Here is a 56,373-nt window from a genome sequence, read left to right on the forward strand (position 1 = left end):
ACGGCGGGAGGAAGGGGCGCCCGCGCACCGCCACGTGCGCGTGGAGATCGCCGTGCGCACGGACCGCCGGGCGCTGGAGGTGGCCCTGGAGGTCCGTGCGGCGGTGGCGGGGGCGCTGCCCGGTCACCCGACGGTGGCGGTCCTGGTGACGGCGGCCTGAGCCTCGTCCGCGGTTACTCGCCGAGGCCGGCGAGGTCCCGCAGTCGGCGTGCCTGCGCGGCCCGTTCGGCGGCGCGCTGGTCGTCGTAGGACCGGCCGTGCGCTCCGCGCAGCAGCGCCTTGGTCTCGATGACGGCGTCGCGGGGTGCGGCCAGGAGAGCGGACGCCAGGTCCTTGACGGTGGCGTCGAGCTGGTCGCCGGGCACGGCGACGTTGGCGAGCCCGATGCTGACGGACTCCTCGGCCAGTACGGCCCGTCCGGTCACGCAGATCTCCAGCGCGCGGGCGTAGCCGACGAGGCTGAGCAGGGGGTGTGTGCCGGTCAGGTCCGGCACCAGGCCGAGGCCGGTCTCGCGCATGGCGAACTGCACGTCGTCCGCGACGACGCGCAGGTCACAGGCGAGGGCGAGCTGGAAGCCCGCGCCGATGGCATGTCCCTGCACGGCGGCGATGGAGATGATGTCGCTCCGCCGCCACCAGGTGAAGCCCTCCTGGAACTCGGCGATGCTCGCGTCGAGTTCGCTGTCGGCGCTGCGCGCGAGGTCGACGAACGTCGGTTCGCCCTCGATGCCTTCGGGCGTGAACATCTGCCGGTCGAGGCCGGCGGAGAAGGAGCGGCCCTCGGCGCGCAGCACGACGACCCGGACGGACCCCGGCAGTTGCCGCCCGGCCTCGGCGAGCGTCCGCCACAGGGCGGGGCTCTGCGCGTTGCGCTTGGCCGGGTTGGTCAGCGTCACCGTGGCGATCGCGTCGTCGACGGTGAGCCGTACGCCGTCCTTGTCGAGTACCGGACCGAGGTCCTGGGCGGGCGAAGCCATGGGTGCCTCCGATGAGTGCGGTCAGCAGAGCAAACTACTAGCTAAGTGACTGCACAGTAACCACCCGGTCGGTCGGCTGACCGACCGGGTGGCCACCATCGAAGCGATGAACCGCCGGGAGTCAGGACGCGGCGGCTTTTTTGCCTCGTGTCGCTCCGCCACGCCCACGAAGCGTGACTCCCGACTCACTGAGCATCCGGTGCACGAAGCCATACGAGCGGCCGGTCTCTTCGGCCAGCGCCCGAATGCTCGCACCGGAGTCGTACTTCTTCTTCAGGTCTGCCGCGAGCTTGTCGCGCGCGGCGCCGGTTACCCGGCTGCCCTTCTTCAGAGTCTCGGCCACCCGTGCCTCCTCATGGGAAGTGCGCTCTGGTCTCCTCATGATCACCCCTCCCGGGCTTCATGGCCACCCATTCGGCAAGGTCCGTGAGACAGGGTTTTGACGACAGGAGTACGTCCACACAAGGGGAATCTGTGATTCCACACAGAGCCGTTCGTTCCGCCGAACGGGTTATTTCGCGAAGTGCCAGGTCAGGGACGTGCGACGGCCGAGCCCTTGTCGATAAAGGACTCGGCCGGAAAATCGATGTAGGACACACTTCGGTACGAGGAGATCTCACACAGATGGTGGATCACCGATCGGCCGAATGATCCATACGCAGTGGATCACGCCTCCGGGAAGCCGGTTCGATCACGCCGCTTCGATCAGGCCAGGGCGACCAGGTCCGCGTAATCGGCACCCCACAGGTCCTCGACACCGTCCGGCAGCAGGATGATCCGCTCCGGCTGCAGCGCCTCGACCGCGCCCTCGTCGTGGGTGACGAGGACGACGGCGCCCTTGTAAGTGCGCAGCGCGCCGAGGATCTCCTCGCGGGAGGCGGGGTCGAGGTTGTTCGTCGGCTCGTCCAGGAGCAGGACGTTCGCGGACGACACCACCAGGGTGGCGAGCGCGAGCCGGGTCTTCTCACCGCCGGACAGGACACCGGCGGGCTTGTCGACGTCGTCGCCGGAGAACAGGAACGAGCCGAGGGTCTTGCGGACCTCGACCAGGTCCAGGTCGGGGGCGGCGGAGCGCATGTTCTCCAGGACCGTGCGCTCGGGGTCGAGGGTCTCGTGCTCCTGCGCGTAGTAGCCGAGCTTGAGGCCGTGGCCCTCGATGACCTCGCCGGTGTCGGGCTTCTCGGCGCCGCCGAGGAGGCGCAGGAGGGTCGTCTTGCCGGCGCCGTTCAGCCCCAGGATGACGACGCGGGAGCCCTTGTCGATGGCCAGGTCGACGTCGGTGAAGATCTCCAGCGAGCCGTACGACTTCGACAGGCCCTCGGCCATGAGCGGCGTCTTGCCGCAGGGCGCGGGCTCCGGGAAGCGCAGCTTGGCGACCTTGTCGGAGACGCGGACCGCCTCCAGGCCGGACAGCAGCCGGTCGGCGCGCTTGGCCATGTTCTGCGCGGCGACCGTCTTGGTGGCCTTGGCGCGCATCTTGTCGGCCTGCGAATGCAGTGCGGCGGCCTTCTTCTCGGCGTTCTGCCGCTCGCGCTTGCGGCGCTTCTCGTCGGCCTCGCGCTGCTGCTGGTAGAGCCGCCAGCCCATGTTGTAGACGTCGATCTGGGCGCGGTTGGCGTCCAGGTAGAACACCTTGTTGACGACCGTCTCGACCAGGTCGACGTCGTGGGAGATCACGATGAAGCCGCCGCGGTACGTCTTCAGGTAGTCGCGCAGCCAGACGATGGAGTCGGCGTCGAGGTGGTTCGTGGGCTCGTCGAGCAGCAGGGTGTCCGCGTCGGAGAACAGGATGCGGGCCAGTTCGATACGACGGCGCTGACCACCGGAGAGCGTATGGAGCGGCTGGCCGAGCACGCGGTCCGGGAGGTTCAGCGCGGCGGCGATGGTGGCGGCCTCGGCCTCGGCGGAGTAGCCGCCCTTGGTGAGGAACTCCGTCTCCTGGCGCTCGTACTGGCGCAGGGCCTTCTCGCGGGTGGCGCCGCTGCCGTTGGCGATGCGCTGTTCGTTCTCCCGCATCTTGCGGATCAGGGTGTCCAGGCCACGGGCGGAGAGGATGCGGTCGCGGGCGAGCACGTCGAGGTCGCCCGTGCGGGGGTCCTGGGGGAGGTAGCCGACCTCGCCGGAGCGGGTGACGGTGCCTCCGGCGGGGGTGCCCTCGCCGGCCAGGACCTTGGTCAGCGTGGTCTTGCCGGCGCCGTTGCGCCCGACCAGACCGATGCGGTCGCCCTTGGCGATACGGAAGGTGGCGGACTCGATGAGGACGCGGGCACCGGCTCGCAGCTCGATACCGGAGGCGGAGATCACGGACAGACTCCAGGGCGGGAAGAGGATGACGGTGGACGGCTGAGGACGTTCCCGCCGTCTAATGCGCGAGGAGAATGGCCATGAGACAAGTCTAACGGGGCCGTGCAAGCGCTTTTTCTGCGTGCGGGTGTTCGGGCCGCTTCCCCGGCGACCCGTCGGCATCCGCCCAGGGTGTCGGCGCCGAGCGGTACGCGCGCGTGACGTACGGCACGCATCAGGCGTGCCGACCGGACACCTCCCGGCCCGCCGGACGCGTCCCCCGTTCGGCCGCCGGTCCGGCGCCGGTGCCGAGGGGGCGGGCGAGGATGGCGGCAGGGGGACGACGTAGGCAGAGGGTGATGCCCCGTGCAGTTCGACGACGACGCCCGGCTGGACACCTCCGAGGTGCAGGACGTGCGTGGCAGCCGGATCCCGGGCGGCCGGGCGACCGTGGGCGGCGGGCTCGCCGGGCTGATCGCGCTGCTCCTCGGGCTCTTCTTCGGGGTCGGTCCCGACAACCTCGGGCTCTCCTCCGGTTCCGACCAGCCCGCGGCGACGGCCTCCTCGCTCGCGCAGGTCCAGCAGACCTGCCGCACCGGGCAGGACGCCAACACCAAGGACGACTGCCGGATGGTGGCGGTCGTCAACAGCGTCCAGGACTTCTGGGACCAGGAGTTCGCGCGGCGCAGCGCGAGGTACACGCGGTCACCCACCGTCTTCTTCAGTCAGCGGGTCGGGACCGCGTGCGGAACGGCGACCAGCGCGGTCGGGCCGTTCTACTGCCCCGGCGACCGCAAGGTCTATCTGGACCTGGGGTTCTTCGACGAGCTGCGGTCGAAGTTCGGCGCGAGCGGCGGAGCCTTCGCGCAGGCCTACGTGGTCGCGCACGAGTACGGGCACCACGTCCAGGACCTGATGAGCACGCTGAGCCGGTCGCAGGACGGGCGGACGGGCGCGGACAGCAACGCGGTGAAGGTGGAGCTGCAGGCCGACTGCTACGCCGGGGTGTGGGCGCACCACGCGACCACGACCAAGGACGAGTCGACCGGCCGTCCGCTGATCACCAGCCTCACCGACGCCGACATCCGGGACGGGCTGGACGCGGCGGCGGCCGTGGGCGACGACCGGATCCAGGAGCGGTTCCAGGGGCGGGTGACGCCGGAGACGTGGACGCACGGGTCGGCGCGGCAGCGGCAGCAGTGGTTCGACCAGGGGTACCGGAGCGGGGACATGGCTCAGTGCAACACGTTCCGCTGAGCCGGAGTGCTCCCACGATCCACCGCGTGAACGGTCTCCCTTTTGCCGGTTTTCTCCTTCTCGAGGTCGTTGTCAGTGCTCACTGCAAGACTTGGTCGTGGCGGGTGCTTCCGGCGCCGGCCACGAAGGGGTGATCGGCATGGCAGGCACGAGCGGCGGACGTCCGAGCATGTACCCGACGCTGTTGTACGCCGACGCGAAGGCGGCGATCAGGCAGCTCACGCAGGCCCTCGGCTTCACCGAGCTGTCGGTGTACGAGGGTGAGGACGGCATGGTGCTGCACGGCGAGTTGGTGCAGGGCAACGGCGTGGTGATGGTCAGCTCCAAGGGCCGCGGAGGTGTCTTCGACGCGGCGATGAAGGACGCGGGCCCGTGCGGGGTGTACATCGTCGTGGACGACGTCGACGCACACCACCAGCGGGCCGCGGACCACGGGGTGGAGATCCTGATGCCCCCGACGGACCAGGACTACGGCTCCCGGGACTACATGGCGCGGGACGCCGAGGGCAACATCTGGAGCTTCGGCACGTACGCCCCGGAGATACCGGCCTGAGCGCTCCCGCTCCGCTCTAATTGCCGCCGGTGTGGACCTGGAAGGCGGCCCGGCGCACCGCCTTGGCCAGTGCCGGGTCGGGGTGGGCGGCGGCGAGCGCGACCAGGACCTGCACGGTGCGGGGGTGGCCGACGGCGCGTACCTCGTCGAGGAGCATGGGGACGGTCGGCTGTACGGCGGACTCCAGATGGCGCACCAGCATCGGTGCCTCGCCGTGGTCGGCGACGGCGGCCGCGGTGTCGACCCACAGCCAGGTGGCCTCTTCGCGGGTGAGCACCTCGTGGGCGTCCTCGGGGTCGATGCCGTCGTGCTCGGCGAGCCACAGCAGGGCGTAGGGGCGCAGGGTCGGCTCGTCGGCCACGGAGCGGACGTCGGGCTCGGCGGGGGCGCCGACCACCCGGATCGCCTCGAAGGCGAGGCCGCGCAGCAGGGCGTCGTCACCGCGGGCGGCGCCGAGCAGCTCGGTGACGGCGCTGCCGACGGGGCGGGCGGCGAGCCAGGCGCGGTACTCGGCGCGGGCCGCGTTGGGGCGCAGCTGGGCACAGCCGCGGAGCATCTCTTCGGCGGCGACCTCGATGTTGCCGGCGGGGCTCTGCGCGGCGACGCAGATCTGCTCCAGCTTGACCCAGACCGCCCAGCTGCCGAGCGGCGTGAGCGTGGCCTGCCCGGTCCCGTAGGTGAGCGCCCCGACGGAAGCGAGCGCGTGCAGGGCCCAGTCGAGGAGGGGGGCGAGGGGGGTGTCGGTCGGGCTCTCGGTGGAGGCGCCGGCCGGTCTGTCGGCGAGCGCGGAGGGATCGGCCAGGGACGCGGAATCCGCAGGATCCTCAAGGCCGGTCGACGTCGGCTGCTCGACCGGCTCCCGCTGCGGTCCGTACGGGACCTCGCAGCGTTCCGTACGCAGTTCGATGACCCGCTGCTCCAGGAGGTCGAGGAGCTGCTCCATGGGGACGGGGCCGGCGGAGAGCTGGAGGAAGGAGAGCACCTGGGGCATCGCCGAGACGACCTCGGCGACGGCGGCGGGCTCGTGTTCCGGGGGCTCCGGGTGGGCGAGCGACCAGGCGTCGAAGAGGGCGACCCAGCCGCGCAGTACGGCGCTGTCGTCGCGGTCCCAGGCGCGTAGCCGCCAGCCGGGGCGCGCGCTGTCGCCGTGCACCTCGACGAGGCCGGCGAGACGGGCGGTGTCCCAGTCGGCGCGGACCTGTTGCACGGTCAGACCCAGTTCCTCGGCCGCGCGTTCGGCGGTGGACTCGGAGAGCGTGGCCTTGCCGTCGGCTGTGGCGCTGTCGCTGCCCGGCCCGAGGGCGGTGTCGGCCCAGCGGGCCAGGCGGGCCGCGGCGGCCAGGCCTGAGCGAGCCATTCTGGCCAGCTCGGCGGGGGCCGGTGTGCCCTCCGGGGGGCGGGGCGCGGGGCGGCGCGTGGGCCGCTGGTTCACAGCTCGGGGGGCGGCGGCCAGGGGTCGGGGGCGGACGAGTCGAAGCCTGGAGTCGCGCGGGATACGGGACGTCACGGGTGCAGTCTTCCGGTTGACGGTCGGAAAACCCAAACGGAATGTCACCGCGGGCGACGGGGATGGCCAAGGCGCGGGGTCCGGCGAGCCGCTCAGCACCGAGAACCGGCCAGTGGTACGGCCTTAAACGGAATGAGTGGGACCAGGGTGAGGTCGGCGCTGTGACGGGGGTGAGGCCGCCGCCGTGGCCGGGGTGACACAGCCGAGGTGAGCGGGCGCCGGGTGGGCGGGGCGGCTTGCGGCGGTGGGGGTGGGAGGCAGTGCGGCGGCGCATCGGTGGGGGCGGGTGGTGAGGCAGCGTGGTCGGGATCGGCGGGGCGTGGCGGCGTGGCGCGGTACGTCGGGGTCGTGCAGCGGCGCGTCGGCACACCGGCAGGTTGGGCAGCAACGCGGGCGTCGCGCACCGGCGCGGAGAGGCGGCGACGCGAGCGTCACGCCGGCAACGTCTGGAGCCGGCGCCGACGTCAGGGCGGCACCGCCGGAAAACGGCGAAGCGGCGCAGCAGCGAGGGCAGACACCGGCGCCAGCCACCCTCACATCAACAGCGCCTGGAGCCGGCGCCCGCATCAGGGCCACGGCACCGGAAAACGGCCTGGCGGCGCAGCAGAAAGGGCACGCGCCGGCGTGACCGTCACATCAGCGGTGTGAGAAACCGGCGCAGTGTTTCCTCGTAGGTCGCCGGGTCGGCGTTCCACATGGCGGCGTGTGGGGCGCGGTGGACCGGGTGGAGTGTCACCAGGTCGGGGCGGGCGGCGGCGAGGTGGCGGGAGGGTGCCCAGGGGGAGAGGGTGTCGTCCGGGCCGTGCAGGATCAGGGTCGGGACGGTGAGTTGCGCGGCGGCGTCCGCGGTCCCGGCGGTGGGGTCGCCCCGCAGGCCGGTGCGGCCCTGGGCGGCGCGTACCGCGAGCGGCAGCAGGGCGCCCGGCGTGTGCCGGGCCGAGGCGAGGGCGCGCAGCGTCGTCGGCCAGCTGAGCACCGGGGAGTCCAGGACGAGCCCGGAGACCCGGTCGCGCAGTCCGGAGTGCGCGGCGGCCCGCAGGGCCATGGTGGCGCCGGTGGACCAGCCGTACAGGATGACCTTGCCCGCGCCCTGGCGTACGGCGTACCGGATCGCCGCGTCCAGCTCGCGCCACTCGGTCTCGCCGAGGTGGTGGAGGCCGTCAGGAGAGCGGGGTGCGCCGGGGTCGCCGCGGTAGGCGAGGTCGAGGACCGGGAACTGCTGCCGGTGCAGGAACTCCATGACGTTCATGGGGTGTTCGCGGGTGGCCCCGAGGCCGTGCACCGTGATCACCCACGTGCCCCGCACACCGGGCACGAACCACGCGGGCAGGGCGCCGAGTTCGCCGGTGACCTCGACGTCCGCGTGGTCGAGGCCGAGGGCGGTGCCGGGGTCGCCGACGTGCACGTTCGGGGTGAGCCAGACCTTGTCGCCGGGTTCCAGGGTGCCGTGCGTGACGCGTTCGAGGCGGCGTACGACGGTGTCGGCGGAGTGGGTGGCGCTGTCGAGGACGGGTCCGACGACCGCGTGGCTATCGTCGCCCGCCAGGCCGTAGGTGCCGGGACGCAGGGAGGCCAGCGCGCGGGTGAGGGCGACTTGGCCGGCCGCAGTGGCATGCACCGTGAGCCGGGGCTCGGTCGGCAGCGGTCTGCCCGGCGGCGCCTTGAGCGCGGCGTCGCTCGCGAACCGGCCGGCCGCGACGGAGGCTGCGCCGGCGGCCAGGGCTACGGTGACGGCAGCGGCCGTTGCTTTGACTGTGCGCACCCGTCCAGTGTCCTGGCGGAGCCGGTCACCGGCCAGCCGGAGGCAGGGACGGGTGACATCTCTTGCGAACCGGCCTCTCCTGCGAGTCGGCCTCCCCTGCGAGCCGCCCTTTCCTGCAAGCCGGCCTCCCCTGCGAGCCAGTCACCCCTGCGAGCCGGCCTCCCCTGCAAGCCAGTCACCCCTGCGAGCCGGCCTCCCCTGCGAGCCGGCCTTACCTGCAAGCCGGCCTCCCCTCCGAGCCAGCCACCCCCGCGAGCCGCCCCCTCCTGCGAGGCGACCCCCCGCGCCACGCGGCCCCCCTCGCCACGCAGCCCTCCCGCGCCACGCAGCCCCCCGCCCGAGGCGCCTCCCCCGGTCTCAGCCCCACCCCCGCCGGCCGCCTCACCCCCGCTGCCCGTACCCCCGCAGCTTCTCCCCCACCTCCGCCAGTTGCTCTCCCGTGAGGAGTGTCGGTGTCAGGCCCGGTACCGAGGACGCCGTCAGCCACAGGCGGCACATCCACTCCAGTTGGGCCGTGCGGTCGTAGGCCTGGTCGAGGGTCGTGCCGTGGGTGACCGTGCCGTGGTTCTGGAGAAGGCAGCCGGAGCGGTCGGCGAGGGCGCGGAGCATGTTCTCGGCCAACTCGTCGGTGCCGTATGCCGCATAGGGGGCGACTCGGACCGGGCCGCCCAGAGCCGCGGCCATGTAGTGGATCACCGGGAGTTCGGGCACGAGCGTCGAGACGGCCGTCGCGTGCACGGCGTGCGTGTGGACGACGGCGTGCGCGTCGGTCGTGTGGTACACGGCGAGGTGCATCGGCAGTTCGCTGGTCGGGATCAGGGTGCCGAGGACCTGCCGGCCGTCGAGGTCGACGCCGGTCACGTCGTCCGGCGTCAGCCGGTCGTAGGGCACGCCCGACGGTGTGACCAGCACGGTGTCGCCGACGCGCACCGAGACGTTGCCGGAGGTGCCCACGACCAGGCCGTCGGACACCGTGCGGCGGGCCGTCGCGACGAGGGTCTCCCAGGCCTGGGCCTCGTCCGCGTGCACGGCTCTCCCCCACGCCTCCGGCACGCCCTGCGCACCGCCCCGTTCGCCTCGCCCGTCCCGACCGTCCCGCCTCTGCTCAGCCATGGCGCGATCCTGCCAGCCGCACCCCTCGACCGCCGCCGGGTCGGGGCACTTTAGGGCGGAACTCGCACCTCCGGAAGATCGCCAGTGCGGACATACCTCTTCCGTGTCGCGCTTGGCCGGTGAGCGCCGAGAGGTGGGGGATCTTCCAGTAATCTCCGGGTGTTTTGTCCACACGTCGCCATTCCGGGGGGAAATATGGCCCGTGCCCGTACACCGTTCCGCGCGCCCTTCCACACACGCCACCACGCGCCCCAACGCACACCGTTCCGCCGCAGCCGCCCCATCGCGGCCTGCGTCGCTGCGCTGGCCCTCGGGGGCACCCTGCTCGCCGAGCTTCCCGCCTCCGCCGCGAGCCCGCCGAAGGGGCACGACGTCTCCTCGCACCAGAAGGACGTCGACTGGTCGAGCGCGAAGGCCAAGGGCGCCGAGTTCGTCTACATCAAGGCGACCGAGTCGACGACCTATCAGAACCCCTACTTCGGCCGGCAGTACGACGGCGCCCGCGCCGCCGCCATCATCCGCGGCGCCTACCACTTCGCCCTGCCGAACAAGTCGTCGGGCAAGACGCAGGCGGCGTACTTCGTGCGGCACGGCGGCGCCTGGACGGCGGACGGCCGGACGCTGCCGCCCGCGCTCGACATCGAGTACAACCCGTACGACTCCAAGAAGAAGTGCTACGGGCTGAGCAAGGCGGGCATGGTCGGCTGGATCAAGTCGTTCAGCAGTGAGGTGAAGCGGCTGACCGGGCGCCGGCCGGTGATCTACACGACCGCGCACTGGTGGAACCTGTGCACCGGCGGCAGCGACGCGCTCGCCGCGAACCCGCTGTGGATCGCCCGCCACGACTCGCCGGACACGGGAGCGCTGCCTGCGGGATGGTCGTACTGGACCTTCTGGCAGTACGACAACAGGGGCAGCCTGCCGGGTGATCAGAATCTCTTCAACGGGACCCGGGCCCAGCTGAAGCGGTTCGCGCGGGGCTACTGAGCCAAGGGGCGCCGGGGTCGTCGTGCCGACCGGGACGGATCGGCGCGGCGACCTCGCGTTCCATACACCACCAAGCCCCCCTCAGTTCACTTTCCGTTCATTCAGGTTGCCTACGTTCAAAGGACCGATGACCTCGAACGATTGTCTGGGTAAATGGAAAACTTCTCGCTGATCCTCGCGATTGTGGTCGTAACCGCTCTCGCGTTCGATTTTACGAACGGTTTTCACGACACCGCCAACGCGATGGCCACCACCATCTCGACCGGTGCGCTCAAGCCCAAGGTGGCGGTGGCGATGTCCGCCGCGCTCAACCTGGTGGGCGCCTTCCTCTCCGTCGAGGTCGCCAACACGATCTCCAAGGGTCTCGTCGATGAGACCGGTATCCGTCCCGAGGTCATCTTCGCCGCGCTGGTCGGCGCGATCCTGTGGAACCTGGTGACCTGGCTCGTAGGGCTGCCGTCCAGTTCCTCGCACGCCCTCATGGGCGGGCTGATCGGCGCGACCGTCGCCTCGGCCGGCACCGGTGCGGTGCACGGTGACGCGCTCGTCACCAAGGTGCTGCTCCCGGCGGTCGCCGCCCCGATCGTGGCCGGTGTCGCCGCGCTGCTCGCGACCCGCCTGTCCTACCGGCTCGGCAGGAAGGCCGACGGCAAGGCCGCCGCGAAGGGCTACCGCGCCGGCCAGATCGCCTCCGCCGGACTGGTCTCGCTGGCCCACGGCACCAACGACGCGCAGAAGACGATGGGCATCATCACCCTCGCCCTGGTCGCCGGCGGCGCCGTCGCCCCCGACTCCGACCCGCCCACCTGGGTCATCCTCTCCGCCGGTCTCGCCATCGCGCTCGGCACCTACCTCGGCGGCTGGCGGATCATCCGCACCATGGGCAAGGGCCTGACCGAGCTTCAGCCGCAGCAGGGCTTCGCCGCCCAGACCAGCGCGGCGACCGCCATCCTGGCCTCCTCCCACCTCGGCTTCTCCCTCTCCACCACGCATGTCGTCTCCGGCTCGGTGATGGGCGCGGGCCTGGGCCGCAAGGGCGGCGTGGTCCGCTGGTCGACGGCGACCCGCATGTTCGCCGCCTGGGGCCTGACCCTGCCGGCCGCCGCCCTGGTGGGCGCGCTCGCCGAGTCCGTCACCGACCTCGGCGACTGGGGCACGGCCGTCGTCGCCGTCTTCCTGATCGCCTCCAGCGCCGCCATCTGGAAGCTGTCCCGCCGCGAGGTCGTCGACCACAGCAACGTCAACGAGACCGAGGAGCCGGCCGGCGTGGTGACCACCGCGATCGCCGCCGTGACCCCGCCCCCCGCGGGCCCGGTCACCGACGGCCTGACGGCCACGATCCCGGCGCCCACGACCTCCGCGGCCGACCCGGCCGCCCCGTCGGCCGCCGCCCCCGCCCTCTGAGCCCCGCCCACCCGGTAACGAAGGAATCACCAGCATGCACATCGACTGGGCGACTCTCGGCTCCGTCTTCGGCGTCAGCCTCGTGGTCACCGTGGGCCTCGTGGCCCTGTTCACCCTCGGCGTCGCGGGCCTGTCCCGCCAGGAGAAGGCCACGGCCCAGGGCGGCTCGGCCACCCTCGCGGTGACCGGCGCCTACGTCTGCTTCGCGGCGTGCGCGGCGGCTGTGGCGTACGGGATCTCCCTGATCGTCGCCTGATCGCCGCCCGTCCGTCCGCTGACCTCCGACGGGGCTCGTGTGGGCCTCAGCACACTCTCCCGTCGCAGGTCAGCGGCAAGTTGACGGTTCTTCCAGGCCCGTGGTGGACTGCCGGGGCCAAGTACGGCGGCAAGAGAGGAAGCCGGTGTGATTCCGGCGCGGTCCCGCCACTGTCACCGGGGTAGGTAGTCCCGGGAGCCAGGAACTCTCGCCGTCGCTCTCTTCGAACCAGGGCGCGGACACCCTGAGTGAGGACAATTCGCCATGCGCGGCCGCCTGTTGAGGTCCATCACCCGAGCTCTGCCCGATCCGACGGCCGGCTGAGCCGATGCGTGCCGATCGCGTCTTCGCGTACGGCGCCGCCGCCGGCCTCCTCGGTGACCATCTGCTCGGCGATCCGCGCCGCGGCCATCCGGTCGCCGCGTTCGGCCGGGCCGCCGGTGCCGTGGAGCGGGTGCTGTGGCGCGACCACCGCGGGTGGGGTGCCCTGCACACCGCCGTGTGCGCGGGCGGTGCCATCGCCCTGGCCGCCGTGGCCACTTCGGCCGTACGGCCCTCCCGTACCGCCTCCGTCGCGCTGACCGCCGCCGCCACCTGGGCCGTCGTCGGCGGGACCTCCCTCGCCCGCGAGGCCGGGGTCATCGGTCGTGCGCTGGAGGCCGGGGACATCGAGGGCGCGCGGGCCCGGCTGCCCCATCTCTGCGGGCGCGACCCCCAGGCCCTCGACGCCGACGGGATCGCCCGGGCCGTCGTCGAGTCCGTCGCCGAGAACACCTCCGACGCGGTGGTGGGCGCCCTGGTGTGGGGTGCGGTGGCGGGCGTGCCGGGCCTTGTCGGCTTCCGGGCCGTGAACACCCTCGACGCCATGGTCGGGCACAGGTCGGCCAAGTACCGCCGCTACGGCTGGGCTTCGGCCCGCCTCGACGACGTGGCCGGCTGGCCGGGGGCACGGCTCACCGCCGTACTCGCGACCGTGGCGGGCGACGATCCGCGAGGGGCGGTACGCGCCTGGCGCACTGATGCCGGCAAGCACCCGAGCCCCAACGCCGGGCCCGTGGAGGCCTCGTTCGCGGGGGCGCTCGGGGTGCGGCTGGGCGGGACGCTGTCGTACGGGGGACGGGTCGAGCACCGGCCCGTGCTCAACGGAGCCGGGCGCGCGGTGGCCGTGGACGACATCGACCGGGCCGTACGGCTCTCCCGGCGCGTCGGTCTGCTCGCGCTCGGCGTGAGCGTCGCCGGGCGGCTGCTCACGAAGGGACGCAACTCATGAGCGGCGGCGGGCTGTTGGTCGCCGGGACCACCTCCGACGCCGGCAAGAGTGTCGTGACGGCCGGGATCTGCCGGTGGCTGGTGCGGCAGGGCGTGAAGGTCGCGCCGTTCAAGGCGCAGAACATGTCCCTCAATTCGTTCGTGACGCGCGAGGGCGCCGAGATCGGGCGGGCGCAGGCCATGCAGGCGCAGGCCTGCCGGATCGAGCCGACCGCGCTGATGAATCCCGTGCTGCTCAAGCCCGGTGGCGAGCGGAGCAGCCAGGTCGTCCTCATGGGCAGGCCGGTCGGCGAGATGAGTGCGCGGGGCTATCACGGCGGGCGGCAGGAACGGTTGCTCGGGACCGTGCTCGACTGTCTCGCCGAGTTGCGGGGCACGTATGACGCGGTGATCTGCGAGGGGGCCGGCAGTCCTGCCGAGATCAATCTGCGGCGGACCGACATCGTGAACATGGGGATCGCGCGCAACGCGCGGCTGCCCGTGCTCGTGGTGGGCGACATCGACCGCGGGGGTGTCTTCGCCTCCTTCTTCGGGACCGTCGCGCTGCTCTCGCCCGAGGACCAGGCCCTCGTCGCCGGGTTCCTCGTCAACAAGTTCCGCGGCGATGTGACGCTGCTGGAACCGGGGTTGGAGATGCTCCTCGGCCTCACCGGGCGGCGGACGTACGGCGTGCTGCCCTTCCGGCACGGACTCGGGATCGACGAGGAGGACGGGCTGCGGATCTCGCTGCGCGGGACCGTCCGCGAGTCCAGCACCGCGCCGCCCGTCGGTGAGGACGTGCTGCGCGTCGCCGTCTGCGCGATCCCGCTCATGTCCAACTTCACGGACGTGGACGCGCTGGCCGCCGAACCGGGCGTCGTGGTGCGGTTCGTGGACCGGCCGGAGGAACTGGCCGACGCCGATCTCGTCGTGATCCCCGGAACGCGGGGCACGGTGAAGGCGCTGGAATGGCTGCGGGAGCGGGGACTTGCCGACGCCCTGGTCCGCAGGGCCGCCGAGCAGCGGCCGATCCTCGGTATCTGTGGTGGTTTCCAGGTCCTCGGCGAGCACATCGAGGACGAGGTCGAGAGCCGGCGCGGACATGTGGACGGGCTCGGGGTGCTGCCCCTGCGGGTGCGGTTCGCGCGCGAGAAGACGCTCACCAGGCCGGTGGGGGAAGCCATCGGCGAGACGGTCGAGGGGTACGAGATCCACCACGGTGTCGCCCAACTGAACGGCGGCGAACCCTTCTTGGACGGCTGCCGGGTCGGTCAGACCTGGGGCACGCACTGGCACGGCTCGCTGGAGTCGGACGGATTCCGGCGGGCGTTCCTGCGCGAAGTGGCGGCCGCCGCGGGGCGCCGGTTCGTGCCCGCCGCCGACACCTCGTTCGCCGCGCTGCGCGAGGAGCAGCTCGACCGGCTCGGCGACCTGATCGAACAGCACGCGGACACGGACGCGCTGTGGCGGCTCATCGAGTCCGGCGCGCCGCAAGGACTGCCTTTCATTCCACCGGGAGCGCCCGCATGAGCACAGTGTTGTTGTTGTCGACCGCCGACACGGATCTGCTGGCGGCCCGGGCCGCCGGCGCCGGGTACCGGATCGGCAACCCGAACCGGGTGGATGTCGAGGGCGAGTTGCCCGCACTCCTCGACGGCGCGGACCTCGCCGTCGTACGGCTGCTCGGCGGCAAGCGGGCCTGGGAGGACGGGCTCGCCGCGCTGAAGGCGTCCGGGATTCCGACCGTGCTGCTGGGCGGGGAGACCGTCCCCGACGCCGAGTTGATGGCGGAGTCGTCGGTGCCGGCCGGTGTGGTGGCCGAGGCGTTGCGGTATCTCGTCGAGGGCGGCCCGGAGAACCTGGCGGAACTCGCCCGGTTCCTCTCCGACACCGTGCTGCTCACCGGCGAGGGCTTCGAGGAGCCGCGCAAGATGGCCGAGTTCGGTGTCCACGGCGAGCGGGCCTTCGTCGAGGGCCGTCCGACGGTCGGCGTGCTCTTCTACCGGGCGCATCACCTCTCCGGCAACACCGCCTTCGTGGACACCCTCTGCGACGCGATCGAGGCGAAGGGCGCCAACGCCCTTGCCGTGTACTGCGGTTCGCTGCGCGGTGCCGATGCCGGGCTGTACGAGATCCTCGGCAGGGCCGACGCGCTCGTCGCCACCGTCCTCGCAGCCGGCGGCACCCACGCCTCCCAGGCCTCGGCGGGCGGTGACGAGGAGGCGTGGGACATCGGCGCGCTGGCCGACCTCAACGTGCCGGTGCTGCAAGGGCTCTGCCTCACGTCGTCCAGGGCCGCGTGGGACGAGTCCGACGCCGCCCTCTCCCCCATGGACGCGGCGATGCAGGTCGCGATCCCGGAGTTCGACGGGCGGCTGATCACGGTCCCCTTCTCCTTCAAGGAGCAGGGTCCGGACGATGTCCCGGTGTACGTGGCCGACCCCGAGCGATCCGCGCGGGTCGCCGGAATCGCCGTACGGCACGCGAAGTTGAAGCACAAGCCGAACGCCGAGAAGAAGCTCGCGCTCGTCTTCACCGCGTATCCGACCAAGCACTCGCGCGTGGGTAACGCCGTGGGACTGGACACGCCCGCCTCGGCCATCCAGGTGCTGGACGCGCTCCGGGACGCCGGGTACGTCGTCGAAGGTCACCCGGACAACGGTGACGAGCTGATCCACACGCTCATCAACGCCGGTGGCCACGACGTCGAATGGCTCACCGAGGAGCAGCTGGCCGCCGCGCCGGCGCGGGTGCCGCTCGCCGACTACCGGGCGTGGTTCGACACGCTCGAACCGGAGCTCAGGCAGGGCATGTTGGACGCGTGGGGCGAGCCGCCGGGCAGCCTCTACGTCGACGGCGACGACATCGTGCTCGCGTCTCTGCAGTTCGGGAACGTCGTCGTGATGATCCAGCCGCCGCGCGGCTTCGGCGAGAACCCGATCGCGATCTACCACGACCCCGACATGCCGCCGTCGCACCACTACATGGCCGCGTACCGGTGGCTGGACAACAGCTTCGGCGCGGACGCGATCGTCCACATGGGCAAGCACGGCACGATGGAATGGCTGCCCGGCAAGGGACTCGGGCTCAGCGGCGGCTGTGCGCCGGACGCGGTGCTCGGCGAACTCCCGCTCATCTACCCGTTCATCGTCAACGACCCCGGCGAGGGCACCCAGGCCAAGCGGCGCGGGCACGCCACGGTCGTCGACCACCTGGTGCCGCCGATGGCGCGGGCCGACACGTACGGCGATCTGGCGAAGCTGGAGCAACTCCTCGACGAGTACGCGATGGTGTCCGACCTGGACCCGACGAAGGCACCGGCCGTGCGCGCGCAGATCTGGACGCTGGTGAAGGCGGCCGAGCTGCACCACGACCTGCATGTGGACGACCAGCCGGACGACGCCGCGTTCGACGAGTTCGTGATGCACATCGACGGCTATCTGTGCGAGATCAAGGACGTGCAGATCCGCGACGGACTGCACATCCTCGGCGGCGGCCCGGTCGGCGAAGCGCGCGTGAACCTCGTGCTCGCCGTGCTGCGCGCCTCGCAGGTATGGGGCGGCCAGGCCAACGCGCTGCCGGGGCTGCGGGCCTCGCTGGCCGAGCATTTCGGGCTCGGCGAGAAGGAGTTGCTGGCCGAGCCGGGCGCACCCGTGAAGGTGCCGGTGGAGCTGACGGAGCTGGTCGAGGGACCGGCCCGGTCAGCCGCCGACGCGATCGATCTGCTGGAGCAGTTGTGCCGCCGGTTCGCGGAGGGCATGGAGGCCCAGGAGTGGGACGTCACCGCCGTCCCGGCGCTCGTCCATGCCGTTATCGGCGCCGAACTCCCGGATGCCGTCGCGGTGTTGGAGTTCGCCTGCGAAGAGGTGGTCCCCCGGCTCGCCCGCACCACCGACGAGATCGACCACATTCTGCTCGCGCTCGACGGGGGTTACGTTCCGGCGGGCCCGTCGGGCTCGCCGACCCGTGGCCTGGTCAACGTCCTGCCGACCGGCCGCAACTTCTACTCGGTCGACCCCAAGGCCATTCCGTCCAGGCTGAGTTGGGAGGTCGGCCAGTCCCTCGCCGACTCGCTCGTGCAGCGCTACCTCCAGGACAACGGCGAGTTCCCCAAGTCCGTCGGCCTCACGGTCTGGGGTACGTCGGCGATGCGGACCCAGGGTGACGACATCGCCGAGATCCTCGCGCTGCTGGGCTGCCGTCCGGTCTGGGACGACGCCTCGCGCCGGGTGACGGGCTTCGAGATCGTGCCCGTCACGGAGTTGGGCCGGCCGCGCATCGACGTCACGGTGCGCATCTCCGGCTTCTTCCGGGACGCATTCCCGCACGTCGTCGGGCTGATCGACGACGCGGTACGGGCGGTGGCCGATCTGAACGAGCCCCCCGAGTCCAACTACGTCCGCAAGCACGCCGACGAGGACACCGCCGAGCACGGCGACCGGCGCCGGGCCACGGCCCGTATCTTCGGATCCAAGCCGGGGGCGTACGGCGCCGGTCTGCTGCCGCTGATCGACGCGCGCAACTGGCGCAGCGACGCGGACCTCGCCGAGGTGTACGCGGTGTGGGGCGGGTACGCCTACGGGCGCGGCCTGGACGGGCGACAGGCGCGCGGGGACATGGAGACCGCGTTCAAGCGAATCGCCGTGGCGGCGAAGAACGTCGACACCCGCGAGCACGATCTCGTCGACGCCGACGACTACTTCCAGTACCACGGCGGCATGGTCGCCATGGTCCGGCATCTGACCGGCGCCTCCCCCGAGGCGTACGTCGGCGACTCCGCCACCCCGGACCAGGTGAAGACCCGCACGCTGGGCGAGGAGACGCACCGCGTCTTCCGCGCCCGCGTCGTCAACCCCCGCTGGATGGCGGCGATGCGGCGGCACGGCTACAAGGGCGCCTTCGAGATGGCGGCGACCGTCGACTACCTCTTCGGGTACGACGCCACGGCCGGGGTCGTGGACGACTGGATGTACGAGAAGCTCAGCGCCGAGTACGTCTTCGCCCCGGAGAACCAGGACTTCATGAAGAAATCCAACCCGTGGGCACTGCGCGGCATCACCGAACGGCTCCTCGAAGCGGCCGAGCGCGGGCTGTGGGCCGAGCCGGACGCCGACACGCTGGAGCGGCTGCGGGCGATCTACCTGGAGCTTGAGGGCGACCTGGAGGGCGACGAGAAGTGAGTACCCCCTTTCCGTTCACGGCCGTTGTCGGCCAGGACGACCTGCGGCTCGCGCTGCTGCTGAACGCCGTCTCGCCGGCGGTCGGCGGTGTGCTGGTGCGCGGCGAGAAGGGCACCGCCAAGTCGACGGCGGTACGCGCCCTTTCGGCGCTCATGCCGGCGCTGAACGTCGTCGCCGGGTGCCGTTTCTCCTGCGACCCCGACTCCCCCGACCCCGCCTGTCCGGACGGACCGCACGAGCCGGGGGCGTTCGAGACGCGTCCGGCGCGGATGGTCGAACTGCCGGTCGGCGCCTCGGAGGACCGGCTCGTGGGCGCCCTCGACATCGAACGGGCGCTGTCCGAGGGCGTGAAGGCCTTCGAGCCCGGCCTGCTCGCCGACGCGCACCGCGGGATCCTCTACGTCGACGAGGTCAACCTTCTCCACGACCACCTGGTCGACCTGCTGCTGGACGCGGCGGCGATGGGCGCCTCGTACGTCGAGCGCGAGGGTGTCTCGGTCCGGCATGCGGCGCGCTTCCTGCTCGTCGGCACCATGAACCCCGAAGAGGGCGAGCTGCGGCCGCAGTTGCTCGACCGGTTCGGCCTGACCGTCGAGGTGGCCGCCTCGCGCGAGCCCGACCAGCGGGTCGAGGTGGTCCGCCGCAGGCTCGCCTACGACGACGATCCGGCCGGTTTCTCGGCGCGTTGGGCGGACGAGGAGTCGTCGGTACGCAGGCGGATCGTCGCGGCGCGGGAGTTGTTGCCGTCGGTGCGGCTGGGCGACGGGGCGCTGCGGCAGATCGCGGCGACCTGTGCCGCCTTCGAGGTGGACGGCATGCGGGCCGACATCGTGATGGCACGCACGGCGACCGCGCTGGCCGCGTGGGCGAGGCGGACCGACGTGCTCGCCGAGGACGTACGGCAGGCGGCACTGCTCGCGCTGCCGCACCGCAGGCGTCGTAATCCCTTTGATGCTCCGGGACTTGACGAGAACAAGCTCGACGAGACGCTGGAGGAGTTCGCGGAGCAGGAGCAGGCGCCCGAAGATGACGATCCGGGGCCCGATGGTCCGGATGACTCCGGTGGCGGTGGCGGGCAGCCGCCGGCCTCGGACTCCGACGGGCCCGAGGGTGGCGACACCGGTGCGCGGCCCGAGGCCGGCGAGGACGGTCCGCCGCAGGGTGCCGGGGAGCAGCAGCCCGTACGGGCCTCCGAACCCTTCCGCACCAAGGCGCTGAGTGTGCCGGGGATCGGCGAGGGTGCCGCCGGGCGGCGTTCGCGGGCGCGGACCGAGCACGGGCGGACCACCGGGGCCCGGCGGCCCCAAGGGGCGCTCACCAAGCTGCACTTGGCGGCGACCGTGCAGGCCGCCGCGCCGCATCAGCTGGCGCGCGGTCGGGCCGGGCGTGGGCTGGTCGTACGCCGGGACGATCTGCGGCAGGCGACGCGGGAGGGGCGCGAGGGGAACCTCGTGCTGTTCGTGGTAGATGCCTCGGGGTCGATGGCGGCTCGGCAGCGGATGAGTGCGGTCAAGGGGGCTGTGCTGTCGCTGCTGTTGGATGCCTATCAGCGGCGGGACAAGGTGGGGCTCGTGACTTTCCGGGGGGCGAGTGCTGATGTCGCGTTGCCCCCCACCTCGTCCGTGGACGCCGCCGCCGTACGGCTGGAGTCGTTGCCGACCGGGGGGCGTACGCCGCTCGCGGCCGGGTTGCTCAAGGCGCGTGACGTGTTGCGGGTGGAGCGGTTGCGGGATCCCGCGCGGCGGGCGCTGGTGGTCGTGGTGACCGACGGGCGGGCGACGGGAGGGCCCGAGCCGGTCGCGCTCGCCGGGCGGGCCGCGCGGTTGTTCGCGGCCGACGGGGTCGCCTCCGTGGTCGTGGACTGCGAGTCGGGGCCCGTACGGCTGGGGCTGGCCGGGCAGTTGGCCCGTGAGCTGGAAGGTACGGCGGTGACGCTGGACGAGTTGCGGGCCGACTCGATCGCCGGGCTGGTCAAGGACGTACAGAGGAGGGCCGCGTAATGCCGCAAGGGCAGCCGAGTGTGGTGCCGGACGATGGGCTGACGACTCGTCAACGGCGTAATCGGCCTCTGGTCGTCGTGCACACGGGAGTTGGCAAGGGCAAGTCCACCGCCGCTTTCGGGCTTGCGCTGCGGGCCTGGAATCAGGGGTGGCCGATCGGGGTGTTCCAGTTCGTCAAGTCGGCGAAGTGGAAGGTCGGCGAGGAGAACGCGCTTCGGGTGCTGGGGGCTTCCGGGGAGGGCGGGACCGTCGACTGGCACAAGATGGGCGAGGGGTGGTCCTGGGTGCAGCGGGATGCCCAGATGGACAACGAGGAGAAGGCCCGCGAGGGCTGGGAGCAGGTCAAGCGGGATCTCGCCGCGGAGACGTACCGGCTCTATGTGCTTGACGAGTTCGCCTATCCGATGCACTGGGGGTGGGTGGACACGGACGAGGTGATCGAGGTGTTGCGGGGGCGGCCCGGGAATCAACATGTGGTCATCACGGGGCGAAACGCGCCTGAGAAACTGGTCGAGTTCGCCGATCTTGTGACTGACATGTCCAAGGTCAAGCACCCCATGGACGTGGGCCAGAAGGGCCAGAGGGGTATCGAGTGGTGACCCCGTGACGTTCTCCTCGTCGTCCGTCTCCGTGACTTCCTCCTCGTCCGCCGTGCCTCGGCTGGTCATCGCCGCGCCCTCCTCCGGCAGCGGCAAGACCACCGTTGCCACGGGGTTGATGGCCGCGCTGACCGCGCGGGGGCTCACCGTGTCTCCACACAAGGTCGGGCCCGACTACATCGATCCCGGGTATCACGCGCTCGCCACCGGGCGGGTGGGGCGGAATCTCGACGCGTACCTGTGTGGGCCGGAGTTGGTCGGTCCGCTGTTCGCGCATGGGGCGCGCGGGTGTGATGTCGCCGTCGTCGAGGGTGTGATGGGGATGTTCGACGGGGCCGCCGGGGAGGGTGAACTGGCGTCCACCGCGCATGTGGCGAAGTTGCTGCGGGCGCCTGTGGTGCTTGTCGTCGACGCGTCTTCGCAGTCCCGGTCGGTGGCGGCGCTGGTGCATGGGTTTGCCTCCTGGGATCCGGAGGTTCGGGTCGGGGGCGTGATTTTGAACAAGGTCGCCTCCGATCGGCACGAGGAGTTGCTGCGAGAGGCGTTGGAGTCGGCCGGGGTGCCCGTGCTCGGGGTGTTGCGGCGGGTGGCTCAGGTGGATACGCCGGGCAGGCATCTGGGGTTGGTGCCGGTCGCCGAGCGGCGGGCGGAGGCGGTGGAGGCGGTTGCGGCGATGGCCGCGCAGGTTGAGCGGGGGTGTGATCTGGAGGGGTTGCTTGCGCTGGCGCGCGGTGCCGGGGCGTTGTCCTGTGCGGCTTGGGATGCGGCTGCGGCTCTGGCTTCTTCGCCCCCGCCGCCCCTGCCCGTCCCGTCCTGGGGCTCCGCCCCAGACCCCGCCCCTCAAACGCCGGAGGGGCTGAAGGACGAGGGCGTGCATGCGGGCCGGCGCCAGCAAGTGAAGGTTGCCGTTGCCGGTGGGTCCGCCTTCACCTTTTCCTACGCCGAGCACACCGAGTTGCTCCGTGCCGCCGGTGCCGAAGTCGTCACCTTTGATCCGCTCCATGACGAGCAACTCCCCGAGGGGACGAACGGGTTGGTCATCGGGGGTGGGTTCCCCGAGGTGTATGCCTCCGAGTTGTCCGCCAACGAACCCCTCCGTAAGTCCGTCGCCGCCCTCGCGGAGACCGGCGCTCCCATTGCCGCCGAGTGTGCCGGGTTGCTCTATCTGTGCCGGGAGTTGGACGGGCTGCCGATGTGCGGGGTGCTCGACGCGAGCGCGCGGATGACCGAGCGGCTGACGCTCGGGTATCGGGATGCCGTGGCCGTGAGTGACAGCGTGCTCGCCGTCGCCGGGACGCGGATGCGCGGGCACGAGTTCCACCGGACGGTCGTCGAGCCGGGGGCCGGGGCGGTTGCCGCTTGGGGCATGCGTGCTCCGACGCGGCGTCTCGAAGGTTTTGTGCAAGACGGCGTGCACGCGAGTTATCTGCATACGCACTGGGCTTCCGAGCCCGGTGTCGCCCTTAGGTTCTTGGAGAGGTGCCGGACGTCATGAGCAGCAAGTTGATCGGAGTCGGGGTGGGTCCCGGCGATCCCGAGCTGGTGACCGTCAAGGGCGTCAACGCGCTGCGGGCCGCCGATGTGGTCGTCGTACCCGTGATGGCTGCGTCTGATGGAACAGACGGCGGCGAGCGGGGGCGCGCCGAGGCGACCGTGTTGCACTACGTGCCCCAGGAGAAGGTCCTGCGGGTCGTGTTCGCGCTCAACGAGCGCAGCGATCACGCGCGGCGGGAGGCTGCCTGGGATGCCGCCGGGGAACGGGTGGCGCAGCTGTTGCGCGAGAGCGGGAACGTCGCCTTCGCCACCATCGGTGACCCCAACGTGTACTCGACCTTCACCTATCTCGCGCAGACCATCGGGGAGTTGGTGCCGGGCGTCCTCATCGAGACCGTGCCCGGGATCACCGCCATGCAGGACCTCGCCGCGCGTTCCGGGGCCGTGCTGACCGAGGGCACCGAGCCGCTCACCCTCGTGCCCGTCACCGCCGGGGCGGCCGTGCTCAAGGACGCGCTCGCCGGGCCCGGCACGGTCGTCGCGTACAAGTTCGGGCGGCAGGCCGGTGAGGTCGCCGAGGCCCTGCGGGAGACCGGACGGATCGAGGACGCGGTGTGGGGGTCGGCCCTGGGTCTTGAGTCCGAGTCCATCCGGCCCGCCGCCGAGCTCGACGGGACTGCGTTGCCGTATCTCTCCACGCTCATCGCGCCCGCTCGGCGCGACGGCGGGCGGGGCGGGAAATTGTGAGAACCGAGACAACCGACAGGACTCGTGGACCCCGGACCGCACCGCTCCATGAGCTCGCCGCCCGCTCAGCCCGCCAGGCCCACCACCAGCCAGATGAAGCCCACGCCCGCGACCGTGCACAGCAGGGTCGAGCGGGCGGGGTGTTCGTGGTGGGCCTCGGGGAGGATCTCGGCGGCGGCCAGATAGAGGAGCACGCCGGCGAAGAGGCCGAGATAGCCGCCGAGCAGGCCCTCGGGGATGGTCACGAAAGCGGTCGAGGCCGCGCCGACAACCGGGGCGAGCGCGTCCGCGAACAGCATGGTCAGCGCCTTGCGGCGGGCGTTTCCGTACAGGCTCGTGATCGTGTACGTGTTGAAGCCGTCCGCGAAGTCGTGGGCGACGACGGCCAGCGCGACCGCCGTGCCCATGCCGCCGCCGACCTGGAAGGCCGCGCCGATCGCCACGCCGTCCATCGCGCTGTGGCCGACCATCGCCGAGGCCGCCGTGAGGCCCACCTCGGGCGCGCGGCCGTTGTGCTCCTCCCCGCCGTGGGAGGCCTGGCGGGCGGCGAGCAGGCGTTCGACCAGATGGGCCAGCAGGAAGCCGGCCACGAACAGCAGCAGGGCCGCCGGTACGCCGAAGATGTCGTCCCCCGCGGCCTGCAACGCCTCCGGCAGGAGGTCCAGGCCGACCACGCCCAGCATCAGGCCACCCGCCAGGCCGAGGACCAGATGGCGGCGGTCGGTGACCCGCTGTGCCGTCCAGCCGCCGGCCAGCGTCATCAGGAACGCGCCGAGCGCGACGAAGACCGCCATGTGCCCTTGCTATCCGATCAACCCCCGTTCGCGCACATCCAGCGGGCGCGGCGGCACCACCCGTAAGACCTTTTGTCCAGAGAGGACCGTTTTCTGATGGCCGATGCCCCCACCGGCAAGGTGACCTTCGTCGGTGCCGGCCCCGGCGCCGCCGACCTGCTGACGTTCCGTGCCGCGCGCGCCATCGCCGAGGCCGACGTCGTGATCTGGGCCGCGAGCCTGGTTCAGGCGGAGGTTCTCGAACATGCGCGCGAGGGTGCCGAGATCCTCGACTCGGCGACCATGTCGCTGGAGGACGTCGTCGGCGTGTACGAGCGGGCGTACGCGGAGGGGCTGCGGGTGGCTCGCATCCACTCCGGCGATCCCGCCCTGTGGGGCGGTACGCAGGAGCAGCTCGACCGGTGTGCCCGGATCGGGATCGCGACCGAGATCGTGCCCGGCGTCTCCGCCTTCTCGGCCGTCGCGGCCCTCGCGCAGCGCGAGCTGACCATCCCCGAGGTCGCGCAGTCCGTCGTCCTCACCCGGCTCGGGGGCGGCAAGACGCCGATGCCGCCCGGCGAGGAGGTGCGCGAGTTCGCACGGCACGGTACGACCATGGCGATCTTCCTGTCGGCGGCCCGCAGCGGACAGCTGGTGCGGGAGCTGCTGGAGGGCGGCTATCCGACGTCGACCCCGGTCGTGGTCGCCTACCAGGCGACCTGGCCCGAGGAACTGCTCGTGCGGTGCACGATCGGCACGCTGGAGGAGACGGTCAAGGAGCACAAGCTGTGGAAGCACACGCTGTTCCTGGTCGGCCCGGCGCTGGCCGCCGAGGGCACGCGCTCGCACCTGTACCACCCCGGTCACTTCCACGGCTATCGCAAGGCGGATCCTGAGGCCCGTCGGGCGTTGCGCGAGCGAGGGGCGAGCACGTGATCACCGTCATCGGTACGGGGACGGGGGCGGGATCGGGGGTCACCCTCGCCCCGGAGGCGCTGGCCGGCGCCGAGCTGGTCGTCGGCGGGCGACGCCATCTGGACGCCGTACGGCTGCCGGAGACGGCCGAGCGGATCGTCCTAGGGCCGCTGGCGCCCGCGCTCGACGCGATCGGGGAGTACGTCGCCAAGGACCGCCCTGTCGTCGTGCTCGCCTCGGGCGACCCCGGGTTCTTCGGGATCGTGCGGGCGCTCGCCGAACGGTTCGGGTCAGGACTGCTGGAGGTGCGGCCCGGTGTCTCGTCCGTCGCGACCGCCTTCGCGCGGCTCGGGCTGACGTGGGACGACGCGGTGGTGGTCAGCGCGCACGGGCGGGAGCTGCGGACCGCTGTGAACGTGTGCCGGGCGCATCCCAAGGTGGCCGTGCTGACCGGACCGGGCGCCGGACCCGCCGAACTGGGTGCCGCGCTGCCCGGCGGGCGGGTGCTGGTCGTGGCCAGCGCGCTGGGTGATCCGGAGCAGGAGCGGGTGGAGCGGGTGACGGCCGCCGAGGCCGCGGTCCGGGACTGGGGTACGGCGGTGAGTGTCGTCCTGTGCCTGGACGAGGCCCGGGCGGCGGGCGCCGTACGGACGGTGGCGGGGGCGGCCGTCGGGCCCGGTCAATGGGCTTTGGACGAGCGGGAGTTCACGCACCGCGACTCGATGATCACCAAGTTCGAGGTACGGGCGCTGGCGCTGGCCCGGCTCGGGCCCCGGCTGGGGGATCTGGTCTGGGACGTCGGCGCGGGGTCCGGGTCCGTGGCCGTCGAGTGCGCGCGGCTCGGGGCCGCCGTGATCGCCGTCGAGAAGACCGCGGACGGTGTCGAACGGATCCGTGCCAACGCCGACGCGCACGGTGTCGAGGTGCGGGTGGTGCACGGCGAGGCGCCGGTCGCGCTGTCCAAGCTCGACGATCCCGACGCCGTGTTCATCGGCGGCGGGGGGCGCGACCTGCCCGCCGTCGTCACCGCGTGTGCCCGTCGGGCCCGGCGGTCGGTCGTCGTCGCGATGGCCGCGCTCGACCGGGTACCGGCCACGCGGCAGGCGCTCGCCGGCGCCGGGTTCGACTGCGACGGGGTGCTGCTGCAGTCCTCGCGGCTCGCGCCGCTGCCGGGTGATGTGACCCGGCTGGCGGCGACCAACCCTGTCTTTCTGCTCTGGGGGACTCGAAACCCCGCCTCTCATGAAGGAGTTGCTCAGTGATCGGCCTCATTTCCGCCACCGCGGCGGGGGCGGCGGCGCGCGACCGGCTGGCCGCGGCATGGCCGGAGCGGACGCGCGTGTACGAGGGTCCCGTCGGGGACGCCGTACGGACCGCGTTCGCGCAGTGCGAGCAGCTCGTGTGTTTCCTGGCCACGGGGGCGGTGGTGCGGTTGCTGGCCCCGCTGTTGGCCGACAAGCGGACCGACCCTGGGGTCGTGTGCGTCGACGAGGGCGGACGGTTCGCCGTGTCGCTGGTGGGCGGGCACGGCGGCGGAGCCAACGAACTCGCCCGCGAGGTCGGGGAGTTGCTCGACGCCGAGCCCGTGGTGACGACGGCGACGGACGCGGTGGGCGTACCGGGGCTCGACACGCTCGGGTTTCCCGTGGAGGGCGATGTCGCCGGCGTCTCGCGCGCCCTTCTGGACGGCGAACCGGTAACCCTGGACACCGAGTTGGCGTGGCCGTTGCCGCCACTCCCGGTGTCGGACCGGGGTGGTGCCTACATCATCCGCGTCACCGACCGGGTCGTCGAACCCGTCGAGCGGGAGGTCGTTCTGCGGCCGCCGTCCCTCGTCGTCGGCGTCGGCGCGTCGAAGGGCGCGCCCGTGACCGAAGTGCTCGCGCTGATCTCGGATGCCTTGCGCGAGGCGGGGCTGTCCCGTGCCAACATCGCCGAACTCGCCACCGTCGACGCCAAGTCGGACGAGCCCGGCATCGTCGAGGCGGCCCGCCGCCTGGGTGTGCCCCTGGTGACCTGCTCCGCCGAGGAACTGGCCGCTGTGGAGGTGCCCAATCCCTCGGACGCGCCGCTCGCAGCGGTCGGCACCCCGTCGGTCGCCGAGGCCGCCGCGCTGCTGCGGGGCGGTGAACTCCTCGTGCCCAAGCGGAAGTCGGCGGCCAGTCCCGCGATGGCGACCTGTGCCGTCGTGCGGCGGGCCGCGCGCGGGCGGCTCGCGGTGGTCGGGCTCGGGCCCGGCGCCCGGGACCTGCTCACCCCGCGCGCCAGGGCCGAACTGCGGCGCGCTTCCGTGCTCGTGGGGCTCGATCAGTACGTGGACCAGATCCGCGATCTGCTGCGGCCCGGTACCCGGGTCCTGGAGTCGGGGCTCGGCGCCGAGGAGGAGCGGGCCCGCACGGCCGTGGCCGAGGCGTGCAAGGGGCAGGCGGTCGCATTGATCGGCAGCGGTGACGCCGGGGTGTACGCGATGGCCTCGCCCGCGCTCGCGGAGGCGTCCGACGACATCGACGTGATCGGAGTCCCGGGTGTGACCGCCGCGCTGGCCGCCTCGGCGATCCTCGGGGCGCCGCTCGGCCACGACCACGTCTCCATCAGCCTCTCCGATCTGCACACGCCGTGGGAGATCATCGAGCGGCGGGTGCGGGCGGCCGCCGAGGCGGACATCGTCGTGACGTTCTACAATCCGCGCAGCCGCGGCCGGGACTGGCAGCTGCCCAAGGCGCTGGCGATCCTCGCCGAGCACCGGGAGCCGACGACGCCGGTCGGGGTCGTACGCAACGCGTCCCGGCCGGACGAATCCAGCCGGGTCACGACCCTGCTCTCGCTGGATCCGGCGACGGTCGACATGATGACGGTCGTGACCGTGGGCAACACGGCGACCCGTGAGATCGCCGGGCGCATGGTGACGCCGCGCGGCTACCGCTGGCAGGAGGGCGCCCAGTGAACCGTATGGACCATGCGAACCGTATGGACCATGTGAGCAGCGTGGACCGGGTGGTTCATCCGATCGAGGTGGAGTCCTACCGGCGGCTGCGCGCCCGCCTGGACACCTCGCACTTCCCGCCGCTGAGCCGCGCGGTCGTGGAGCGGGTCATCCACTCCGCAGCCGATCTGGACTACGCGACCGATCTCGTCCTGGACGAGCGCGAGTTGGCGGCGGCGCATGCCGCGCTGCATGCCGGGGCGCCCGTGGTCGTGGACGTGGAGATGGTCGCGGCCGGCATCACCCGGCGGGAGACCGTCTGCCGGCTGAGGGACGCCGAGTCCGGGCCGGGGCTCACGCGTTCGGCCCACGCGATCCGGCTCGCGTACGAGCAGGTCGGACCCGGCGCGCTGTGGGTGATCGGCAACGCGCCCACGGCCCTGGAGGAGTTGCTGACCCTGGACGTCTCCCCCGCGCTCGTCATCGGCCTGCCCGTCGGCTTCGTCGGCGCGGCCGAGTCCAAGGCCGCGTTGCGGGCGAGCGGGCTGCCCGCCGTGAGCAACGTGTCCGAGAAGGGCGGTTCGGCGGTGGCCGCCGCCGCGCTCAACGCCCTGCTGTATCACCCCACTTCGCAACCCGCTTCGCCATCCGCTTCCCCTTCTGTTCCGTCTTCCGTTCCGTCCTCCGAGGAGAAATCGTGACCACCCCGCCCGCCCTGCTCATCGCCGGCCACGGCACCCGGGACCAGGCCGGAGCCGAGGCGTTCCGCGACTTCGTCCGGGAGCTGGGTCTCCGCCATCCCGAACTGCCCGTCGCGGGCGGCTTCATCGAACTGTCCGCGCCGCCGCTGGGCGAGGCGGTCACCGACCTGGTGGAGCGGGGCGTACGTCGGTTCGCGGCCGTTCCGCTGATGCTGGTGTCCGCCGGACATGCCAAGGGGGACATCCCGGCGGCGCTGGCCCGCGAGAAGGAACGGCACCCGGGGATCTCGTACACCTACGGGCGTCCGCTGGGCCCGCATCCCTCGCTGCTGGCGGTGCTGGAGCGGCGCCTCGACGAGGTGCTCGGCGAGTCCGCCCGTACGCCGCGCGACCGGGCCGACGTGACCGTGCTGCTGGTCGGCCGCGGCTCCACCGACCCGGACGCCAACGCCGAGGTGCACAAGGCGGCGCGGCTGCTGTGGGAGGGGCGCGGGTACGCGGGCGTGGAGACGGCGTTCGTGTCGCTGGCGGCGCCGGATGTGCCCAGCGGCCTGGACCGGTGTGTCCGGCTGGGGGCGCGACGGATCGTCGTACTGCCGTACTTCCTGTTCACCGGGATCCTGCCGGAGCGGGTGAAGCAGCAGACCGAGGGCTGGGCCGCCGCGCACCCCGAGGTCGAGGTGCGGTCCGCGGAGGTCATCGGGCCGGAGCCGGAACTGCTCGACCTGGTGATGGAGCGGTACCGGGAGGCCGTCGAGGGAGATCTGCGGATGAACTGCGACTCGTGTGTGTACCGGATCGCGCTGCCGGGCTTCGAGGACAAGGTGGGGCTGCCGCAGCAGCCGCACTTCCATCCGGACGACGACGGCCATCACCACCACGGGCACCACCACGACGGACACGCTCATGCGCATTGACGGTGCCCACGATCTGCGCCACCACGGCGACGCCGAGGTCCGCGACGGCGGTGCCGCGCTCGTCGACCTGGCGGTGAACGTCCGCGCCGACACGCCCCCGGCGTGGCTGCGGGAGCGGATCGCCGGGTCGCTGGGCTCGCTCGCCGCGTATCCGGACGGGCGGGCCGCGCGGGCCGCGGTGGCCGCGCGGCACGGGCTGCCGGTGGAGCGGGTGCTGCTGACGGCGGGTGCGGCCGAGGCCTTCGTGCTGCTGGCGCGCGCCCTGAAGGTCCGTCAGCCGGTGGTTGTGCACCCGCAGTTCACGGAGCCGGAGGCGGCGCTGCGGGACGCGGGGCACACCGTCGACCGGGTGCTGCTGCGCGCCGAGGACGACTTCCGGCTGGATCCGGCGATGGTCCCCGAGGACGCGGACCTGGTCCTGGTCGGCAACCCGACGAACCCGACGTCGGTCCTGCACCCGGCCGACGCCCTGGCACAACTGGCCCGCCCCGGGCGGACGTTGGTCGTCGACGAGGCGTTCATGGACGCGGTGCCGGGTGAGCGGGAGGCGCTGGCCGGGCGCACGGACGTGCCCGGCCTGGTCGTCCTGCGCAGCCTGACCAAGACCTGGGGTCTGGCCGGACTGCGCATCGGCTACGTCCTCGCCGCCCCGGAGACGATCGCGGAACTGGAGCGCGCCCAGCCGCTGTGGCCGGTGTCCACACCGGCGCTGGCCGCCGCCGAGGCCTGCGTCGGCCCGCGGGCCCTGGCGGAGGCGGCCCACGCGGCCCACCGCATCGCGGCGGACCGGGCCCATCTCGTCGCCGGGCTCAGCGAGTTCGACTCCGACGGCCTTCGGGTCGCCGAGCCCGCCGAGGGCCCCTTCGTCCTGGTCCGGCTGCCCCGCGCCGACGTGGTCCGCCGCCATCTGCGCAACCTCGGCTTCGCGGTCCGGCGCGGCGACACGTTCCCGGGCCTCGGCGAGGAGTGGTTGCGGATCGCGGTACGGGACCGGGCGACGGTGAACCGGTTTCTGCAGGCCCTCGACCAGGCGGTGACCCTGGCGAAGGACTGACGGCCGGTCCCGGCGGTCGCGACACTGCCGAAGACCGGCGACTCGACGACCGCCGTCGCCCCGGCCTCACGCCGGGGCGGCCGTGCCCCGGTGACCACGAGCGTCCTGCCCTGCCCGCGCGAAGGGCTGACGCCCGGTCTCGGCGGTCACGACACGGGCGGTCGACCGGCCACGGAGGCGGCGAGTCCCGGCGCGGGACCCCCTCCGTCGACCGGCCCCCGTCGACCGACCGCGAGGACCGGCCCCGTCAGCCCCGGCGCCGTGCCAGCACCACCGCTCCGCCGCCCGCCACGAGCAGCACGATCGCCCCGCCCGCGATGTACGGCGTCATCGAGCTGCCGCCGGTCTCGGCGAGTCCTGCCTGCTCGACGGGGGCGCCCTGCGGTTCGACGTCGGCCGGCTTCGTGGGGGCGGCCGGGGCCTCGCAGGTGGACTCGGCGAGGGTCAGGGTGCCCTCGACCTCGGCGACGTTGAGCTTCAACGGGTTGATGGAGACCTTGAGTTGGAGCGCGGTGGCCGCCGCCGTGCGCGAGGTGGTCTCCGTCTTGGACAGGTCGAGACGGACCTCGCCGATGCCGGGCACCTTGACGTCGGTCGGACCGCCGGCGGTCACGGTGATCTTCTTGCCCAGGACCGTGACCGAGCCGAGCAGGTTCGCCTCGGCGGTCGGTGTCTTACCGGCCTCGCAGGTCGCCCGGGAGCTGACCTGTCCGATCTCGATCAGGGACAGCAGGGGCAGGCCGGGGACGTGCAGTCTGGCGTGGGCGAGTTCGGTGCGGCCCTCGGCCTTGGTGGCGGTGACGGTGGACTTCGCCGACGCCACGTCCGCGGCCAGGACGCTGAAGGGTTTTCCGCCGTCGACGCCGTCCAACCGGGCGCTCAGGGCGGTCTTCTCGGCGCTCGCGGGCGCCTCGACCTGGTTCAGGGAGACCGCGAGCGGGACGTTCACGGTCTTGTTGAGCAGGGCCACGTCGAGCCCGGTGCGCAGGACGACTGCGCTCGCGCGACCCTGGTCGGAGGTCGCGTGCGCGGAGCCCGCCGCGCCCAGGACCGCTGGACCCGCGGCCAGGGCCGTGACCGTCGCGACGGTGGCGAGGCGGCGTGCGGGCAGGCGGAAGCTGTTGCCGTTCAAGGTGGGGACCCCCAGAGGAGACGTGCTTGGGACCCGGAAAGAATTACGCACGACGAGTGAACTTGGGTCAATCCGGCGCCAGTTCACCCCAACGTGGGTTCGCCGTGAAGGTTTTCGAATCCCACGGCACAGGCGTTCCACTCCTCCCCCGCCGCACCGCCTTCTGTCCGAATACGGGGTTGACGTACCGGCGCGCGGAAGGGCGCGTATCTCGTCAACCCACGGCCGCCGTCAAGCGACGACCCGCCCGTTCACCACCACCCGGCGCGGCGCCGCCAACACCCGTACGTCGGCCCGCGGATCGGTCTCGTACACCACGAGGTCGGCCGGTGCCCCTTCGTCCAGGCCCGGTCGGCCGAGCCACTCCCGGGCGGCCCAGGCCGTCGCCGAGAGGGCCTGAAGGGGCGGGATGCCGGCGGTGACCAGTTCGGCCACCTCGGCCGCCGCGAGGCCGTGCGGGAGCGTGCCGCCCGCGTCCGTGCCGACGTACACGGGGATGCCGGCGTCGTAGGCGTTGCGGACGGTGTCGTAGCGGCGTTCGTGGAGCCGGCGCATATGGGCGGACCAGCGGGGGAACTTGTCCTCGCCGCCGTCCGCGAGCCGCGGGAAGGTGGCGATGTTGACCAGGGTCGGGACGATCGCGACGCCCCGCGCGGCGAAGAGCGGGATCAGGTCGTCGGTGAGGCCGGTCGCGTGCTCGACGCAGTCGATGCCCGCCTCGACCAGGTCCTGGAGGGAGTTCTCGGCGAAGCAGTGCGCGGTGACGCGGGCGCCGAGCCGGTGCGCCTCGGCGATGGCGGCCTCGACGGCGTCCCGTGGCCAACTGGGCGCCAGATCACCGAGATCGCGGTCGATCCAGTCCCCGACCAGCTTCACCCAGCCATCCCCCCGGACGGCTTCCCTGCCGACGTACTCGACCAGGTCCGCCGGCTCGATCTCGTGCGCGTAACCGCGGATGTAGCGGCGGGTGCGGGCGATGTGCCGGCCGGCCCGGATGATCTTCGGCAGGTCCTCACGGTCGTCGATCCACCGGGTGTCGGAGGGCGACCCCGCGTCCCGGAGCAGCAGCGTGCCCGCGTCGCGATCGGTCAGCGCCTGCTTCTCGGCCTCGTCCTGGTCGACCGGCCCGTGCGCGCCGAGACCGACATGACAGTGGGCGTCGACGAGCCCGGGCAGGGTCCAGCCCTCGACCGTACGGACGTCGTCGGAGCCGGCGCCGACGGGGCGGTCGTAGGAGATCCGGCCGTCGACGACCCAGAGTTCGTCCCGGACCTCGTCCGGCCCGACGAGAATCCGGCCCTTCACGTGCAGCATCGCGCGTTCGCTCATGACTGCACGATAGGACGACGCCGCTTCCGGAACACGCGCCGGACCCCGATCGACTCGGCCGGGAAGCACCGCACCTCACAGTCGGCCTGATCCGCCGTACAGGCGCTAGTCCGAGTCCTCCTCGACCTCCGCCATCGCGGGGTTCAGGAGCCGGGACAGGAAATGGCGGGTCCGCTCGTGGCTGGGGTTGCCGATCACCTGGGCGGGTGGGCCGTCCTCGACGATGATGCCGGCGTCCATGAAGACCGCCCGGTCGGCGACCTCCCGCGCGAAGGTCATCTCATGGGTGACGACCATCATGGTCATGCCCTCGCGCGCGAGCATGCGCATGACGGCGAGGACGTCTCCGACGAGTTCCGGGTCGAGCGCGGACGTCGGCTCGTCGAAGAGCATCACCTCGGGGCCCATCGACAGTGCGCGGGCGATCGCGACGCGCTGCTGCTGGCCGCCGGAGAGGGAGGCGGGGTAGGCGTCCGCCTTCTCGGTGAGGCCCACTCGCTCCAGGTTCTCGGCGGCCACCTTCGCCGCCTCGGCCTTGCTCCGCCCGAGCACCCGCCGCTGCGGCAGGGTGAGGTTCTCGGTGACGGTGAGGTGCGGGAAGAGGTTGAACTGCTGGAAGACCATGCCGATACGACGACGGACGGCGTCGATGTCCACGTCCGGGTCGGTGAGTTCCGTACCGCCGACGAACACCTGGCCCTGGGTGGGCTCTTCGAGCAGGTTCACGCAGCGCAGGAGCGTGGACTTGCCGGAGCCGGACGGGCCGATGACACAGACGACCTCGCCGCGCCGGATCTCCAGGTCGATGCCCTTGAGGACCTCGTTGTCGCCGAACGACTTGTGCAAGCCGCGGACTTCGATCTCCGGGCCCGCCGTCCCCGGACCGGTCCCATGAGCTGTGGTCTCGGTCATTTCACGGCCTCCTGGGCCTTCGCCTCCATGCGGCGCACGACGAAGCCGAGCGGGATGGTGACCAGCAGGTAGCACAGGCCGGCGACCAGGATCGGCGTGGAGTTGGCGGTCTGGCTGGCCAGGTCCCGGCCGTACTTGGACAGTTCGCGCTCCTCCAGGGTGACGCCGAGGAACAGGACGAGGGAGGAGTCCTTGAAGAGGAGCACCAACTCGTTGGTCAGCGGCGGCAGGATGATGCGGAAGGCCTGCGGGATGACGATCGAGATCATCGCGCGCGCCGGGGAGAAACCGAGTGAACGGGCCGCCTCCAGCTGCCCCTTGGGCACCGCCTGGATGCCCGCCCGGATGGTCTCGGCCATATAGGCCGCGGCGACCAGACCGAGTGCGAGGGCGACCTTGCCGTAGGTGCCGCCGACGATCTCCGTGCCGGGGAAGGCCAGCGGGACGGCGACCCCGATGAAGATGAAGATCAGCAGGGCGGGCAGGCCTCGGAAGATCTCGATGTAGATGCCGGCGACCCAGCGGTAGGGGCCCACGGACGACAACCGCATCAGCGCGATCAGCATGCCGAGCGCCAGTCCGACGGCGAAGCCCGACAGCGTGTAGAGGACGGTGTTCTTCAGCGCCATCGTGATGACGTCCGGGAACATCTGCTTGGCGATGTCCCACTGCGCGAACTGGTTCTTCAGCCGCCCCCAGTCCGCCGTGAGCGCGAAGGCGACCACGGCGGCGACGAACAGGACGTACTGCGCGCCGCGCGACAGGCCACGCTTCTGAGTCCGCGTCAGACCCTTCCTGCGGGGCTGGAGTCGTACGTCGGTGCCGGTCATGAAGCGGAGGCGGACGCGGCGGGCGAGGCGGCGGACTCGTCGTAGGGGCCGATCCACTTCTCGTACAGCTTCTTGTACGTGCCGTCCGACTTGGCCTGACTCAGCGCCTTGTTGATCGCGGCGAGCAGCTTGGTGTTGCCCTTCTTCACCGTGAAGCCGTACTCCTCACCGGTGTTGATGTTGTCGGCGACCTTGAACGCGGCGGCGTTGGCCTTGTCCTTCAACCAGCCCTGGACGACCGGGTAGTCGATGACGACGGCCTTGACCTGGCCGGTGCGCAGACCATTGAGGACGGCGTCGGAGGACTCGAAGGAGACCGGGTCCAGTCCCTTGCCCTTGACGTAGTCCTCGCCCGTGGTCTGCGCCTGGGCGCCGACCTTCTGGCCCTTGAGGTCGGCGAAGGACGCGATGCCGCTGTTCTTGTCGACGAGGACGGCCTGGGTTGCGTCAAAATACGGGTCCGAGAAGTCCACGTTCTTCTTGCGCTCGGCCGTGATGGTCATGCCGGCCGCCGCCAGGTCGCACTCGCCGGAGTTGAGGAAGGCGCCGGTCTTGAAGTTCTCGAAGGGCGTGTCGAGGATCTCCTGCTTCACCCCGAGATCCTTGGCCACCAGGTCGATCAGCGAGACGTCGAAGCCCTGCACCTTGCCGTCGATCTCCGACTGGAAGGGCGGGTAGGGCAGATGCGTGCAGGTGGTGAGCTGCCCGGACTTGACGAGCGCGACCCCACCGGACGTCTTCGAACTGCTGCCGCTGTCGGTGGAGGTACAGCCGGCCACGAGGACCAGCCCGGCCGTCGCGGTGGTGGCGGCCAGGACGCGGGCCCGGCGACCGAGGACGGTGTTCACGGAGACCTCCAGTGGGGGAAGTGGGGGTTCTGATTATAAGGAGATGCTTGGGTCTCTCAAACTATTCCGATGGCTTGAGAGCCGTCTGGCCTAGGAAGTCGCAAGTGACGGGAGTGACACGCGTGGAGGCTACCCTCGATCGAGCCGACGACCCGTGAGTACCGCCCTCGAGTACCGCCCGTGAGTACCGCCCGTGAGTGAAGAGAGCACCGCCGTGAGCCACCCCCTCCTCGACCTCCCCCCGCTGACCGCCGCACGCTTCGCCGCGATCGAGGACCGGGTGGCCCGGCTGCTCGACACCCGGCAGGACGTCGTGATCACCCAGGGCGAGGCGCTGCTGCCCCTGGAGGGCGCGATCCGCTCCACCACCGGACCGGGGACGACCGCGCTGAACGTCATCACCGGCCCCTACGGGCAGACCTTCGGGGACTGGCTGCGGGACTGCGGGGCGACGGTGATCGATCTGGCGGTGCCCTTCCACACCGCCGTCACGGCCGCGCAGATCCGGGAGGCCTTCGCCGCGCACCCCTCGATCGACTTCGTCTCCCTGGTCCACGCGGAGGCCGCGACCGGCAACACCAACCCGGTCGCGGAGATCGGCGAGGTCGTACGGGAGCGGGGCGCGCTGTTCTACCTGGACGCCGTCGCCTCCGTCGGCGCCGAACCGGTACTGCCGGACGCGTGGGGTGTGGACCTGTGCGTGATCGGGGCGCAGAAGGCGATGGGCGGCCCGGCGGGTGTGTCGGCGGTGTCGGTGAGCGCGCGGGCGTGGGCGCGGATGGCGGCCAACCCGGGGGCGCCGCGCCGCTCCTACCTCTCTCTCCTGGACTGGAAGGAGCGCTGGATCGACGGCGGCCGCAAGGCCCTGCCGCACGCTCCGGCGCAGTTGGAGATGCTCGCTCTTGAGGCGTGCGTCGAGCGGATCGAGGCGGTGGGGCTCCCGACGGTCATGGCCCGCCACGCGTCCGCCGCGGCGGCGACCCGGGCGGGAGCGCTCGCGCTGGGCGGGGGTCTTGAGCCTTACGTCCACCAGGCGCGGGACGCGGCCCCGGTCGCCACGACGCTGCGGACGCCGGCCGGCGTGATCGCGTCGGAGGTGGTCGCGTCGGCGTTGGCGAAGGACCCGTCGGTGCCGTTGGCCGCGGGCGGCGGCGCGCTGGCCGAGGAGATGATCCGGGTCAACCACTACGGGGCGGACGCGACGCCGGAGGCCGTGCGGGCGAGTCTTGCGGCGCTCGGGGCGGCGCTGCGGGAACGGGGACTCGACGTGAACCTCGACGGGGTTACCGGAGTCTAATTCCAGGGGAATTCTCGAATTCACTTCCCGAATTCCCCGGCACAGCTTCCCATTTTCTCCTGCCCGCTTTCTTTCGAGCTAAACGCAAAGATTTCACGGGGATTACGCGGGGGTTGTACGGTTGTGACGCGTTACACATGGCGTTCACTTTGGGGCTTTTGTGGCGGGCAAATCGGCATCTTTCGACCATGTTCCGCAGGGCCGTTCACGCTCGCGCGGTAACACACGAGCCGGCCGTCCGTAACCCCGTACGGCGATGCAATTTCAAATTTCCCTCGGTAAATTCCATTCCCATGACTGCGGGACAAGCGGAACTGCAAGCCGAACTGCGAATAGACCGTCCGTCGGTGACGGACGGCGCCGCGCTGTGGCGGATCGCGAAGGACTCGAAGGCGCTCGACCTGAACTCGTCGTACAGCTATCTGCTGTGGTGCCGGGACTTCGCCGCGACCTCCGCCGTGGCGCGCGACGGCCGGGGCGAGCCGGTCGGCTTCGTCACCGGATACCTGCGGCCGGACCGCCCCGGCACCCTGCTGGTCTGGCAGGTGGCGGTGGACGGGGCCCACCGCGGGCGCGGTCTGGCCGGCGCGCTGCTCGACGGGCTGGTCGCACGGATCGGCGCCGAGCGGCGGATCACCACCGTGGAGACCACCATCACGCCCGGCAACACCGCCTCCGAGCGCCTGTTCGCCTCCTTCGCCGAGCGGCACGGCGCCCAGGTGGAGCACGAGGTGCTGTTCGAGACGGGGCTCTTCCCCGACGGACCGCACGACTCCGAGGTGCTCCACCGCATCGGACCGCTGTCCTTCTGACGAACTCCCGAGCCCCGAAGCCTCTGCCGACCCCCCACTCCCCACGCACTTCTCCCCCACGCACTCTCCCCCACGCACCGAGGAGCGATCCGTCGTGACCATCACCCAGCCCGACCTCAGCGTCTTCGAGACCCTCGAGTCCGAGGTGCGCAGCTACTGCCGCGGCTGGCCCACCGTCTTCGACCGCGCGCAGGGCAGCCGTATGTACGACGAGGACGGCCACGAGTACCTGGACTTCTTCGCCGGCGCCGGCTCACTCAACTACGGACACAACAACCCCGTCCTGAAACGGGCGTTGATCGACTATCTGGAGCGCGACGGCGTCACGCACGGGCTCGACATGTCGACCACCGCCAAACGCGCCTTCCTCCAGACCTTCCAGGATCTGGTGCTCCGCCCGCGCGATCTGCCGTACAAGGTGATGTTCCCGGGCCCGACCGGCACCAACGCCGTCGAGTCCGCGCTGAAGCTGGCGCGGAAGGTGAAGGGCCGCGAGGCCATCGTGTCGTTCACCAACGCCTTCCACGGGATGTCGCTGGGCTCGCTCGCCGTGACCGGCAACGCCTTCAAGCGGGCCGGTGCCGGGATACCGCTGGTGCACGGCACGCCGATGCCCTTCGACAACTACTTCGAGGGCACGGTCCCGGACTTCCTGTGGTTCGAGCGGCTCCTGGAGGACCACGGCTCCGGCCTCAACAAGCCCGCGGCCGTGATCGTCGAGACCGTGCAGGGCGAGGGCGGCATCAACGTGGCGCGGCCCGAATGGCTGCGCGCGCTCGCCGAGTTGTGCGAGCGGCAGGACATGCTGCTGATCGTCGACGACATCCAGATGGGCTGCGGACGTACCGGCGCGTTCTTCTCGTTCGAGGAAGCCGGCATCACGCCCGACATCGTCACCGTGTCCAAGTCGATCAGCGGCTACGGACTGCCCATGTCGCTGTGCCTGTTCAAGCCCGAGCTGGACATCTGGGAGCCGGGCGAGCACAACGGCACCTTCCGCGGCAACAACCCGGCGTTCGTCACGGCCACCGCCACTCTGGAGGCGTACTGGGCGGACGGGTCCGCGATGGAGAAGCAGACCCGGGCGCGGGGCGAGCAGGTCGAGCAGGCCTTCGCCGCCATCGCCGAGGAGAACCGCGCGGCCGTCAAGGAGTACCGCGGCCGTGGGCTCGTGTGGGGGATGGAGTTCGCGGAGCCGGCGCGGGCCGAGCGGATCGCGCGGCGCGCCTTCGAACTCAGGCTGCTCATCGAGACGTCGGGCCCGCAGAGCGAGGTCGTGAAACTGCTCCCGGCGCTGACCATCACGCCCGAGGAGATGGACGAGGGCCTCACGGTCCTGGCGCGGGCCGTCCGCGAGACCGCCTGACGGCACCTGTTCCGGATCAGCTTTCCGCAGCACCTTTCCGTACCAGCTTTCCGCCAGCACCTTTCCGCAGCACCTTTCCGTACGACCTAGGAGGGATCGCACCACCGTGATCGTCCGTTCGTTCAAGGACATCGAAGGCACCGACCGCCATGTACGGGCCGCGTCCGGCACCTGGGAGAGCAAACGCATCGTCCTCGCCAAGGAGCGGGTCGGCTTCTCCGTGCACGAGACGATCCTGTACGCGGGTACGCAGACGGACATGTGGTACGCGAACCACATCGAGGCCGTCGTCTGTGTGCAGGGCGACGCCGAACTGACCGACCGCGAGACCGGGACGACGTACCACATCACGCCCGGCACGATGTATCTCCTGAACGGGCACGAGCGGCACACGCTGCGGGTCAAGGAGGACTTCCGCTGCATCTGCGTGTTCAACCCGCCCGTGACCGGCCGGGAGGACCACGACGAGAACGGCGTCTACCCGCTGCTCACCGAACCCGAGCCGGAGTCCGAACACGAGGAGGTGTGACATCACCATGACCACCGTCACCGATCTCTACCCCAGCCGCGGCACCACCGAGGTGTCGATCCCGCGCCGGGACCCCGTCGTGTGGGGCCCCCTCGACACGCCGGGACCGATAGCGCCGGACGGGCTGCGCTCGTTCGAGAACGACGGCTTCCTCGCCGTCGACCAGCTCATCGACGAGGACGAAGTGGCCGTATACCACAAGGAGTTGGAGCGGCTGCTGGCCGATCCGGCGATCCGGGCCGACGAACGCTCCATCATCGAGCCGAAGTCCAAGGAGATCCGCTCCGTCTTCGAGGTGCACCGGATCAGCGAGGTGTTCGCGAACCTGGTGCGCGACGAGCGGGTCGTCGGCCGGGCCCGGCAGATCCTCGGCTCGGACGTGTACGTGCACCAGTCGCGGATCAACGTCAAGCCGGGCTTCGGGGCCGGCGGCTTCTACTGGCACTCGGACTTCGAGACCTGGCACGCCGAGGACGGCCTGCCCAACATGCGGACGGTGTCCGTCTCGATCGCGCTGACCGAGAACCACGACACCAACGGCGGGCTCATGATCATGCCGGGCTCGCACCGCACGTACCTCGGGTGCGCGGGCGCCACGCCCTCGGACAACTACAAGAAGTCGCTGCAGATGCAGGACGCGGGCACGCCGTCGGACGAGGCGCTGACCGAGCTGGCCGGCGAGTACGGCATCAAGTTGTTCACGGGCAAGGCCGGTTCGGCGACCTGGTTCGACTGCAACTGCATGCACGGCTCCGGCGACAACATCACGCCGTTCCCGCGCAGCAACGTGTTCATCGTGTTCAACAGTGTGGAGAACGAGGCCGTGGAGCCGTTCGCCGCGCCGGTCCGGCGCCCGGAGTTCATCGGGGCACGGGACTTCACGCCGGTGAAGTAGCCGGTTGGCGCAGCCGATGAAGTAGCAGGTGAAGCAGCCGACCGGAGAGCAACGGGCGGGGTCACGGTCAGGCGTCACAGCCAGGCCAGTGACGCCGCCCGCTCCAGTACGTCGCCGACCGCGCGCGGGTCGCCCGAGGTGGTGTGCGGCACCTCGTCGGGGGCGTACCGACCGCCGACCAGGAGGCAGAAGTGGACCGGTTCCAGGGTGAGTTCGGCCCGTACCGGTTCGTCCTCGGAGCCCAGCACCCACCGCTCGCCGCCGGCGATCGCGAACAGCACCGGCGGTGCCGTGGGTCCGAGCGCGAGGCCCAGGACGCGGACCGCGAGCCGGACCAGCCGGTCCAGGTGGACGGCGGGGGGCGGCGGTACGGACAGGCCGAGGGCGCGGCCGATGTCGTCGGTGTGGATCCACGTCTCGAAGGCGCGCACCACGAAGTGGTCGGCGACGGGCAGTCGTACACCCATCAACACCGTTGCCCGGCCTGCCGGTTCGGGGTCGCGGGCCTCGGGAGCGGCGAGCAGCGCGGCGGCCTGCGCGGCCCAGTCGGCGACCGTCTCCTCGGGCGTACGGCCGTGTTCGCGCACGATGACGTCGGCGCTGCGCCGGTTCCAGGCGTCCTCCCAGGCCACGCCTTCCTCGTCCGCCTCGGCCCGCGAGGACGGCACCCGGGCCGCGATGCCCAGCCGCCCGGCCAGCGGCTCGTCGGCGGCCAGCAGATGCGCGACGGTCGCGTGCACGTCCCAGTCGTGCACGACCGGCGTCCCCCACCGTCCGTCCGCCTCCACCAGCAGCGCCTTGAGCCCGGCGACGGCGGCCGCGTAGGGCGCCGCGTGGGCGGCGACCGGGGGTGCGGCCGGGCGCAGGCGGCGGGCGAAGGCGAGGATGTCGGAGGCGCCGGTGGCCGAGCCGGGCGCGGCCGGCGCGCTCGGCAGCCCGCTCGCCGCCGGTCCGTTCTCCGCAGGTCCGTTCTCCGCAGGTCCGTTCTCCGCCGGTCCGTTCGACGGCGGCCCGTCCAGCAGCCGTACGGTCTCCCGCAGCCGCCGTGCCTGGGCCGCGCAGCTCGCGCACTCGGCGAGATGGGGCGCAACCAGGCGTTTCTCGGCCGGTGACAGGGCGTCGAAGGCCCAGGCGGCCAGCAGCTCGCGCACGCCGTCGTGGTCGTCGGTCACCGTGCCCCGCCCTTCCCTGTCGAACGCGATGTCCTGCGCTCTTCGCTCCCGCGCGCTTCGGTCCCGCACTCTTCCGCCATCATGCGCCCCTTTCGAGCGCGGGGTCCGGTGGGTCGGCCAAAGACTCGGCCAAGGTGCGTAAAGCCGTGCGCAGCCGGGTCTTGGCGGTGCCCTCGGGGATGCCGAGTTCGACGGCGGCCTGCCGGTAGGTGCGGCCCGCGAAATAGGCGAGGTGCACCACCTCCCGTTGGGACCGCGGGAGTTCGGCGAGGGCGCAGTGCAACAGGAGAGAGCGCTCGCGGTCGACGACCGCCTCGTCGGGGCCGGGTGCCGCGTCCGGGATGGCGTGCAGGGCCGAGTCGTCGGCGCGGGCGTCCTTGCGGTGCCGTGCCTCGCTGCGCACCCAGTCCACGGCCCGGCGGTGGGCCAGCATGGACAGCCAGGAGCGCAGACTGCCACGGCGCGCGTCGAAGGCGTACGGCCTGCTCCACAGCTGGGCGAAGACCTCCTGCGCCACGTCCTCCGCGGCGGCCGGGCTGCGGGTGACCCGCGCCGCGACGCGCCGCACCAGCGAGCCGTACGCCGTGTACGCCTCGGTCAGCGCGGACTCGTCCCCGTAGACCAGGCGCCTGTGCAGCTCCGCGTCGACGGCGGGTTGCCTGGACGTATCGCCCGTGGACTCCACCGGCACCACCACCCCTGGTGCCCTTCCTAGCGTCCGCGCGGGCGGCGCGCCAGTGGTTCAGGAGGACAGGACGTCCAGCAGCCGGTCGACGTCGGTGGAGGTGTTGTACAGGTGGAAGGCGGCACGCAGGTTGCCCGCGCGGTTGGAGACCTCGATCCCGGCGGCACTCAACTCGCCCTGGCGGACGCCGAGTCCGGGTACGGAGACGATGGGGGAGCCGGGTGCGGGGACGGGCTCGTGGCCGAGCGTGGCCAGGCCCGCGCGGAAGCGGTCGGCAAGCGCGAGGTCGTGGGCGCGTACGGCGTCCACCCCTATGTCCTCCAGGAGCCCGAGGGAGTGGCGGGCGCCGGCGTAGGAGAAGAGGGCGGGGCTCTCGTCGAACCGCCGTGCGGAATGGGCGAGTTCCTCGACGGGGCCGTAGCAGGAGTCCCAGGGGTGCTCGCCCGCCACCCAGCCGGCGAACAGCGGCGGCAGTGCGCCGAGGTCCTCCGGGACGACCAGGAAGGCCACGCCCCGCGGGCAGAGAAGCCACTTGAAGGCGACGCAGGCGCTGTAGTCGTAGGCGTTCGCGTCGAAGTCCAGCCAACCGGCCGCCTGGGACGCGTCGATGTACGTGCGCGCCCCGTGCTCGCGGGCCGCCGCCCGGATCGCGGGCAGGTCGGCGATCCGGCCGTCGGCGGACTGCGCGGCGCTGACCGCGACGAGCGCGGTGCCGGGTCGAATCGACTCGGCGAGCCGCTCCAACGGCACGGCACGCACCTTGAGTTCGGAGCGGACGTGGAAGGGGTTGACCGTGGAGCTGAAGTCGCCCTCGGCGGTGAGGACTTCGGCACCCGCGGGCAGCGAGGCGGCGACCAGGCCGCTGTAGACGGCGACCGAGGCCCCGGCCGCCACCCGGCGCCCGGGCACCCCGACCAGCCGCGCGAAGGAGGCCCGGCTCGCCTCGACGTCCCCGAACATGTCGGTCGGCGCCCCGGCGGCCGCCGCCTCCACGGCGACCCGCATGGCGGCCACCGTGCGGGCCGGCATCAGCCCGCTGCTCGCGCTGTTGAGATAGGTGTTCCTCGGGGCGAACTCGTCCCGGACGAGGCTCGCGAAGTCGGCAGTGGTCCCGGCGGTCTGCGTGCTCTCCGTGGTCTCCATGGCATCCACTGTGGGCCCGCCGGAACTCGTAGTCCATTGCCGATTCTTACGGGGTACCGCTAAGGAACGCTTATACGTCCGCTCCGAGCTGCGGCTTTCACGGCCGGGGCGGCACCGCGCACCCGTCCGGACCGCACGCGTCGGCGTCGCCTCCCGCGTTTCCCTGGTCGATCAGCGTCAGCGGCGACCGCTCGCCCCACGCTTGGCTCAGCGCCTGTGCGAAGACCTCGGCGGGCTGGGCGCCGGAGACGCCGTACTTGCGGTCGAGGACGAAGAACGGCACGCCGTTCGCGCCGAGTTCGGCGGCCTCGCGCTCGTCGGCGCGGACGTCGTCGGCGTAGGCGGTCGGGTCGGCGAGCACCTTGCGGGCATCCTCGGCTTCGAGGCCCGCCCCCACGGCGAGTTCGACGAGCCGCTCGTCGCCCTCGGCGAAGACGGAGCGCTCCTCGGCGAAGTTGGCCTGGTAGAAGGCCTGGATCAGCTCGTCCTGGCGGCCCTGCTCCTTGGCGAGGTGCAGCAGACGGTGCATGTCGAAGGTGTTGCCGTGGTCGCGGTCCTCGGTGCGGTACTCCAGGCCCTCGGCGGCGGCCTGCGCGCCCAGGTTCTCCTCGCCGGCCTGGGCCTGTGCCTGGCTCATGCCGTACTTCTTGGTGAGCATGCCGAGCACGGGCTGGACGTCGTTCTTGGCCCTGCCGGGGTCCAGCTCGAAGGAGCGGTGCACCACCTCGACCTGCTCGCGGTGCGGGAAGGCGGCGAGCGCCTTCTCGAAGCGGGCCTTGCCCACGTAGCACCAGGGACAGGCGATGTCCGACCAGATCTCGACGCGCATGCTCTCGGCTCTTTCCGGCTCGAAGGGGATACCTCGAAGGGATACGGAGGGACCCTCCGCCGGCCGCAAGAACGTTCAGCCGGCCGATTTCATTCCCCGGGTCCTCCCGCTCCCGGCACGTCGAAGCGCAGGTAGCGGTGGTGGTCGCCCTCGACCGGCGGGTTCTCCGGGTCCGGTGTCCAGCCCAGGCGGGCGTAGAAGGCCTGGGCGCGGTGGTTGTCGACGTGCACGTCGAGGACCGCGGTCCGTCTGCCGTCGGCCCGCCACTGCTCCACGCAGGCCGCGTGCAGGGACCTGCCGACACCGGAGCGCCAGTGGTCGGGGTCGACATGGAACTGGAACAGCTTGACTGTGTCGGCGGGGGCGCCCTGCGGGGTGCGGAAGGAGGCGAGCCCGACGATGCGCCCCCGCTCGACGAGGCACAGCACATGCCCCTCGGGCCGCTCGATGGCGCCCTGCCAGGCGGCGAGCCAGTCGGTGCCGTCGTCCGGGACCCCCTCGGGGTAGTACGTGGCCCGGGCGCGCGCGTGCAGGGCGGTGACGGTCGCGACCTCGGCGGGCAGGACCGTACGGATCACCCGGCCGGCCGCGGCTTGCTCTCTGATCATGCAACCGATGACGAGTCCGCGGCCGCTCCGGTTCCGAGGCGGCTGAACTGCGCCCGGTAGGCGCTCGGCGTCAGACCGGTCCTGCGCACCACGTGGGCGCGCAGCGAGTCGGCCGTGCCGAGGCCGCAGGCGCGGGCCACCTGGTCCATGGGCAGGGCGGTGGTCTCCAGCAACTCCCTTGCCCGCTCGACGCGTTGGTGCAGCAGCCACTGCAAGGGGCTCACCCCGCTCTCGGCGTGGAAGCGGCGGGTGAGGGTGCGCACGCTGACGCCCGCGTGCCGGGCGAGGTCGGTGAGGGTGAGCGGCCGGTCGAGGTGGCGCATGGCCCAGCCGCGGGTGTCGGCGCAGGCCTCGCCGCGCTCGGGCGGCAGCGGGGTGTGGGTGAACTGGGTCTGGCCGCCGGGCCGTACGGGCGCGACCAGGGCGAGACGGGCGACCTCGTTGGCGACGGCGGCGCCGTAGTCGGTGCGGATCATGTGCAGGCACAGGTCGATGCCGGCGGCGTAGCCGGAGGAGGTCAGGACCTGGCCGTCCTGGACGTAGAGGACGTCGCCGGTGAGGTCGACCTCCGGATAACGCCTGCGCAGTTCCTCGGCCTGGTTCCAGTAGGTCGTGGCCCGGCGGCCGTCCAGCAGGCCGGCCTCGGCCAGGGCGAACGCGCCGCTGCAGATGGAGGCGATGCGCTTGCCCGCGGCGGCGGCCTCGCGCAGGGCGGTCACCGTGCGCGGGTCGGGTGTGTACCGGTGACCCGTGCCGACGACGAGGACCATGTCCGCGTCCCGTACGACGTCGAGGCCCTGCCGTACGTGCAGTTCGAGGCCCCCCGTGGTGGGGACGGGTCCCGGTTGCGGGGCGCAGATGACCGTCTCGTAGCCCGGCTCCCCGTCGATCTCGACCCGGTCGAACAGCAGCTCCGGGATGGCCAGGTTGAACATCGAGACGGGGGTCGCGGCGACGACGGCGACCCGACGAGGACGGCTGAGCCGGGCCATGGCCAGAACCTCCGGATGTATGGCGTTCGGGCCACTACTCTACGTCGTCGCGGTTCCGCAGCATGGGAGCATGCCAACGACCGCGACCCCGCTGAAGCCCCACGCCGGTGGCCTTTCCCCCTCGTCCGCCGTGCTCACCCTCACCGCCGCCCTCCTCGGTTTCGCGCTCATCAGCCTCGACGCGTCCGTGGTGAACGTGGCGCTGCCGTCCATCGAGGACGCGTTCGGCGGCGGGATGTCGGGACTGCAGTGGGTGGTCGACGCGTACACACTGTCCTTCGCCGCGCTGATGCTCTCCACCGGTGCCTTCTCGGACCGGGCCGGGGCGAGTCGCGCGTACGCGATCGGCATCGCGGTCTTCACCCTCGCCTCGGCGGCCTGCGGCCTGGCCCCGAACCTGCCCGCGCTGATCGGCGCGCGCGTGGCGCAGGGTGTGGCGGCGGCCGTCGTCCTGCCGGCCTCGCTGTCCCTCGTACGACAGGCCTACACCGAACCGGCCAAGAGGGCGCGGGCGGTGGCGACTTGGGCCGCCGGGGGCGCGGTGGCGGTCGCCCTCGGCCCAGTGGCGGGCGGTGCGCTGACCACGATCTGGGACTGGCGGGGCGTCTTCTTCATCAACCTGCCGCTGGGCGCAGTGGCGCTGTTGCTGCTGCTCCGGGCGCCGCGCTCGGAACGCCGGCCCGCACCGCTGGACCTGCCGGGCCAACTGCTGGCGGTGATCACGCTCACGGCCGTGACCTTCGCGGTGATCGAGGGCGGGGTGACCGGGATCGTCGCCCTGCTCGTCGCGATCCTCGCGGGCGTGCTCTTCGTCCGGATCGAGCTGCGCCGGTCGCATCCGGTGGTGCCGTTCGGCCTGTTCCGCAGTCGTACGGTGTCCGTGGCGGTCGCGTCGGGTGTCGCGTGCAGTGTCGCCTTCTTCGGCCTGGTCTTCCTCTTCTCTCTCTTCTTCCAGCAGGTGCAGGGGCGTTCGGCGCTCTACGCCGGGCTGATGTTCCTGCCGATGACCGGTCTGATCGGGGTGACGAACCTCGTGTCGGGCAAGATGGCGGCCCGCCACGGCGCCCGACTGCCCATGCTGATCGGCCAGTCGCTCGCCGCGCTGGGCTCACTCGTTCTTCTCTGCGTCGACGAGAGCACGCCGCCGCTCCTGGTGGCCTGGCTCCTCGTCCCGATGGCCCTCGGCTGTGCCCTGACTGTCCCACCGCTGACCATCGCGATGATGGACGCGGTGCCGGCCGAACGGGCGGGACTCGCGGCCGGTGTGCTCAACTCGGCGCGGCAGGTGTCCGGGGGGCTGGGGATCGCCGTGTTCGGGGCGCTGGTCTCCGACGGGTTCACCGCGGGCCTGCGGGAGAGCCTGACGATCAGCGCGGCCCTCTTCACGGTGACGGCCTTCCTCAGCTTCCGTCGCGCAGGTCGATAGGCCAGCTGTCCCGGAACTCGATGTGGTCGTACGTCACGACACACCCCTCCCCCATCGGCGACTGCGTCATGAAGCCCACCAGCGCCGCGTCCGTCTCCTTCTCGCTGCCCAGCGTGAAGAGCCGGACGAAGGTCCACCGCTCTCCGTCACGGGAGGCGTGAAAAGCGAAGGCCCGTCCGGTCCGGCTGACCCGCAGCCACACCGAACTCCCTTCCACGGTGAAGGAGTTGGCGTCATCGGAGTGCCCCCGGGTGACCACCGTGCAGACGGTCGGCACATCCGGGGAGTACTCCAGGCAGAGCTTCGCCCAGGCCCGGTCACCGACATGGACGTAGAGCACCCCGGCATCGAAGGCCTTGGCGAACCCGACGGTGACACGGGCGATCAGCTGAAAGTCCCCGTCCGGCGCCCCCAGCAAGCGGGGCGCGTCGGCGGCGGGGTCCAGTCCCTCATCGGTGGGCGGTACGAATCGGTCCTGCCTGGGCCCGGCCCACCCGGTGAGGACACCGTCCTCGTAGGACCAGTTACCGGCGGGGCCATAGGTACGAAGCCCGAAGGGCAGTTCGGAAAGTTCCAAGTCCATCCGCTGAGTCTCTCAGGGGCGCGCCCTACCGCTCCAACCGCCCGTTGAACCGACGGGGCAGCCCCAACGCGTTCTCATCCCGAAGCTCGACCGGCAGCAGAGCCTCCGGCACACCCTGATAGGCAACCGGTCGCATCCACCGCTCGATCGCCGTACCGCCGACGGAGGTCGACGTGGACGTGGTCGCCGGGTAAGGCCCCCCATGATGCTGGGCCGGAGCCACGGCGACACCCGTGGGCCAGCCGTTCACCAGCACCCGCCCGGCGAGCGGAGTCAACTCGGCCAGGATCTCCGCACCCCGGCCTTCTCCGTCCGCTTCCTCCGAAGACACATGAACCGTCGCCGTCAGGTTTCCCGGCAGCCGGGAGAGCACCCCCCGCAGCTCACTCTCGTCCTCGTAGCGAGCCACCACCGTCACGGGTCCGAAGCACTCCTCAAGGAGCAGGTCGTACGCCCCCTCCGCCGCCAGCTTCTCCGCGGCCACCGTAAGGAACCCCGGGCTGACGGTGTGCTGACTCCCCGCCCCCGGAGTGACCGGCGACTCCACCTCGGGCAGTTCGGCCCGCTCGGCGACCCCGGCGATGAAGTTGTCCCGCATCCGGTGATCGAGGAGCACTCCGGCGTCCGTGTCGCTGACCGCGTCCGTCAGCGACTTCACCAGCCGGTCCCCCGCCGCCCCGGCCGGCGCGAACACGATCCCGGGCTTCACGCAGAACTGCCCGACACCCAGCGTCATCGAGCCCGCGAGACCCGTCCCGATCGCCTCGGCCCGCTCGGCCGCCGCCGCCTCGGTGATCACGACGGGGTTGAGCGACCCCAGCTCACCGTGGAACGGAATCGGCGTCGGACGCGCGGCGGCCGCGTCGAACAGCGCCCGCCCTCCGCGCACCGACCCGGTGAAACCGGCCGCGCTGACCAGCGGGTGCTTGACCAGCTCGACGCCCGCCTCGAACCCGTGCACCAGACCGACGACACCGGCCGGGATGCCGTGCGCGGTGGCCGCCCGGCGCAGCACCTTGGCGACCAGCTCGGACAGCGCCGGATGATCGGGATGCGCCTTGACGACGACCGGGCAGCCGGCGGCCAGCGCCGAGGCCGTGTCGCCGCCCGCGACCGAGAAGGCGAAGGGGAAGTTGGAGGCCGAGTAGACGGCGACGACGCCCAGCGGCACCTTGTACCGGCGCAGGTCCGGGATCGGCGGGGTCGCGGTGGCGTCGGGGTGGTTGATGATCACGTCGAGGAATGCGCCCTCGTCGACGATATCGGCGAACGCGCGCAACTGGTAGCAGGTGCGGGCGAGTTCGCCGGTGAGCCGGACCGGGCCGAGCGCGGTCTCCGCGTCGGCGGTCTCGACGAGACCGTCCTTGGCGGCTTCCAGCTGATCGGCGGCGGTGCGCAGGAAGGCCGAGCGGACCGCGCGGTCGGCGAGCGAGGCGCGCGCCTCGTGCGCGGCGCGTACCGTGGCGTCGACCTCCTGGGCTGTGGCCTCCACCGCAACCTGTTCGCGCTGCTTCCCGGTACGGGGGTCGACACTCCAGACTGGTGCTGCTGCCACCGCGGGTCCCTCCAGGTAAATCTGGCGACGTACTATCTGGGTCATTTCACCAGGGTCGTTCGATATGCTGAACGCTGTCTCTGATGATGAATATGCTGTTGGAGACTATTTCCCGTCCAACGAAGGGGTCAAGGGCGATGTCGGCAGGCGAGACAGGCGGCGGGGCGCAGGTCAAGTCCGCGGTGCGGACGGTTGAATTGCTGGAGTACTTCGCCGGTCGCCCCGGTATGCACTCGCTCGCGTCCGTGCAGGAGGCCGTCGGATATCCCAAGTCCAGCCTGTACATGCTGCTGCGCACCCTGGTCGAACTGGGCTGGGTGGAGACGGACGCGACGGGCACGCGGTACGGGATCGGCGTACGGGCGCTGCTGGTCGGCACGTCGTACATCGACGGCGACGAGGTGGTCGCGGCGGCGCGGCCGACGCTGGACCGGCTCTCGGACGACACGACCGAGACGATCCACCTGGCCCGTCTGGACGGCACGAACGTGGTCTATCTGGCCACCCGCCAGTCGCAGCACTATCTGCGCCCCTTCACCCGGGTCGGCCGCCGGCTGCCGGCGCACTCGACCTCGCTGGGCAAGGCGCTGCTGAGCACCTACAGCGACGAGCAGGTCCGCAAGATGCTGCCCGAGACGCTGCCGGCGCTGACCGAGCACACGATCACCGACCGCGAGAAGCTGATCGAGGAGCTCAACCAGATCCGGGAGCAGGGCTTCGCGGTGGACCGCGAGGAGAACACGCTGGGGCTGCGCTGCTTCGGTGTGGCGATCCCGTACCGCACCCCGGCCCGTGACGCGATCAGCTGCTCGGTGCCGGTGGCGCGGCTGACACCCGCGCACGAACAGATGGTGAAGGACGCGCTGTTCGACGCGCGCGACCGGCTGACGCTGGCGACCCGGAGGCTCTGAACCACATGGACGTCGTACTGCGCCCGGTCCACGACAGCGATCTGCCGGTCTTCTACCGGCAGTTGAACGACCCGGAGTCGCTGCGCATGGCCGCCTTCACCCCCGCGGACCCGGCTGACCGGGACTACTTCGACGCGCACTGGAAGCGGATCCGGGCCTCCTCCGCCATCCAGTGGGCGATCCTCGCCGACGGTGACGTGGTCGGCAGCGCGGGGCTGTACGGGGAGCCCGGCGAGCTTGAGGTCACCTACTGGGTGGACCGCGCCTACTGGGGGCAGGGGATCGCCACGGCCGCGCTGCGGGCGCTGCTCGCCGAGAGACCCGAACGCCCGCTGTACGCACGGGCGGCGGCGGACAACGCCGGGTCGCGGCGGGTCCTGGAGAAGTGCGGCTTCCGGGTCACGGCGCACACGAGCGGGTTCGCGAACGCGCGGGGCGAGGAGATCGACGAGGTCGTGCTGACGCTGGAGGGTTGAGGGCCGTTGCGGCGGTTCGAGGGGGACGGCCCGGCGGGCGGGGCGGTGGCCGCAACGGCAGTCGGATCGACGGCCGGGGTACGGGAGTTCGCCCGGCTGCTGCTCGGCCGGCGGGCCCGGCTCCGCTGGGTCCATCTGATCCTCGGCGGCGCGCTCGCCATGCCGTACGTCCTGCTCGGCGAGGCCTTCGTCGGTCCGATCACCGGCTCGCAGAACGTCTTCGGGGACTTCCGGCTCCAACTCCTGTCCTTCGCGGCCGGGTTGCCGCTGGCCGCCGCCACCTCGCTGTTCCCGCTGACCCGCCCGCTGGAGGCGAGCGCCGTCCGGTGGCTGTGCGGGGTCGACGCGGACCGGCTGGTCTACGGCCCCGCCCGCACCCGGGCCGCCAAGGGGCGGACGGCGGCCTGGTTCGCGCTGCATCTCGGGTTCGGCGGGATCGTCGCCGGGATGTCGCTGGCGGTGCCGCCGTTCGCCGTCGTCCTGATCGTGCTGCCGCTGTTCGCGTGGCTGCGCGACAGTCGGCTCGGACTGCCCGAAGTCCTCGACCACACCTGGGCGTTGGCGCTCTCGCCGGTCGCGGGCATCGCGTGCCTGCTCGCGCTCGCCGGGTGCGCGGCCGGTGCCGGGGCGCTGCTGGCGCGCTGGGCACCGGCGTTGCTCGGGCCGGCCCCGGAGGACCGGCTCGCGGCGGCCGAGGCCCGCGCCGCCGACCTCGCGGTACGCAACCGGCTCGCCCGCGAGCTGCACGACTCCGTGGGCCACGCGCTCAGCGCGGTCACCCTCCAGGCGAGCGCGGCCCGGCGCGTCCTGGACTCCGACCCGGAGTTCGTGCGCGAGGCGCTGGCCGCGATCGAGGACACCACGCGACGAACGGTGGGCGAACTGGACGCTGTCCTGGGCGTGTTGAGAGACGGCGACGCTCCTGGCACCGGTCCGGCCCCCACCCTCGCCGCCGACCTCGACGGCCTGCTGAGCCGCGTCCGCGCGGGTGGCCTCCGCCTGACGGCGACCGTGCCCGCCGACCCCGACGCCCTGCCGCCGGTGCTGTCCCGCGAGGCCTACCGGATCGTCCAGGAGGGTCTGAGCAACGCGGTCCGGCACGCCGGTGACGACGTGCGGGTGACGCTGTGCGTCGAACTCGCCGACGACCACCTGGAGATCAGCGTCGAGAACCCCCTCGCCGACCCTCCCGTGTCGACCGGCTCCCCGCGCCTCGGCGGGGGTCACGGGCTGCGCGGCATCGCGGACCGGGCCCGGCTGCTGGGCGGGACGGCACGGGCGGGGCCGGACGGCGCCGGGACCTGGCGTCTGCACGTACGCCTGCCGGTGAGGTTCCCGGCCTGAAACCGACCCACCCGCCCTGGAGGAGCCCGCATGCCCCACCCGCACCCCCCGATCCGGATCGTCCTCGCCGACGACGAGCGCATGGTCCGTACCGCCCTGCGCGCCATCCTCTCCGCCGAGCCCGACCTGGAGGTGGTCGGTGAGGCGGCGAGCGGGGACGCGGCGGTGTCCGTCGTGCGGGAGCTGCGGCCCGACGTCGTGCTGATGGACGTACGCATGCCCGGGATCGACGGCATCCGGGCCACCGAGGAGATCCTCGCCGCGCTCGACGAGCCGCCCCGGATCGTCGTCGTGACCACCTTCGAGAACGACTCCTACGTGTACGACGCGCTGCGCGCCGGAGCCGCCGGGTTCCTGCTGAAGCGGGCCGACGCCGACGCGCTCGTGCAGGCGGTACGGCTCGTCGCGCGCAGCGACAACCTGCTGTTCCCGTCGGCCCTGCGGACGCTGGCCGCCGAGCACGCGCGCGCGTACGTGACGCCGCCGGCGTGGGTGGCACGGCTCACCGGCCGGGAGAGCGAGGTGCTGCGGCACCTGGCGGAGGGGCTGACCAACGCGGAGATCGCCGGCCGGATGGCGGTCGGCCCGGCCACCGTGAAGTCGCACGTGGCGTCCGTACTGGCGAAGACCGGCACCAGGGACCGGACTCAGGCCGTGATCGCGGCGTACGAGGCGGGTTTTCTGCGCCCTTCCTGACAACGACGGCATGCCGGGGTCCAGAGGCTTCCGGTGCGCACCGCACCGGTCCTTCGGCCGGCATCCGCCACCTCTCCGCCGCCGCACATCAATCCACTTTGTCGCGACTGGCCCTGTCCTCGCCGGGCGGGCGTCAGTTGGGATGAACCCGCGTCCGCCACTGCCGCTCGAAAGGCCATGATGTCCATGCCGCGTACCCGCCCGTTCGTGCAGGTCGACGTGTTCCCCACGAGTCCCTACTCCGGCAACCCGGTCGCGGTCGTCCTGGACGGGGCGGACCTGAGCGATGAGCAGATGCAGCGCCTGGCGCGCTGGACGAACCTGTCCGAGACCACGTTCGTGCTGCCGCCCACCGTCCCGGAGGCGGACTACCGGCTGCGGATCTTCACTCCGGACGGGGAACTCCCGTTCGCCGGGCACCCCACCCTCGGCTCCGCGCGCGCCTGGCTGGAGAACGGCGGAGCACCGGAGCACGCCGACCACGTCGTGCAGGAGTGCGCCGCCGGTCTGGTCACCGTGCGTCGGGGTGAGGACACCTTGTCCTTCGCCGCCCCGCCACGCGTGCGTGAGGGCGCGCTCGACGACGATGACCTGGACCGGTTCGTGGCCGCGTTCGGGATCGAACGGGACCGGGTCGTGGCCCACCAGTGGGTCGACAACGGTCCCGGCTGGGCCGTTCTCCAGCTGCCCACGGCCGAGGAGGTCCTCGCCCTCGAACCCGACCTCTCCCTCATCCCCACCGCGATGGTCGGCGCGATCGGGGCCTACCCGGAAGGGTCCCGGCACCGCTTCGAGCTGCGTACCTTCGCCCCCGGCGTCGGCGTGCCCGAGGACCCCGCGTGCGGCAGCATGAACGCCGCCGTCGGCCAGTGGCTCACCTCGATCGGCGCCGCGCCCTCCTCCTACCGGGTCTCCCAGGGCACGCGGCTGGGACGGGCCGCGAGCATCGAGATCACCGCCGATGCGGACGGCACGGTCTGGGTCAGCGGCGCGGCCGTCGTCTGCGTCCGCGGCACGATCACGCTCTGACCGCCGCCGTCATACGGGACCGGTGCCTGTGCCGGTCTCGGCGGTCAGCGTCTTCATGGTGACGTAGCTGCTCACCGTCGCCACGCCGTGCAGGGTGGCCAGCTGGTTGGCGTGGAAGTCCTCGTAGGCGGGCAGGTCGGCCACCTCCACCTGGAGGAGGTAGTCGAAGTTGCCGGTGATGTGGTGGCAGGCGACCACTTGGGGCAGCTGGGTGACTCCGCGTTCGAAGGCGACCACGTCGGCGCGGGTGTGCCGTACCAGCCGGACCCCGGCGAAGACCCGCAGTCCGCGGCCGACGGCGGCGGGATCGATCAGCGCGCGGTAGCCGCGGATGACCCCGGCCTCCTCCAGCTGCCGCACGCGCCGCAGGCAGGGTGAGGGAGAGAGCCCGACGCGGGCGGCGAGCTCGTTGTTGCTGATGCGGCCGTGCTGTTCGAGCACGGCCAGAATCGACCGGTCCACTTCATCCATGGCGACAGATTATTGCTCGTGCAGACCGTCTACCACAATTATGCGCCCTCCATGAGCGCAATTTACTGCCAAAATTGCTGAGATCCGGTCACATCCGAGCGCCGGCCGGTCACGCTTCCAGGAGTCGTACGGACTCCACGAAAGGGCCACCATGCCGGGCAGGAGCACCATCACCGTTCACGCCGACCGCGAGGTCCATCCCAGCCGCGCCGTGGCCCCGCCCATCTACCAGACGGCGGCGTTCTCGGCCGAGGACGCGGAGACGTTCGCGCGGGGTGCCGTCGAGCCGCGGGGCAAGGACTTCTACACCCGCTTCGGCAACCCGAACCACGCCCAGGTCTCCGCCGTCGTCGCCGAGTTGGAGGGCACCGAGGCGGCCCTGGTCACCGCGTCCGGGATGGCCGCGCTCACCACGGCCGTGCTGGCGCTGGTGTCCGCCGGTGACCATGTCATCGGGCAGCGGTCCACGTACGGCGGCACCGCGTCGGTACTGCTGAACCTGCTGCCGCGGCTCGGGGTGGAGACCACGCTCGTGGACCAGACCGAACCGGAGGCGTTCGCGAGGGCGCTCACCCCGCGGACCCGCCTGATCCTGGTGGAGACCCCGAGCAATCCGCTGCTGCAGATCACCGACCTGCGCGCCGTGGCCGAACTGGCCCGCGCGCACGACGTGTTGACCATGGCGGACAACACCTTCGCCACGCCACTGAACCAGCGGCCGGCGGACTTCGGCATCGATCTGGTCTGGCACAGCGCGACCAAGTACCTCAACGGCCATGCGGACGTCTCCGCCGGAGTGCTGGCCGGGCCGGCCGAGATCCTGGACCGGATATGGGACGTGGGGCTGCTCACCGGTGCCACGCTCGGCCCGATCGACGCGTGGCTGCTGCTGCGCGGCATGCGCACCCTGCCGTTGCGGGTGCCGCGGCACAACGCCAACGGTCTGGCGCTCGCGGAGGCGCTGAGCGCGCATCCGGCGGTGGCGAAGGTGCACTACCCCGGTCTGGCGACCCACCCCCAACACAAGCTGGCCGCCGACCAGATGAGCGGTTTCGGCGGGGTGCTCGGCATCGAGTTCGCGGGAGGTTTCGAGATGGCCGACGCCTTCCTCGGCCGGCTGCGCTACCCCCGGCGCTCGGCCAGCCTCGGCGGCGTGGAGTCGCTGGCCGTGCATCCGGCGTCCATGTGGCGCGGAATGCTCAGCGAGGAACAGCTGGCCGAATCGGTGCCGTTGGGCCTGGTCCGGCTCGCCGCCGGCACGGAGGACACGGCGGACCTGGTCGCCGACGCGCTCGCCGCGGCCGACGCGGTGCTCACCACGACGTGATCCTCAACCGTCCGAAAGCATCTGTGAAGGAGTTCCCCCGATGAAGACCAAGACTCTGCTCACCGGCGGCACCGTGGTCAGCATGGACCCTGCCGTCGGCGATCTCGACCGCGGTGACGTGCTGATCGAGGACGGTGTGATCGTCGAGGTGGCCGCGCGCATCGACGCGCCGGACGCCGAGTTGATCGACGCCACCGACCGGATCGTCATGCCCGGCTTCGTCGACAACCACCGCCACTCCTGGCAGACCGCGTTCCGGGGCGTCGGCGCGGACTGGACGTTCCCCGAGTGGGCGCGGGCCATGCACGGCACGGTCAAGCCCCACTACCGGCCCGAGGACGTCTACGCGGGCACCCTCCTCGGCCGCCTGGAGGCCCTGCACTCCGGAGTGACCACGATGCTGGACTGGTACCACGTCGCTCATGGCCACGCGCACGAGGACGCCGCCGTCGCCGCGCTGCGGGACGCGCCGGGGCGGTCGATCTTCTGCCTCGGAGCGGGCTGGGGCACCGCCGACGACGTCGAC

General features: G+C 71.7%; 53 protein-coding genes and 1 riboswitch (2 of these 54 cut by a window edge). Of the genes, 32 read left to right on the plus strand and 21 right to left on the minus strand.

Features of this window, described 5'->3' with window-relative positions:
- Positions 1-160, plus strand: partial view of a nucleopolyhedrovirus P10 family protein gene (locus tag ACIQI8_RS09905; protein ID WP_402346874.1) — the 3' end only. The gene continues 548 nt to the left of window position 1, outside the view; only the last 160 of its 708 coding nucleotides appear in the window; its start codon lies beyond the left edge, outside the window; it ends in the stop codon at positions 158-160.
- Positions 161-173: 13 nt separating this feature from the next.
- Here ACIQI8_RS09905 and ACIQI8_RS09910 read toward each other — a convergent pair whose 3' ends face one another.
- The 3 genes from ACIQI8_RS09910 to ACIQI8_RS09920 form a co-directional block, all read right to left on the minus strand.
- Positions 174-977: an enoyl-CoA hydratase/isomerase family protein gene (locus ACIQI8_RS09910; RefSeq protein ID WP_402346875.1), complete on the minus strand. Its 804-nt coding sequence runs from the start codon at positions 975-977 to the stop codon at positions 174-176.
- 121 nt (positions 978-1,098) lie between these two features.
- Positions 1,099-1,320: a helix-turn-helix domain-containing protein gene (locus ACIQI8_RS09915; protein WP_018533414.1), complete on the minus strand. Its 222-nt coding sequence runs from the start codon at positions 1,318-1,320 to the stop codon at positions 1,099-1,101.
- A 362-nt stretch (positions 1,321-1,682) separates the two neighbouring features.
- Positions 1,683-3,281, minus strand: a complete 1,599-nt coding sequence (locus ACIQI8_RS09920) for an ABC-F family ATP-binding cassette domain-containing protein (protein ID WP_402346878.1) — start codon at positions 3,279-3,281, stop codon at positions 1,683-1,685.
- A gap of 345 nt (positions 3,282-3,626) precedes the next feature.
- Here ACIQI8_RS09920 and ACIQI8_RS09925 point away from each other — a divergent pair, with 345 nt between their 5' ends.
- Together ACIQI8_RS09925 and ACIQI8_RS09930 are read left to right on the plus strand one after the other, a co-directional pair.
- Positions 3,627-4,517 (plus strand): neutral zinc metallopeptidase, encoded by an 891-nt coding sequence (locus ACIQI8_RS09925; RefSeq protein ID WP_402346879.1) that lies wholly within the window; start codon positions 3,627-3,629, stop codon positions 4,515-4,517.
- A 139-nt stretch (positions 4,518-4,656) separates the two neighbouring features.
- Positions 4,657-5,070, plus strand: coding sequence for a VOC family protein (locus ACIQI8_RS09930; protein ID WP_402346881.1), 414 nt, complete (start codon positions 4,657-4,659; stop codon positions 5,068-5,070).
- A gap of 16 nt (positions 5,071-5,086) precedes the next feature.
- Here the strand turns inward: ACIQI8_RS09930 and ACIQI8_RS09935 are convergent, their stop codons facing one another.
- The 3 genes from ACIQI8_RS09935 to ACIQI8_RS09945 form a co-directional block, all read right to left on the minus strand.
- On the minus strand, positions 5,087-6,427 hold the full coding sequence (locus tag ACIQI8_RS09935) for a hypothetical protein (RefSeq protein WP_402346883.1): 1,341 nt from the start codon (positions 6,425-6,427) through the stop codon (positions 5,087-5,089).
- A 781-nt stretch (positions 6,428-7,208) separates the two neighbouring features.
- Complete coding sequence (locus tag ACIQI8_RS09940) at positions 7,209-8,339, minus strand: alpha/beta hydrolase family protein (RefSeq protein ID WP_402346885.1); 1,131 nt, start codon at positions 8,337-8,339, stop codon at positions 7,209-7,211.
- A gap of 381 nt (positions 8,340-8,720) precedes the next feature.
- The gene (locus ACIQI8_RS09945) at positions 8,721-9,452 is read right to left on the minus strand and encodes a class II aldolase/adducin family protein (RefSeq protein ID WP_402346887.1); all 732 of its coding nucleotides are present in this window, start codon (positions 9,450-9,452) and stop codon (positions 8,721-8,723) included.
- Between the two features lie 195 nt (positions 9,453-9,647).
- Between ACIQI8_RS09945 and ACIQI8_RS09950 the strand changes: the two genes are divergently transcribed.
- From ACIQI8_RS09950 to cobI, 10 genes are all read left to right on the plus strand, one after another.
- Positions 9,648-10,439: a lysozyme gene (locus tag ACIQI8_RS09950; protein ID WP_402346889.1), complete on the plus strand. Its 792-nt coding sequence runs from the start codon at positions 9,648-9,650 to the stop codon at positions 10,437-10,439.
- A 153-nt stretch (positions 10,440-10,592) separates the two neighbouring features.
- Complete coding sequence (locus ACIQI8_RS09955; protein ID WP_402346891.1) at positions 10,593-11,843, plus strand: anion permease; 1,251 nt, start codon at positions 10,593-10,595, stop codon at positions 11,841-11,843.
- A gap of 34 nt (positions 11,844-11,877) precedes the next feature.
- Positions 11,878-12,099: a hypothetical protein gene (locus ACIQI8_RS09960; protein WP_402346893.1), complete on the plus strand. Its 222-nt coding sequence runs from the start codon at positions 11,878-11,880 to the stop codon at positions 12,097-12,099.
- A gap of 67 nt (positions 12,100-12,166) precedes the next feature.
- Positions 12,167-12,330: riboswitch (cobalamin riboswitch) on the plus strand.
- Positions 12,331-12,427: 97 nt separating this feature from the next.
- On the plus strand, positions 12,428-13,369 hold the full coding sequence (locus ACIQI8_RS09965; protein WP_402346895.1) for a cobalamin biosynthesis protein: 942 nt from the start codon (positions 12,428-12,430) through the stop codon (positions 13,367-13,369).
- Positions 13,366-14,877, plus strand: a complete 1,512-nt coding sequence (locus ACIQI8_RS09970; protein ID WP_402346897.1) for a cobyric acid synthase — start codon at positions 13,366-13,368, stop codon at positions 14,875-14,877. Before ACIQI8_RS09965 ends, ACIQI8_RS09970 begins: the two co-directional genes overlap by 4 nt.
- Entirely contained in the window at positions 14,874-18,527 is a 3,654-nt protein-coding gene (gene cobN, locus ACIQI8_RS09975; RefSeq protein WP_402346899.1) for a cobaltochelatase subunit CobN, read from the plus strand. The genes ACIQI8_RS09970 and cobN overlap by 4 nt, the downstream gene beginning before the upstream one ends.
- Complete coding sequence (locus ACIQI8_RS09980; RefSeq protein WP_402346901.1) at positions 18,524-20,527, plus strand: putative cobaltochelatase; 2,004 nt, start codon at positions 18,524-18,526, stop codon at positions 20,525-20,527. Before cobN ends, ACIQI8_RS09980 begins: the two co-directional genes overlap by 4 nt.
- Positions 20,527-21,126: a cob(I)yrinic acid a,c-diamide adenosyltransferase gene (cobO, locus tag ACIQI8_RS09985; protein ID WP_402346903.1), complete on the plus strand. Its 600-nt coding sequence runs from the start codon at positions 20,527-20,529 to the stop codon at positions 21,124-21,126. The genes ACIQI8_RS09980 and cobO overlap by 1 nt, the downstream gene beginning before the upstream one ends.
- A gap of 31 nt (positions 21,127-21,157) precedes the next feature.
- Complete coding sequence (locus ACIQI8_RS09990; protein ID WP_402350333.1) at positions 21,158-22,621, plus strand: cobyrinate a,c-diamide synthase; 1,464 nt, start codon at positions 21,158-21,160, stop codon at positions 22,619-22,621.
- On the plus strand, positions 22,618-23,367 hold the full coding sequence (cobI, locus tag ACIQI8_RS09995) for a precorrin-2 C(20)-methyltransferase (protein ID WP_402346905.1): 750 nt from the start codon (positions 22,618-22,620) through the stop codon (positions 23,365-23,367). The genes ACIQI8_RS09990 and cobI overlap by 4 nt, the downstream gene beginning before the upstream one ends.
- A 65-nt stretch (positions 23,368-23,432) precedes the next feature.
- Here the strand turns inward: cobI and ACIQI8_RS10000 are convergent, their stop codons facing one another.
- Entirely contained in the window at positions 23,433-24,161 is a 729-nt protein-coding gene (locus ACIQI8_RS10000) for a ZIP family metal transporter (protein WP_124002390.1), read from the minus strand.
- Positions 24,162-24,257: 96 nt separating this feature from the next.
- Between ACIQI8_RS10000 and cobM the strand changes: the two genes are divergently transcribed.
- From cobM to cobC, 6 genes are read left to right on the plus strand one after another with little or no spacing between them, the layout of a single operon-like run.
- Positions 24,258-25,076 (plus strand): precorrin-4 C(11)-methyltransferase, encoded by an 819-nt coding sequence (cobM, locus tag ACIQI8_RS10005; RefSeq protein ID WP_402346907.1) that lies wholly within the window; start codon positions 24,258-24,260, stop codon positions 25,074-25,076.
- Entirely contained in the window at positions 25,073-26,317 is a 1,245-nt protein-coding gene (gene cbiE, locus ACIQI8_RS10010; RefSeq protein ID WP_402346909.1) for a precorrin-6y C5,15-methyltransferase (decarboxylating) subunit CbiE, read from the plus strand. The genes cobM and cbiE overlap by 4 nt, the downstream gene beginning before the upstream one ends.
- The gene (cobJ, locus tag ACIQI8_RS10015) at positions 26,314-27,999 is read left to right on the plus strand and encodes a precorrin-3B C(17)-methyltransferase (protein ID WP_402346911.1); all 1,686 of its coding nucleotides are present in this window, start codon (positions 26,314-26,316) and stop codon (positions 27,997-27,999) included. The genes cbiE and cobJ overlap by 4 nt, the downstream gene beginning before the upstream one ends.
- A gap of 41 nt (positions 28,000-28,040) precedes the next feature.
- Entirely contained in the window at positions 28,041-28,679 is a 639-nt protein-coding gene (locus ACIQI8_RS10020) for a precorrin-8X methylmutase (RefSeq protein ID WP_402350336.1), read from the plus strand.
- The gene (locus ACIQI8_RS10025; protein ID WP_402350339.1) at positions 28,673-29,596 is read left to right on the plus strand and encodes a sirohydrochlorin chelatase; all 924 of its coding nucleotides are present in this window, start codon (positions 28,673-28,675) and stop codon (positions 29,594-29,596) included. Before ACIQI8_RS10020 ends, ACIQI8_RS10025 begins: the two co-directional genes overlap by 7 nt.
- Positions 29,586-30,650 (plus strand): Rv2231c family pyridoxal phosphate-dependent protein CobC, encoded by a 1,065-nt coding sequence (cobC, locus tag ACIQI8_RS10030; protein WP_402346912.1) that lies wholly within the window; start codon positions 29,586-29,588, stop codon positions 30,648-30,650. The genes ACIQI8_RS10025 and cobC overlap by 11 nt, the downstream gene beginning before the upstream one ends.
- A gap of 247 nt (positions 30,651-30,897) precedes the next feature.
- On the opposite strand, the gene ACIQI8_RS10035 is transcribed toward cobC, so the two are convergent.
- The 5 genes from ACIQI8_RS10035 to ACIQI8_RS10055 form a co-directional block, all read right to left on the minus strand.
- Entirely contained in the window at positions 30,898-31,782 is an 885-nt protein-coding gene (locus ACIQI8_RS10035) for an SCO1860 family LAETG-anchored protein (RefSeq protein WP_402346913.1), read from the minus strand.
- Between the two features lie 231 nt (positions 31,783-32,013).
- The gene (locus ACIQI8_RS10040; protein ID WP_402346914.1) at positions 32,014-33,111 is read right to left on the minus strand and encodes an amidohydrolase family protein; all 1,098 of its coding nucleotides are present in this window, start codon (positions 33,109-33,111) and stop codon (positions 32,014-32,016) included.
- Positions 33,112-33,216: 105 nt separating this feature from the next.
- Entirely contained in the window at positions 33,217-34,023 is an 807-nt protein-coding gene (locus tag ACIQI8_RS10045; RefSeq protein ID WP_402346915.1) for an amino acid ABC transporter ATP-binding protein, read from the minus strand.
- Positions 34,020-34,853 (minus strand): amino acid ABC transporter permease, encoded by an 834-nt coding sequence (locus ACIQI8_RS10050; protein WP_402346916.1) that lies wholly within the window; start codon positions 34,851-34,853, stop codon positions 34,020-34,022. The genes ACIQI8_RS10045 and ACIQI8_RS10050 overlap by 4 nt, the downstream gene beginning before the upstream one ends.
- Positions 34,850-35,701 carry a transporter substrate-binding domain-containing protein gene (locus tag ACIQI8_RS10055; RefSeq protein WP_402346918.1) on the minus strand — a complete coding sequence of 284 codons (852 nt, stop codon included), beginning with the start codon at positions 35,699-35,701 and terminating at the stop codon, positions 34,850-34,852. Before ACIQI8_RS10055 ends, ACIQI8_RS10050 begins: the two co-directional genes overlap by 4 nt.
- A 193-nt stretch (positions 35,702-35,894) precedes the next feature.
- Here ACIQI8_RS10055 and ACIQI8_RS10060 point away from each other — a divergent pair, with 193 nt between their 5' ends.
- The 5 genes from ACIQI8_RS10060 to thpD all read left to right on the plus strand — a co-directional run bounded on the left by ACIQI8_RS10060 (position 35,895) and on the right by thpD (position 40,600).
- A complete protein-coding gene (locus ACIQI8_RS10060; protein WP_402346920.1) occupies positions 35,895-36,998 on the plus strand; it encodes a pyridoxal-phosphate-dependent aminotransferase family protein in 1,104 nt (367 codons plus the stop codon).
- 293 nt (positions 36,999-37,291) lie between these two features.
- A complete protein-coding gene (gene ectA, locus ACIQI8_RS10065) occupies positions 37,292-37,810 on the plus strand; it encodes a diaminobutyrate acetyltransferase (RefSeq protein WP_402346922.1) in 519 nt (172 codons plus the stop codon).
- Between the two features lie 94 nt (positions 37,811-37,904).
- Positions 37,905-39,176 (plus strand): diaminobutyrate--2-oxoglutarate transaminase, encoded by a 1,272-nt coding sequence (gene ectB, locus ACIQI8_RS10070; RefSeq protein WP_402346924.1) that lies wholly within the window; start codon positions 37,905-37,907, stop codon positions 39,174-39,176.
- A 106-nt stretch (positions 39,177-39,282) separates the two neighbouring features.
- On the plus strand, positions 39,283-39,705 hold the full coding sequence (locus ACIQI8_RS10075) for an ectoine synthase (protein WP_402346926.1): 423 nt from the start codon (positions 39,283-39,285) through the stop codon (positions 39,703-39,705).
- Positions 39,706-39,712: 7 nt separating this feature from the next.
- Positions 39,713-40,600, plus strand: a complete 888-nt coding sequence (gene thpD, locus ACIQI8_RS10080; protein ID WP_402346928.1) for an ectoine hydroxylase — start codon at positions 39,713-39,715, stop codon at positions 40,598-40,600.
- Positions 40,601-40,674: 74 nt separating this feature from the next.
- Here thpD and ACIQI8_RS10085 read toward each other — a convergent pair whose 3' ends face one another.
- From ACIQI8_RS10085 to ACIQI8_RS10110, 6 genes are all read right to left on the minus strand, one after another.
- Positions 40,675-41,772, minus strand: coding sequence for a maleylpyruvate isomerase family mycothiol-dependent enzyme (locus ACIQI8_RS10085; protein WP_402346930.1), 1,098 nt, complete (start codon positions 41,770-41,772; stop codon positions 40,675-40,677).
- A 79-nt stretch (positions 41,773-41,851) separates the two neighbouring features.
- Positions 41,852-42,469, minus strand: coding sequence for an RNA polymerase sigma factor (locus ACIQI8_RS10090; RefSeq protein WP_402346932.1), 618 nt, complete (start codon positions 42,467-42,469; stop codon positions 41,852-41,854).
- A 45-nt stretch (positions 42,470-42,514) separates the two neighbouring features.
- Positions 42,515-43,600 carry an aminotransferase class V-fold PLP-dependent enzyme gene (locus ACIQI8_RS10095; protein ID WP_402346933.1) on the minus strand — a complete coding sequence of 362 codons (1,086 nt, stop codon included), beginning with the start codon at positions 43,598-43,600 and terminating at the stop codon, positions 42,515-42,517.
- A 97-nt stretch (positions 43,601-43,697) separates the two neighbouring features.
- Positions 43,698-44,429: a DsbA family oxidoreductase gene (locus tag ACIQI8_RS10100; RefSeq protein WP_402346935.1), complete on the minus strand. Its 732-nt coding sequence runs from the start codon at positions 44,427-44,429 to the stop codon at positions 43,698-43,700.
- 89 nt (positions 44,430-44,518) lie between these two features.
- The gene (locus ACIQI8_RS10105; RefSeq protein ID WP_402346937.1) at positions 44,519-45,037 is read right to left on the minus strand and encodes a GNAT family N-acetyltransferase; all 519 of its coding nucleotides are present in this window, start codon (positions 45,035-45,037) and stop codon (positions 44,519-44,521) included.
- Positions 45,034-46,029 carry a GlxA family transcriptional regulator gene (locus ACIQI8_RS10110; protein ID WP_402346939.1) on the minus strand — a complete coding sequence of 332 codons (996 nt, stop codon included), beginning with the start codon at positions 46,027-46,029 and terminating at the stop codon, positions 45,034-45,036. The genes ACIQI8_RS10105 and ACIQI8_RS10110 overlap by 4 nt, the downstream gene beginning before the upstream one ends.
- A gap of 70 nt (positions 46,030-46,099) precedes the next feature.
- On the opposite strand from ACIQI8_RS10110, the gene ACIQI8_RS10115 reads away from it, so the two are divergent.
- Complete coding sequence (locus tag ACIQI8_RS10115) at positions 46,100-47,455, plus strand: MFS transporter (protein WP_402346941.1); 1,356 nt, start codon at positions 46,100-46,102, stop codon at positions 47,453-47,455.
- Here ACIQI8_RS10115 and ACIQI8_RS10120 read toward each other — a convergent pair.
- Both ACIQI8_RS10120 and ACIQI8_RS10125 read right to left on the minus strand, forming a co-directional pair.
- Entirely contained in the window at positions 47,430-48,038 is a 609-nt protein-coding gene (locus ACIQI8_RS10120; RefSeq protein WP_402346943.1) for a DUF1349 domain-containing protein, read from the minus strand. The two genes, ACIQI8_RS10115 and ACIQI8_RS10120, sit on opposite strands and share 26 nt — an antisense overlap.
- 25 nt (positions 48,039-48,063) lie before the next feature.
- Positions 48,064-49,593, minus strand: coding sequence for an aldehyde dehydrogenase (NADP(+)) (locus ACIQI8_RS10125; RefSeq protein WP_402346945.1), 1,530 nt, complete (start codon positions 49,591-49,593; stop codon positions 48,064-48,066).
- A 137-nt stretch (positions 49,594-49,730) separates the two neighbouring features.
- Between ACIQI8_RS10125 and ACIQI8_RS10130 the strand changes: the two genes are divergently transcribed.
- From ACIQI8_RS10130 to ACIQI8_RS10150, 5 genes are all read left to right on the plus strand, one after another.
- Positions 49,731-50,504, plus strand: coding sequence for an IclR family transcriptional regulator (locus ACIQI8_RS10130; RefSeq protein ID WP_124002368.1), 774 nt, complete (start codon positions 49,731-49,733; stop codon positions 50,502-50,504).
- A 5-nt stretch (positions 50,505-50,509) separates the two neighbouring features.
- On the plus strand, positions 50,510-50,980 hold the full coding sequence (locus tag ACIQI8_RS10135) for a GNAT family N-acetyltransferase (RefSeq protein WP_402346947.1): 471 nt from the start codon (positions 50,510-50,512) through the stop codon (positions 50,978-50,980).
- 45 nt (positions 50,981-51,025) lie between these two features.
- Positions 51,026-52,324, plus strand: a complete 1,299-nt coding sequence (locus ACIQI8_RS10140; RefSeq protein WP_402346949.1) for a sensor histidine kinase — start codon at positions 51,026-51,028, stop codon at positions 52,322-52,324.
- 30 nt (positions 52,325-52,354) lie between these two features.
- A complete protein-coding gene (locus tag ACIQI8_RS10145) occupies positions 52,355-53,020 on the plus strand; it encodes a response regulator (protein WP_402346951.1) in 666 nt (221 codons plus the stop codon).
- 186 nt (positions 53,021-53,206) lie between these two features.
- Positions 53,207-54,049, plus strand: coding sequence for a PhzF family phenazine biosynthesis protein (locus tag ACIQI8_RS10150; RefSeq protein ID WP_402346953.1), 843 nt, complete (start codon positions 53,207-53,209; stop codon positions 54,047-54,049).
- A 9-nt stretch (positions 54,050-54,058) separates the two neighbouring features.
- Here ACIQI8_RS10150 and ACIQI8_RS10155 read toward each other — a convergent pair whose 3' ends face one another.
- Positions 54,059-54,520, minus strand: a complete 462-nt coding sequence (locus tag ACIQI8_RS10155; RefSeq protein WP_402346955.1) for an Lrp/AsnC family transcriptional regulator — start codon at positions 54,518-54,520, stop codon at positions 54,059-54,061.
- Positions 54,521-54,671: 151 nt separating this feature from the next.
- Here ACIQI8_RS10155 and ACIQI8_RS10160 point away from each other — a divergent pair, with 151 nt between their 5' ends.
- Both ACIQI8_RS10160 and ACIQI8_RS10165 read left to right on the plus strand, forming a co-directional pair.
- Entirely contained in the window at positions 54,672-55,847 is a 1,176-nt protein-coding gene (locus tag ACIQI8_RS10160; protein ID WP_402346957.1) for a trans-sulfuration enzyme family protein, read from the plus strand.
- A gap of 40 nt (positions 55,848-55,887) precedes the next feature.
- Positions 55,888-56,373 carry the 5' end (the start) of an amidohydrolase family protein gene (locus ACIQI8_RS10165; RefSeq protein ID WP_402346959.1) on the plus strand. It continues 822 nt past the right edge of the window, so only the first 486 of its 1,308 coding nucleotides appear in the window; it begins with the start codon at positions 55,888-55,890; its stop codon lies off the right edge, out of view.

Source organism: Streptomyces sp. NPDC092369, assembly GCF_044755245.1.
Taxonomy (GTDB): Bacteria; Actinomycetota; Actinomycetes; order Streptomycetales; family Streptomycetaceae; genus Streptomyces.

Bases quoted from the DNA above. Each gene is read 5' to 3' on its own strand.
- ACIQI8_RS09910 (WP_402346875.1), bottom strand. From the start codon at position 977: ATGGCTTCGCCCGCCCAGGACCTCGGTCCGGTACTCGACAAGGACGGC.
- ACIQI8_RS09930 (WP_402346881.1), top strand. From the start codon at position 4,657: ATGGCAGGCACGAGCGGCGGACGTCCGAGCATGTACCCGACGCTGTTG.
- ACIQI8_RS09935 (WP_402346883.1), bottom strand. From the start codon at position 6,427: ATGGCTCGCTCAGGCCTGGCCGCCGCGGCCCGCCTGGCCCGCTGGGCC.
- ACIQI8_RS09945 (WP_402346887.1), bottom strand. From the start codon at position 9,452: ATGGCTGAGCAGAGGCGGGACGGTCGGGACGGGCGAGGCGAACGGGGC.
- ACIQI8_RS09950 (WP_402346889.1), top strand. From the start codon at position 9,648: ATGGCCCGTGCCCGTACACCGTTCCGCGCGCCCTTCCACACACGCCAC.
- ACIQI8_RS09955 (WP_402346891.1), top strand. From the start codon at position 10,593: ATGGAAAACTTCTCGCTGATCCTCGCGATTGTGGTCGTAACCGCTCTC.
- ACIQI8_RS09960 (WP_402346893.1), top strand. From the start codon at position 11,878: ATGCACATCGACTGGGCGACTCTCGGCTCCGTCTTCGGCGTCAGCCTC.
- ACIQI8_RS09965 (WP_402346895.1), top strand. From the start codon at position 12,428: ATGCGTGCCGATCGCGTCTTCGCGTACGGCGCCGCCGCCGGCCTCCTC.
- ACIQI8_RS09970 (WP_402346897.1), top strand. From the start codon at position 13,366: ATGAGCGGCGGCGGGCTGTTGGTCGCCGGGACCACCTCCGACGCCGGC.
- cobN (WP_402346899.1), top strand. From the start codon at position 14,874: ATGAGCACAGTGTTGTTGTTGTCGACCGCCGACACGGATCTGCTGGCG.
- cobO (WP_402346903.1), top strand. From the start codon at position 20,527: ATGCCGCAAGGGCAGCCGAGTGTGGTGCCGGACGATGGGCTGACGACT.
- cobI (WP_402346905.1), top strand. From the start codon at position 22,618: ATGAGCAGCAAGTTGATCGGAGTCGGGGTGGGTCCCGGCGATCCCGAG.
- ACIQI8_RS10000 (WP_124002390.1), bottom strand. From the start codon at position 24,161: ATGGCGGTCTTCGTCGCGCTCGGCGCGTTCCTGATGACGCTGGCCGGC.
- cobM (WP_402346907.1), top strand. From the start codon at position 24,258: ATGGCCGATGCCCCCACCGGCAAGGTGACCTTCGTCGGTGCCGGCCCC.
- cobC (WP_402346912.1), top strand. From the start codon at position 29,586: ATGCGCATTGACGGTGCCCACGATCTGCGCCACCACGGCGACGCCGAG.
- ACIQI8_RS10040 (WP_402346914.1), bottom strand. From the start codon at position 33,111: ATGAGCGAACGCGCGATGCTGCACGTGAAGGGCCGGATTCTCGTCGGG.
- ACIQI8_RS10045 (WP_402346915.1), bottom strand. From the start codon at position 34,023: ATGACCGAGACCACAGCTCATGGGACCGGTCCGGGGACGGCGGGCCCG.
- ACIQI8_RS10050 (WP_402346916.1), bottom strand. From the start codon at position 34,853: ATGACCGGCACCGACGTACGACTCCAGCCCCGCAGGAAGGGTCTGACG.
- ectA (WP_402346922.1), top strand. From the start codon at position 37,292: ATGACTGCGGGACAAGCGGAACTGCAAGCCGAACTGCGAATAGACCGT.
- thpD (WP_402346928.1), top strand. From the start codon at position 39,713: ATGACCACCGTCACCGATCTCTACCCCAGCCGCGGCACCACCGAGGTG.
- ACIQI8_RS10095 (WP_402346933.1), bottom strand. From the start codon at position 43,600: ATGGAGACCACGGAGAGCACGCAGACCGCCGGGACCACTGCCGACTTC.
- ACIQI8_RS10100 (WP_402346935.1), bottom strand. From the start codon at position 44,429: ATGCGCGTCGAGATCTGGTCGGACATCGCCTGTCCCTGGTGCTACGTG.
- ACIQI8_RS10105 (WP_402346937.1), bottom strand. From the start codon at position 45,037: ATGATCAGAGAGCAAGCCGCGGCCGGCCGGGTGATCCGTACGGTCCTG.
- ACIQI8_RS10110 (WP_402346939.1), bottom strand. From the start codon at position 46,029: ATGGCCCGGCTCAGCCGTCCTCGTCGGGTCGCCGTCGTCGCCGCGACC.
- ACIQI8_RS10115 (WP_402346941.1), top strand. From the start codon at position 46,100: ATGCCAACGACCGCGACCCCGCTGAAGCCCCACGCCGGTGGCCTTTCC.
- ACIQI8_RS10120 (WP_402346943.1), bottom strand. From the start codon at position 48,038: ATGGACTTGGAACTTTCCGAACTGCCCTTCGGGCTTCGTACCTATGGC.
- ACIQI8_RS10130 (WP_124002368.1), top strand. From the start codon at position 49,731: ATGTCGGCAGGCGAGACAGGCGGCGGGGCGCAGGTCAAGTCCGCGGTG.
- ACIQI8_RS10135 (WP_402346947.1), top strand. From the start codon at position 50,510: ATGGACGTCGTACTGCGCCCGGTCCACGACAGCGATCTGCCGGTCTTC.
- ACIQI8_RS10145 (WP_402346951.1), top strand. From the start codon at position 52,355: ATGCCCCACCCGCACCCCCCGATCCGGATCGTCCTCGCCGACGACGAG.
- ACIQI8_RS10150 (WP_402346953.1), top strand. From the start codon at position 53,207: ATGCCGCGTACCCGCCCGTTCGTGCAGGTCGACGTGTTCCCCACGAGT.
- ACIQI8_RS10155 (WP_402346955.1), bottom strand. From the start codon at position 54,520: ATGGATGAAGTGGACCGGTCGATTCTGGCCGTGCTCGAACAGCACGGC.
- ACIQI8_RS10160 (WP_402346957.1), top strand. From the start codon at position 54,672: ATGCCGGGCAGGAGCACCATCACCGTTCACGCCGACCGCGAGGTCCAT.